The organism is Pseudogemmobacter bohemicus (assembly GCF_003290025.1).
Taxonomy (GTDB): Bacteria; Pseudomonadota; Alphaproteobacteria; order Rhodobacterales; family Rhodobacteraceae; genus Pseudogemmobacter; species Pseudogemmobacter bohemicus.
On the sequence record NZ_QNHG01000002.1, the window covers coordinates 772,417 to 830,087 of the forward strand.

Annotated in this window: 49 protein-coding genes and 1 pseudogene (1 of these 50 running past the window's edge); 32 read left to right on the forward strand and 18 right to left on the reverse strand. The window is 63.8% G+C overall.

The window, feature by feature from the left end; translation table 11 throughout:
• From DRF71_RS28030 to DRF71_RS11695, 3 genes are all read right to left on the reverse strand, one after another.
• A partial coding sequence (locus DRF71_RS28030; RefSeq protein ID WP_198672171.1) for an FAD-dependent oxidoreductase occupies positions 1 to 236 on the reverse strand: 236 nt, incomplete at its 3' end.
• Between the two features lie 53 nt (positions 237 to 289).
• Positions 290 to 1,831 (reverse strand): UxaA family hydrolase, encoded by a 1,542-nt coding sequence (locus DRF71_RS11690; protein ID WP_112310700.1) that lies wholly within the window; start codon positions 1,829 to 1,831, stop codon positions 290 to 292.
• A 17-nt stretch (positions 1,832 to 1,848) separates the two neighbouring features.
• Positions 1,849 to 2,526 (reverse strand): GntR family transcriptional regulator, encoded by a 678-nt coding sequence (locus DRF71_RS11695; protein ID WP_112310701.1) that lies wholly within the window; start codon positions 2,524 to 2,526, stop codon positions 1,849 to 1,851.
• Between the two features lie 225 nt (positions 2,527 to 2,751).
• Between DRF71_RS11695 and DRF71_RS11700 the strand changes: the two genes are divergently transcribed.
• From DRF71_RS11700 to DRF71_RS11740, 9 genes are all read left to right on the forward strand, one after another.
• Positions 2,752 to 3,861, forward strand: coding sequence for an iron-containing alcohol dehydrogenase (locus DRF71_RS11700; RefSeq protein WP_112310702.1), 1,110 nt, complete (start codon positions 2,752 to 2,754; stop codon positions 3,859 to 3,861).
• Between the two features lie 141 nt (positions 3,862 to 4,002).
• Positions 4,003 to 5,046 (forward strand): sugar ABC transporter substrate-binding protein, encoded by a 1,044-nt coding sequence (locus DRF71_RS11705; RefSeq protein WP_112310703.1) that lies wholly within the window; start codon positions 4,003 to 4,005, stop codon positions 5,044 to 5,046.
• 144 nt (positions 5,047 to 5,190) lie between these two features.
• Complete coding sequence (locus tag DRF71_RS11710; protein WP_232831471.1) at positions 5,191 to 6,693, forward strand: sugar ABC transporter ATP-binding protein; 1,503 nt, start codon at positions 5,191 to 5,193, stop codon at positions 6,691 to 6,693.
• A complete protein-coding gene (locus DRF71_RS11715) occupies positions 6,690 to 7,661 on the forward strand; it encodes an ABC transporter permease (RefSeq protein WP_112310705.1) in 972 nt (323 codons plus the stop codon). The genes DRF71_RS11710 and DRF71_RS11715 overlap by 4 nt, the downstream gene beginning before the upstream one ends.
• Positions 7,658 to 8,668: an ABC transporter permease gene (locus tag DRF71_RS11720; protein ID WP_112311285.1), complete on the forward strand. Its 1,011-nt coding sequence runs from the start codon at positions 7,658 to 7,660 to the stop codon at positions 8,666 to 8,668. The genes DRF71_RS11715 and DRF71_RS11720 overlap by 4 nt, the downstream gene beginning before the upstream one ends.
• A 9-nt stretch (positions 8,669 to 8,677) precedes the next feature.
• Positions 8,678 to 9,706 carry an aldo/keto reductase gene (locus tag DRF71_RS11725; protein ID WP_112310706.1) on the forward strand — a complete coding sequence of 343 codons (1,029 nt, stop codon included), beginning with the start codon at positions 8,678 to 8,680 and terminating at the stop codon, positions 9,704 to 9,706.
• A gap of 12 nt (positions 9,707 to 9,718) precedes the next feature.
• Positions 9,719 to 10,141, forward strand: a complete 423-nt coding sequence (locus DRF71_RS11730) for an RbsD/FucU family protein (RefSeq protein ID WP_112310707.1) — start codon at positions 9,719 to 9,721, stop codon at positions 10,139 to 10,141.
• 12 nt (positions 10,142 to 10,153) lie between these two features.
• Entirely contained in the window at positions 10,154 to 10,984 is an 831-nt protein-coding gene (locus tag DRF71_RS11735; RefSeq protein WP_112310708.1) for an amidohydrolase family protein, read from the forward strand.
• A gap of 2 nt (positions 10,985 to 10,986) precedes the next feature.
• Positions 10,987 to 12,504 (forward strand): aldehyde dehydrogenase (NADP(+)), encoded by a 1,518-nt coding sequence (locus DRF71_RS11740; RefSeq protein ID WP_112310709.1) that lies wholly within the window; start codon positions 10,987 to 10,989, stop codon positions 12,502 to 12,504.
• Between the two features lie 70 nt (positions 12,505 to 12,574).
• On the opposite strand, the gene DRF71_RS11745 is transcribed toward DRF71_RS11740, so the two are convergent.
• The 6 genes from DRF71_RS11745 to DRF71_RS11770 are packed head-to-tail and all read right to left on the reverse strand — an operon-like array spanning position 12,575 to position 17,487.
• The gene (locus DRF71_RS11745) at positions 12,575 to 13,456 is read right to left on the reverse strand and encodes a MurR/RpiR family transcriptional regulator (RefSeq protein ID WP_112310710.1); all 882 of its coding nucleotides are present in this window, start codon (positions 13,454 to 13,456) and stop codon (positions 12,575 to 12,577) included.
• Positions 13,453 to 14,325, reverse strand: coding sequence for an MBL fold metallo-hydrolase (locus DRF71_RS11750; protein ID WP_198672173.1), 873 nt, complete (start codon positions 14,323 to 14,325; stop codon positions 13,453 to 13,455). Before DRF71_RS11750 ends, DRF71_RS11745 begins: the two co-directional genes overlap by 4 nt.
• Positions 14,312 to 15,256 (reverse strand): phosphoglycerate dehydrogenase, encoded by a 945-nt coding sequence (locus DRF71_RS11755; RefSeq protein ID WP_112310711.1) that lies wholly within the window; start codon positions 15,254 to 15,256, stop codon positions 14,312 to 14,314. Before DRF71_RS11755 ends, DRF71_RS11750 begins: the two co-directional genes overlap by 14 nt.
• A gap of 4 nt (positions 15,257 to 15,260) precedes the next feature.
• On the reverse strand, positions 15,261 to 16,214 hold the full coding sequence (locus tag DRF71_RS11760; RefSeq protein ID WP_112310712.1) for a shikimate dehydrogenase family protein: 954 nt from the start codon (positions 16,212 to 16,214) through the stop codon (positions 15,261 to 15,263).
• The gene (gene eda / locus DRF71_RS11765) at positions 16,211 to 16,855 is read right to left on the reverse strand and encodes a bifunctional 4-hydroxy-2-oxoglutarate aldolase/2-dehydro-3-deoxy-phosphogluconate aldolase (RefSeq protein ID WP_112310713.1); all 645 of its coding nucleotides are present in this window, start codon (positions 16,853 to 16,855) and stop codon (positions 16,211 to 16,213) included. The genes DRF71_RS11760 and eda overlap by 4 nt, the downstream gene beginning before the upstream one ends.
• Positions 16,852 to 17,487, reverse strand: a complete 636-nt coding sequence (locus tag DRF71_RS11770) for a glucose-6-phosphate isomerase (RefSeq protein WP_232831472.1) — start codon at positions 17,485 to 17,487, stop codon at positions 16,852 to 16,854. The genes eda and DRF71_RS11770 overlap by 4 nt, the downstream gene beginning before the upstream one ends.
• Positions 17,488 to 17,706: 219 nt before the next feature.
• On the opposite strand from DRF71_RS11770, the gene DRF71_RS11775 reads away from it, so the two are divergent.
• From DRF71_RS11775 to DRF71_RS11805, 7 genes are all read left to right on the forward strand, one after another.
• The gene (locus DRF71_RS11775; protein ID WP_112310714.1) at positions 17,707 to 18,672 is read left to right on the forward strand and encodes a substrate-binding domain-containing protein; all 966 of its coding nucleotides are present in this window, start codon (positions 17,707 to 17,709) and stop codon (positions 18,670 to 18,672) included.
• A gap of 88 nt (positions 18,673 to 18,760) precedes the next feature.
• Positions 18,761 to 20,266, forward strand: coding sequence for a sugar ABC transporter ATP-binding protein (locus tag DRF71_RS11780; RefSeq protein WP_112310715.1), 1,506 nt, complete (start codon positions 18,761 to 18,763; stop codon positions 20,264 to 20,266).
• Positions 20,263 to 21,264 carry an ABC transporter permease gene (locus tag DRF71_RS11785; RefSeq protein WP_112310716.1) on the forward strand — a complete coding sequence of 334 codons (1,002 nt, stop codon included), beginning with the start codon at positions 20,263 to 20,265 and terminating at the stop codon, positions 21,262 to 21,264. The genes DRF71_RS11780 and DRF71_RS11785 overlap by 4 nt, the downstream gene beginning before the upstream one ends.
• 4 nt (positions 21,265 to 21,268) lie before the next feature.
• Positions 21,269 to 22,774: a xylulokinase gene (locus DRF71_RS11790; protein WP_112310717.1), complete on the forward strand. Its 1,506-nt coding sequence runs from the start codon at positions 21,269 to 21,271 to the stop codon at positions 22,772 to 22,774.
• Positions 22,775 to 22,790: 16 nt separating this feature from the next.
• Positions 22,791 to 23,555, forward strand: a complete 765-nt coding sequence (locus DRF71_RS11795; RefSeq protein WP_112311288.1) for an SDR family NAD(P)-dependent oxidoreductase — start codon at positions 22,791 to 22,793, stop codon at positions 23,553 to 23,555.
• Positions 23,556 to 23,565: 10 nt separating this feature from the next.
• The gene (locus DRF71_RS11800; protein WP_198672174.1) at positions 23,566 to 24,639 is read left to right on the forward strand and encodes a glycerol dehydrogenase; all 1,074 of its coding nucleotides are present in this window, start codon (positions 23,566 to 23,568) and stop codon (positions 24,637 to 24,639) included.
• Between the two features lie 12 nt (positions 24,640 to 24,651).
• Positions 24,652 to 25,413, forward strand: coding sequence for an SDR family NAD(P)-dependent oxidoreductase (locus DRF71_RS11805; RefSeq protein ID WP_112310718.1), 762 nt, complete (start codon positions 24,652 to 24,654; stop codon positions 25,411 to 25,413).
• A gap of 76 nt (positions 25,414 to 25,489) precedes the next feature.
• Here DRF71_RS11805 and DRF71_RS11810 read toward each other — a convergent pair whose 3' ends face one another.
• The 4 genes from DRF71_RS11810 to DRF71_RS11825 all read right to left on the reverse strand — a co-directional run bounded on the left by DRF71_RS11810 (position 25,490) and on the right by DRF71_RS11825 (position 30,135).
• The gene (locus DRF71_RS11810) at positions 25,490 to 26,512 is read right to left on the reverse strand and encodes an ABC transporter permease (RefSeq protein WP_112310719.1); all 1,023 of its coding nucleotides are present in this window, start codon (positions 26,510 to 26,512) and stop codon (positions 25,490 to 25,492) included.
• Between the two features lies 1 nt (position 26,513).
• Complete coding sequence (locus DRF71_RS11815; protein WP_157971052.1) at positions 26,514 to 27,491, reverse strand: ABC transporter permease; 978 nt, start codon at positions 27,489 to 27,491, stop codon at positions 26,514 to 26,516.
• Positions 27,492 to 27,510: 19 nt separating this feature from the next.
• Positions 27,511 to 29,004: a sugar ABC transporter ATP-binding protein gene (locus tag DRF71_RS11820; protein WP_112310721.1), complete on the reverse strand. Its 1,494-nt coding sequence runs from the start codon at positions 29,002 to 29,004 to the stop codon at positions 27,511 to 27,513.
• 102 nt (positions 29,005 to 29,106) lie between these two features.
• Positions 29,107 to 30,135: a substrate-binding domain-containing protein gene (locus DRF71_RS11825; RefSeq protein WP_112310722.1), complete on the reverse strand. Its 1,029-nt coding sequence runs from the start codon at positions 30,133 to 30,135 to the stop codon at positions 29,107 to 29,109.
• 212 nt (positions 30,136 to 30,347) lie between these two features.
• Here DRF71_RS11825 and DRF71_RS11830 point away from each other — a divergent pair, with 212 nt between their 5' ends.
• From DRF71_RS11830 to DRF71_RS11900, 16 genes and pseudogenes are all read left to right on the forward strand, one after another.
• On the forward strand, positions 30,348 to 31,262 hold the full coding sequence (locus DRF71_RS11830; protein ID WP_198672175.1) for a MurR/RpiR family transcriptional regulator: 915 nt from the start codon (positions 30,348 to 30,350) through the stop codon (positions 31,260 to 31,262).
• On the forward strand, positions 31,249 to 32,799 hold the full coding sequence (locus DRF71_RS11835) for an alcohol dehydrogenase catalytic domain-containing protein (protein WP_112310724.1): 1,551 nt from the start codon (positions 31,249 to 31,251) through the stop codon (positions 32,797 to 32,799). The genes DRF71_RS11830 and DRF71_RS11835 overlap by 14 nt, the downstream gene beginning before the upstream one ends.
• A gap of 30 nt (positions 32,800 to 32,829) precedes the next feature.
• Positions 32,830 to 34,386, forward strand: coding sequence for a xylulokinase (locus DRF71_RS11840; protein ID WP_112310725.1), 1,557 nt, complete (start codon positions 32,830 to 32,832; stop codon positions 34,384 to 34,386).
• A gap of 97 nt (positions 34,387 to 34,483) precedes the next feature.
• Positions 34,484 to 35,503, forward strand: a complete 1,020-nt coding sequence (locus DRF71_RS11845; protein WP_112310726.1) for a galactitol-1-phosphate 5-dehydrogenase — start codon at positions 34,484 to 34,486, stop codon at positions 35,501 to 35,503.
• A 32-nt stretch (positions 35,504 to 35,535) separates the two neighbouring features.
• A complete protein-coding gene (locus tag DRF71_RS11850) occupies positions 35,536 to 37,062 on the forward strand; it encodes an FGGY-family carbohydrate kinase (protein WP_112310727.1) in 1,527 nt (508 codons plus the stop codon).
• Entirely contained in the window at positions 37,055 to 38,038 is a 984-nt protein-coding gene (locus tag DRF71_RS11855) for a sugar-binding transcriptional regulator (RefSeq protein ID WP_112311290.1), read from the forward strand. The genes DRF71_RS11850 and DRF71_RS11855 overlap by 8 nt, the downstream gene beginning before the upstream one ends.
• Positions 38,039 to 38,105: 67 nt before the next feature.
• Positions 38,106 to 39,035: a deoxyribose-phosphate aldolase gene (deoC, locus tag DRF71_RS11860; RefSeq protein ID WP_112311291.1), complete on the forward strand. Its 930-nt coding sequence runs from the start codon at positions 38,106 to 38,108 to the stop codon at positions 39,033 to 39,035.
• 10 nt (positions 39,036 to 39,045) lie between these two features.
• A complete protein-coding gene (locus DRF71_RS11865) occupies positions 39,046 to 41,406 on the forward strand; it encodes an aldehyde dehydrogenase family protein (RefSeq protein ID WP_112311292.1) in 2,361 nt (786 codons plus the stop codon).
• Positions 41,403 to 42,053 (forward strand): HAD family hydrolase, encoded by a 651-nt coding sequence (locus DRF71_RS11870; RefSeq protein ID WP_112310728.1) that lies wholly within the window; start codon positions 41,403 to 41,405, stop codon positions 42,051 to 42,053. The genes DRF71_RS11865 and DRF71_RS11870 overlap by 4 nt, the downstream gene beginning before the upstream one ends.
• Before the next feature lie 734 nt (positions 42,054 to 42,787).
• Positions 42,788 to 43,095 (forward strand): annotated as a pseudogene (locus DRF71_RS28605) (hypothetical protein); the annotation flags it as partial.
• Between the two features lie 177 nt (positions 43,096 to 43,272).
• Complete coding sequence (locus tag DRF71_RS11875; protein ID WP_232831473.1) at positions 43,273 to 43,866, forward strand: helix-turn-helix domain-containing protein; 594 nt, start codon at positions 43,273 to 43,275, stop codon at positions 43,864 to 43,866.
• 109 nt (positions 43,867 to 43,975) lie between these two features.
• Positions 43,976 to 44,809 carry a transporter substrate-binding domain-containing protein gene (locus DRF71_RS11880; RefSeq protein ID WP_112310730.1) on the forward strand — a complete coding sequence of 278 codons (834 nt, stop codon included), beginning with the start codon at positions 43,976 to 43,978 and terminating at the stop codon, positions 44,807 to 44,809.
• Between the two features lie 19 nt (positions 44,810 to 44,828).
• On the forward strand, positions 44,829 to 45,554 hold the full coding sequence (locus DRF71_RS11885; RefSeq protein ID WP_112310731.1) for an amino acid ABC transporter permease: 726 nt from the start codon (positions 44,829 to 44,831) through the stop codon (positions 45,552 to 45,554).
• A gap of 3 nt (positions 45,555 to 45,557) precedes the next feature.
• Complete coding sequence (locus tag DRF71_RS11890) at positions 45,558 to 46,280, forward strand: amino acid ABC transporter ATP-binding protein (protein WP_112310732.1); 723 nt, start codon at positions 45,558 to 45,560, stop codon at positions 46,278 to 46,280.
• Between the two features lie 52 nt (positions 46,281 to 46,332).
• Positions 46,333 to 47,334 (forward strand): arginase family protein, encoded by a 1,002-nt coding sequence (locus tag DRF71_RS11895; RefSeq protein ID WP_112310733.1) that lies wholly within the window; start codon positions 46,333 to 46,335, stop codon positions 47,332 to 47,334.
• Between the two features lie 8 nt (positions 47,335 to 47,342).
• Positions 47,343 to 49,793 (forward strand): GcvT family protein, encoded by a 2,451-nt coding sequence (locus tag DRF71_RS11900; RefSeq protein WP_112310734.1) that lies wholly within the window; start codon positions 47,343 to 47,345, stop codon positions 49,791 to 49,793.
• Positions 49,794 to 49,863: 70 nt separating this feature from the next.
• Here DRF71_RS11900 and DRF71_RS11905 read toward each other — a convergent pair whose 3' ends face one another.
• The 5 genes from DRF71_RS11905 to DRF71_RS11925 all read right to left on the reverse strand — a co-directional run.
• A complete protein-coding gene (locus DRF71_RS11905; RefSeq protein WP_112311293.1) occupies positions 49,864 to 51,492 on the reverse strand; it encodes a purine-cytosine permease family protein in 1,629 nt (542 codons plus the stop codon).
• A gap of 274 nt (positions 51,493 to 51,766) precedes the next feature.
• Positions 51,767 to 53,854, reverse strand: coding sequence for a hydantoinase B/oxoprolinase family protein (locus DRF71_RS11910; protein WP_112310735.1), 2,088 nt, complete (start codon positions 53,852 to 53,854; stop codon positions 51,767 to 51,769).
• 35 nt (positions 53,855 to 53,889) lie between these two features.
• Positions 53,890 to 55,962: a hydantoinase/oxoprolinase family protein gene (locus DRF71_RS11915; protein ID WP_232831474.1), complete on the reverse strand. Its 2,073-nt coding sequence runs from the start codon at positions 55,960 to 55,962 to the stop codon at positions 53,890 to 53,892.
• Positions 55,963 to 56,336: 374 nt separating this feature from the next.
• Positions 56,337 to 57,122: an ANTAR domain-containing response regulator gene (locus tag DRF71_RS11920; protein WP_232831523.1), complete on the reverse strand. Its 786-nt coding sequence runs from the start codon at positions 57,120 to 57,122 to the stop codon at positions 56,337 to 56,339.
• Positions 57,123 to 57,138: 16 nt separating this feature from the next.
• A protein-coding gene (locus DRF71_RS11925) for a transporter substrate-binding domain-containing protein (RefSeq protein ID WP_157971054.1) crosses the window boundary here: on the reverse strand, positions 57,139 to 57,671 show its end. 658 nt of this gene lie beyond the right edge of the window; only the last 533 of its 1,191 coding nucleotides appear in the window; its start codon lies beyond the right edge, outside the window; its stop codon occupies positions 57,139 to 57,141.

Below are 57,671 nucleotides of genomic sequence, written 5' to 3' on the forward strand. Positions count from 1 at the left end.
AAGGTCGAGGGGTGGAACGGCTTGCCGTCCTTGTCACGCCAGGTCTCTTTGGCGGTGTATTTGCGGTCATGGAAGACCGCCTTCACCGACCAGTTATCGGCCTCGCGCGGGAGGTAATTGCCGCGCTCGATCATCAGCACTTTCGCGCCGGTGGCGGCGAGCCGGTTCGCCATCGCGCCGCCCCCCACACCCGCGCCGACGATCACCACATCATAGTGTTTCGCGACCGTGTTCATATCCGTTCTCCTCCGAAAGCTGGACCGGCCCGCGTCCCGGGGCCGTCTGGCTGTCACATCACCGCGCCGACCTGCCACGGCACGAATTCATTATCGCCGTAGCCCAGCTCTTCACTGCGGGTGAGCTGGCCCGAGGCGGTGTCGATCAAAAGCTGAAACAGCCGCTTGCCGAGTGTCTCGATATCTTCCTCGCCGGTCACCACGGTGCCGCAATCCATGTCCATGTCTTCGGACATATGGCGGTACATCTGCGAATTGCTGGCAAGCTTGAGCGTCGGCGAAGGCTTGAACCCCGAGACCGAACCGCGCCCGGTGGTAAAGGCCACCAGATTGGCGCCGCCCGCGATTTGTCCGGTCACCGCAATCGGGTCGTAGCCGGGCGTGTCCATGAAAACGAGCCCGTGTTCGGTTACCTTTTCTGCGTATTCGTAAACCGCGTTCAGCGGTGAGACGCCGCCCTTCGCCACGGCGCCCAGCGATTTTTCCAGGATGGTCGTCAGCCCGCCCGCCTTGTTTCCATGGCTTGGGTTATTGTCCATCTCGGCATTGTTGCGCTGCGTGTAATCGCGCCACCATTCGATGCGTTCCAGTAGCTTTTCCGCCACTTCCGGCCGCGCCGCGCGCCGCGTCAGCAGATGTTCCGCGCCGTAGATCTCGGGCGTTTCCGACAGGATCACCGTGCCGCCGTGTTTCACCAGCAGATCGGCGGCAAAGCCGAGGCCCGGATTGGCGGAAATGCCGGAATAACCATCCGAGCCACCGCATTCCAGCGCCAGCATCAGGCCGGAGGCAGGCTGCGGGCTGCGTTTCGCGGCACCGGTCACCGGCATCATCTCTTCCACCGCGCGAATGCCGGCGGCGATGGTGGCGCGGGTGCCGCCCACCGCCTGGATCGTCATCGTGCGCAGCCGGTCGGATTCCGCCAGCCCCTCGCGCTCCAGCAGGGCCGGGATCTGGTTGGTCTCACAGCCCAGACCGATCATCAGCACGCCGCCGATATTCGGATGCGTCGCATAGCCCGCGATGGTGCGGGCGAGATAGGTATAGCCCTCGGCCTTTGTGTTGAAGGCGCAGCCGCCGCCATGGGTCAGGGCGATGACGCCATCGACGCCCGGCCAGCGCTCCATCACGCCCGGTGCCGAGAAATGCGCCGCAACCGCTTTCGACACCGTGGCCGAGCAGTTCACCGAGGAGATCACCGCGATATAATTGCGGGTTCCGATGCGGCCATCGGGGCGCAGATAGCCCATGAAGGTTGCGCGATCCGCCTCCGGCACCATCGCCGGATCAATGGCATCGACGCCGATGGCGTAATCGCGGGTGAATTCGCCCACGGCGAGGTTTTGCACATGGACATGCGCGCCGGGGCTGATGTCTTCGGTGGCGAAGCCGATGGTCTGGCCATATTTCGTCACCGCCTCGCCGCGCGCGATGGGGCTCAGCGCCATCTTGTGACCGCGCGGAATCTTCGCCAGCGGGCGGATCCCCTCGACCTCGGGCAGGTCTGCCGGGTCGATGGTCTCACGCGCCACCGCGACATTATCCGCCGCGTTCAGTCTGATCAGCGGCGACACAAAATTCCTGGCCTGAGGCATGCTCGGTCTTTCCTGGCTCAGTCTTCCCGGGGCTGAAACATGCTCGCCCGGTCCTGGTAGAGGCGGATCATCACGTCGAAAGAGGCTTCGAGATGGATCCGCATCGCCAGCTCGGCCTGATCGGCTTTGCCGGCGGCGATTGCGGCGAAAATGGCGGCATGCTGTTCGGTCACCATGGCCAGATGGCCGGGGACGGGGGCCGAAAGCTGGCGCATGCGGTCCAGATGGACCTTGGCCATGGTGATGAATTTCCAGATGCGGGGCATGCCGCTCATGCGGGCGATGCCGGCATGGAAGGCGTCATCCTCATCAAGGTAGCGATCCAGCTGGCCAGCGCTGACCAGCGCACGCATCCGCTCGATGGTGGCGCTCAGCCCGGCGCCGCTTTCCTCGGTATAGCGGGTGGCGGCGCGGCGGACGCTTTCGATTTCCAGCGCGCGCCGGATGGTGAACCCCTCTTCGGCGACCGGCAGCGAGATGCGGCTGACATAGGTGCCGGAGTGCGGGATCACATTGACCAGCCCCTCTTCTGCGAGGCGCAGAACGGCCTCACGCACCGGGGTCCGCGAGATCGCAAGTTCGGCGCAAATATCTTTTTCCACGAGAGCAGAACCGGGTTCGATCTCCAGGAGGATGATCGACCGACGCAGCAACTCATATACTTGTTCGGCCTTTTGCGGCGCACGATTCTGCATGCTCTCCTCCCACTCTCCTTACGAATACGCCTTATAAAAAAGAAAATGCAACAGCAATTCTTAGCTTCTTGACAGACTCATATATCGCTGTGCTATGCAACTCATATATTAGTTGGGTCGTTGTGGTGGTTCAGGAATCGCCCAGAGCGCTGCGGGGCAGCCGGGCCCGATGCGGGAGGAAGACATGCCAAAATCACGTCACCCTGTGCTGCGGAGCGCGGCACTGTGAGCACGATCAACTATCTGACCAGGATTGAATTCGCCGAGGGCGCGATTGCCCGGCTGCCGGAATTTCTGGCGGGGCTGGGTGTCAAACGCCCGCTGATCGCCACCGATGCGGGGCTGGTTGCGACAGGGCTTGTCGCGAAAGTGGCGGGTCAGCTGGAAAACGCGGTGGTCTTTGCCGAGACCCCGGCCAACCCGACCGAAGAAGCTGTGATCAAGGCGCATGCGCTTTATGTCGCGGAAGGCTGCGACGGGATCGTCGGGCTTGGCGGTGGGTCGTCGCTGGATCTGGCGAAGGCGGTGCGGCTTTTGACCGGCCATCCGGGGCCGCTTGAGCAATATACCGCTGTGGCGGGTGGCGTCGGCCGTATTCACGGCAATATCTGCCCGATGATTGCGGTGCCGACCACTTCGGGCACCGGGTCAGAGGTTGGGCGTGCGGCGGTGATCATTACCGCTGATGGTCGCAAGCTGGGCATCGTGTCTGGCTTCATGCTGCCCTCGATCGCGCTTTGCGATCCTGAACTGACCTGGGGGCTGCCGCCTCGTCTGACCGCCGCAACCGGCATGGATGCGATCTCGCATTGCCTTGAGACTTATATGGCGCCGGCCTTCAATCCGCCGGCCGAGGCGATTGCGCTGCATGGCCTGGATCACGGGCTGCGCGCGATCGAGCCGGCGATGCAGGACGGGCGCGATGCCGATGCGCGGCGCGACATGATGATCTGCGCGCTGGAAGGGGCGATGGCTTTCCAGAAGGGCCTTGGCGCCGTACATGCGCTGACCCATCCGTTGGGCGCGATCCGGGCGCTGAACCTGCATCACGGCACGCTGAATGCGGTGCTGATGCCCGCCGTGCTGCGCTTCAACCGCGCGGTGATCGGCACGAAATGGGATGTGCTGGCGGATCGGATGGGCGGCGCCCCCGATCAGGTCATCGAGGATCTGAACCGTCGCATCGGCATGCCCCCGGGCCTGACCGCCATGGGTGTGACTGACGCGATGATGGAGCAGGTAAGCCATGCCGCGCTGAAGGATCACTGCCACGGCACCAATCCGCGCATCGCGACGCAGGAAGACTATCTCGCTTTGCTGCGCGAAAGCGCCTGAGCGCGGAGCGAGACCACCCGGATGCCCGCAAGGGCGCCCGGGCAGACAGCCTTTGGTCCGGGAGGGAGCAAGGGCACGACCCACCAGGGTTTGCACCGGCCGTTATACCCAAAAGGGCAGGGCCGACAGAGGGAGGAAGACATGACTGACGACATCAGAACGCCGGAGCTGGTCCATAGCCACAGCGGTTTGCGCCTGACCCGGCGCGGGCTGCTTTCGGCCGGAGCTGCGGCCACCGTTGCCGCGACGCTGCTGCGCCCGGATTACTCGTTCGCGCAAAGCTCGGATATGAAATTCTGCGCGTCGCTGGGCTGGACGGTCTGGGAATCGGGCCGCAAGATCGTCGCGGGCTATCAGGATGCGGTTGACCGTCTTGGCGGCACGCTGACCATCGCAGATGCCAATTACGACGTGAAGAAACAGGCCGACCAGATCCTGGCCTTTGTTGAATCGAAACCGACCGCGATCTTCATCACCCCGGCGGATGCGGCTGCGATCTCGCCCGCGGTGCAGCAGGCGATTGCCTCTGGTGTGCCGATCTTCATCGGCGACAGCTATGTGCCGCATACCACCGCGACCTCGACGGCGATGTCGAACAATTTCGGCCTTGGCTCGCAGGGGGCCGAATATATCGCGGCAGCATTGAGTGGCAAAGGCAAGGTGGCGCTGGTGTCGCTGCCGTCGAATGAAAGCTGGGATCAGCGTACGCTGGGCGCGAAATCGGTCTTCGTCCGTTTCCCGGAAATCGAGATCGTCTCGGAGATCGCCTTCGCGCTTGGCGGCTCGACCACGCCGCGCCAGGTTGTCGACCAGATCCTGACCGCCAACCCCGAGCTTGATGCGATCTGGTGTGCCTGGGATGGCGCCGCCTCGGAAGGGATGCTCGCGATCCGCGCCGCCGGCCGCAACACCATCATCACCGGTATCGACGGTGGCCAGCAGTCGTTTGAATATATCAAGGCCGATTCGCCGTTCAAAATCACCATCGCGCAAAGCTTCTACGAGATGGCCTATATGAACGCCTTCTTCGCGCATGAAGTGGCCGCAGGCCGTGGCGCACCGCGTTTCATCATCACGCCGAGCTATGCGGTGACCAAGGACATGCTCGACAAGCTCGACACCATTCCGGACAATTATGATGTCCCGGGCGAAGCGGCCAAGCTTGGCTGGAACCGCGTGCTCTGAGGCTTCGCCTCTGACACGCACTCGCGGGCGGTGGCACTCCCCTGCCGCCCGCGTCTTCTGATCCGTCAGACAGGGAAACGGAACATGGCCGAAGGTACCGGAACTGGCACCCGAGCAGGCGCTGAGGCAGGGGAAATCCTGTCGATGAGCGGTATTGAAAAGCGCTTTGGTGATGTGAAAGCGCTGGAGAATGTGGGCTTTGACCTGCGCCATGGCGAAATCCATGCGCTTTTGGGCGTCAATGGCGCCGGCAAATCCACGCTGATCAAAATCCTTTCGGGCGTCTATGCTAAAGACGGCGGCGTGATCGAGATCGGAGGCGAGAGCTATGATCTCGGCAGCCCCCGCGCGGCGATCGAGGCGGGCGTCGCGGTGGTGCAGCAGCATCCAGAACTGGTCGGCGATCTGTCGGGCGCCGAGAATATCTTCCTTGGCAGTGAGGCGCCGCGCCCCGGTCTGTTCGCCCGCGTCAACCGCCGGGATATCGCGGCACGGGCCGCACAGCTTTTGTCACGCTTCCCCATCGAGATCGACCTGAGCCGCAAGGTCGCCGATATGCCCGCCGTCGAGCGCGAGATCGTTGCGATCCTGCACGCGCTCCGGCTGGAAAACACGCGGATCCTCATCCTGGACGAGCCGACCTCGACCCTGACCGAGCGCGAGAAGGCCTCGCTTTTCGCGATGATGGCGATGCTGAAAGCGCGGGGAATTGCGATCATCTACATCACCCACCGCCTGGAAGAGGTCTATGAGATTGCCGACCGTTTCACTGTCTTCCGGGGCGGCAGGAACGTCGCCTGCCACACCGTGGCCGAGGCGCGCGCGCGCGATATTTCGATCCCGAACCTGATGCTGGATTCAAAGACCGGCCTGACCTTCCCGCCCCGTTCTGACCGTGCCGATGGCGAGATCGTGCTGGAGACGCGCGGGCTTGGCGTGGAGGGATTGTTCCAGGACGTGTCTTTCCAGGCGCGCAAGGGCGAGATCCTCGGGATTTTCGGCCTGGTGGGATCGGGCGTTGACGAGCTGTCGAAAGCGCTGTTCGGCGCGATCCGGCCCGACCGCGGCCAGATCGTGCTGAAAGGGCGTGAGACCCGTTTCACCTCGCCTGCCCAGGCGCTGAAGGCGGGGGTCTTCCTCGTCCCCGGCGACCGGCGGACCGAGGGGCTGACGCTGGACGAGAATGTCGTCTTCAACACCGTGCTGGCCAATCTTTCCCGGGCATCTGCTGGCGGGCTGCTGCGTTTTGGCGCCAATCGCCGCGCGGCGACAGAGCTGGCGCAGAAGGTCGATCTTTACCCGCTGAAACCCGACCGCAATCTGCGCGGCTTTTCGGGGGGCAATCAGCAGAAGGTGGTCATCGCAAGGGGCCTCTACCGCGAGGCGGATGTCTATATCTTTGTAGAGCCTACCGTCGGCGTCGATATCGGCGCACGGTCGCGGATCTACGCGCTGATGCGCGAGATTTCCAAAGACAAGGCGGTCATCGTGATCTCGTCCGATTGTGACGAGGTGCATGGTGTCGCCGACCGCACGCTGGCACTGTATCGCGGCCGCCCGATTGGCGCGCCGATGCGGGGCGAGGATCGTGACAGGCTGCTTCATGCCGGCATCATGGGCAGCGAGACCGGGGGGAAAGCAGCATGATCCGGAACCAGCTGATCTGGCGGCTTGGGGCATTCGCGGCACTTGTCGCGCTGATCACCGTGCTTTTTGCCATGCAAAACAGCGCCTATGTGTCCGAGGGCAATATCCGCGCGCTGATGCGGCATATGTCGGTGCAGGGGCTGGCGGCGCTTGGCCTGACCTTCGTGATCGTGGTGCGCCATTTCGATCTTTCCTTCCCGGGCGTTGCCTCTCTGGGCGCGATGACTTTGGGCTGGCTGATCGCGATCGGGATGCCGCTTTGGGTCGCGGTGACCGGCGGGCTTGCCATGGGTTTCGCCTTTGGCCTTGTGAACGGCATTGCCGTGGCGCGTCTCGGTCTGCCTGATATCGTCACCACGATTGCAACCGGCGGGCTGGCCATCGGGTTCTCGTATTTCTATTCGAACGGCACGTCGATCTCGCAGAATTTCTTCATGTCGGGGCTGCTTGATCTGAATGACAGCAAGATCATCGGGCTGGATATGCCCTTCGCGATCCTGATCGGCACCGCATTGATCGCCTGCCTGCTCTTGCATGCCTCGCGCTTTGGGGCGGGGTTCTATGCGACCGGGCAGAACCGCCTTTCGGCCCGTTTTGCCGGAGTGCCGACGACCACGCTGATTATCCTTGCTTTCGCGCTCTGCGCCACGCTGGCCAGTCTGTCGATCACGCTGCTGGTGGCCTCGTCCGGTGCCGCCAATGTCACCGCCGGCAACCAGCTTCTGATGCCCGCCTTTGCCGCCGTCTATCTGGGGGCCGCTTTGTTTGGCCGCCCCTCGGTCGGTGCGACGCTGTCGGGCACGCTTCTGATGTCGATGATGCTGAATGGGTTCACCCTGCTGGCGATCCCCTATTACTATTCGGACGCCATCGTCTCGACCGTGCTGATCACCGCAATCGCGATCTTTGACCCGCGGATCTCGGCCGCGCTGCGCCGCCTGTGGCCCTCGCAGAGGCAAGCGGCATGAGCGATGTGACCACCCTACACCCGGCGCGACGCTCTGCCCCGGCGAGACAGGCCCCCAATGGCGGAGAGCTGCTGATGCGCTATGGTTTCTTTATTCTGGTGATCCTGGTCTTTGCCGGCTTTACCTTCCTGCGGCCCACCTTCATCGCGCCGGGGAATATCCATGGCATGCTGCTGTCGTCGTCCATCGCGGCGCTGATGTTTCTGGGCCTGACCTGGATCATCGCCACCGGCGAGATTGACGTCAGCTTCATGTCGGTGGCGGCGCTGTCTAATATGTTCACCGCCTGGCTGGTGCAGGCCGGCTATGGCTGGGAGGCGGCAAGCCTTGGCGGCCTTGGCACCGGTGTCCTGTTCGGCCTGTTGAATGCGGCGCTGGTGGCGGGGCTGCGGCTGCCGGCGCTGGTGATCACCATCGCGACCGGCGCGCTGGCCGCCTCGCTGGCGGCGGCGCTTGGCAAGGGTACCTCGATCTCGCTGGCCTCGACCGGCTTTGTCGGCGATCTGCTGGCGGCCAGGATCGGCGTGCTGCCATTGATCGCGGTGTTTGTGGGTCTCCTTTACGCGCTGTGCTGGTTCGTCCAGGAGAAACTGACCTTCGGCCATTACATCTATGCGATGGAGCAAAACCGCGCCGCCGTGGTCGAGGCCGGGGTGCCGGTGAACCGCATGCTCTTTATGCTTTATGTGCTGTCGGGCGTGGTCTCGGCACTGGCAGGGGTGCTGCTGGCGGGGAACCTCTCCTCGGGTCAGCCCTATCTGGGGACGTCTTACTTCCTTGACGGGCTGACGGCGGTGCTGCTGGGGGGGATGGCGCTGAAACTCGGCAAGCCCAATGTGATCGGCACGCTGACCGCCGTGATCTTCCTGATCGGGTTGCTGAACGGCGCGGCGCTGCTTGGCTGGACCGACAGCGAGCGTCAGATCGTGCGCGGCTCGCTTTTGCTGGTCGGCGTCGGCCTGGTGGTCGTTGCCCGCACCCGTCGCCGCAGCGCAGCCCATACCTGAGGAACAGCCATGACCATTACCGCCGCAACCCGCCGCAAAGTCGGCAATACCGGGCTGGAGCTGACCGCGCTTGGCATCGGATCGGCGCCGCTTGGCGGGCTTTATGCCGATGTGCCAACCGCCCAGGCCGTTGAAATGCTGGAGAAATCCTGGGAACTGGGCATCCGCTATTTCGACACGGCGCCGATGTACGGTCTCACCAGATCCGAGCATCTGACCGGCCAGGTCCTGCGCGAGCATGACGGCAGCCACGCGATTTCGACCAAGGTTGGCCGGCTGATGACGACCGAACGGGCCGGTCGCAAACTGCCGCCCGAGCCACCGAAGAACCCGCTCGACCCCGGCTGGTGGAATGGTCTGCCGTTTCGCGAGGTGTTCGATTACAGCTATGACGGTGTGATGCGCAGCTATGATGACAGCCAGCAGCGTCTCGGCATGGACCGGATCGACCTGCTTTATGTCCATGATATCGGCCGCGTCACCCATGCGGATCTGCATGACCACCATTGGGGGCAGCTGACGAAAGGTGGCGGTTTCCGCGCGTTGCAGGAGCTGAAGGCTGCCGGCAATATCAAGGGCTTCGGTCTTGGCGTGAACCAATGGGAAGTGATCCGCGACGCGCTGGAGGAGACCGATCTCGATTGCTGCATGCTGGCAGGGCGCTATTCGCTGCTCGATCGTGATGCGGGCGAGACCTTCCTGCCGCTCGCGCAAAAGCGCGGTGTCTCGCTGGTGCTGGCCGGGGTCTATAATTCCGGCATCCTCGCCGCGCCGAAGGGCGGGCGCAAAAAGTTCAACTATGCCGATGCCGACCCCGCCATCGTGGCGCGTGTCGAGGCTCTGCGCACCGTCTGCGAGGGCTATGACGTGCCGCTTGCCGCCGCCGCGATCCGCTTCCCGATGCGCCATCCCGCCACCACCTGCGTGGTGATCGGCGCCAAAACCGCCGCGCAACTGGCGCAGAATGTCGAATGGTTCAACACCGATCTGCCCGAGACGATATGGGCCGATCTCGACCGCGCTCTCGAAAACGCCTGACTGGAGACTGATATGCTGAAAACCATCAACCCGCTGCTGACGGGCGAATTGCTCGCGATCCTCTCGGATATGGGGCATGGCGATGAGCTGGTGATCACCGACGCCAATTTCCCCGCAGCCGCTGTGGCGCAGCGCCTGGTCCGCCTGCCGCAGATTTCGGCGACCGACACGCTTGAGGCGGTGCTCTCGCTTCTGCCGCTGGATGATTTCGTCGACCAGCCGACGGCGGCGATGGATGCCCCCGGCGAGCGCCCCGCGATCTATGCCGATTTCGAGGGTCTCTCGAAAGCTGCCGAGGGTCGCGATATCGGGCTGGAGCTGATCGACCGGTTTGCCTTTTATGACCGCACCAAAGCAGCCTATGCGGTGATCGCGACCGGCGAGCGCCGGCTTTACGCCAATATCATCCTGAAAAAGGGCGTGCTGCGCAGCTGAGGAGGGGGACGGATGCTCGACGCACATCAGCATTTCTGGAAGGTCTCGCGCGGGGATTACGGCTGGATGAGCCCGGATCTCACCGCGCTTTACCGCGATTTCGGCCCCGGGGATCTGGAGCCGCTGATGCGCGCGGCCGGGATCACGCAAACCGTGCTGGTTCAGGCTGCCGAGACCCTGGCCGAGACGGATTTCCTGCTGGATATTGCCGCGAAGACGGATTTCGTCGCCGGGGTGGTTGGCTGGATCGACATGCTCGGTGCGGATTTTGCGGCGAGGCTGGACCATTACACGGCACAGCCGAAATGGGTCGGCCTGCGTCCGATGCTGCAGGAACATGAGCCTTCGCTGATCGCCGATCCGCGTTTCCGCGCAAGCCTTGCCGAGGTGGCGCGGCGCGGCACGCCTTTCGACATCCTGACCTTCCCGCGCCATCTGCCGGGCATGGTGGACGCGCTGCGGGCCACGCCCGGGATCCATGCGATCCTCGACCATATCTCGAAACCCGACATGACCGGGCCGGTCGATGAGGCCTGGGCCAAAGGCATCCGCGCCCTGGCGGCGGTGCCGGGCCTGCATTGCAAGATTTCCGGCCTCGTGACCGAGGCCGGCGCCGATTGGACACCGGATCGCATCCGCCCCTTCGTCACCCTCGTGGCCGAGGCATTTGGCCCCGGGCGCCTGGTTTTCGGTTCCGACTGGCCGGTCTGCACCCTGGCGGCAAGCCATGGCCAGGTCGTTGATCTCGCCCGCGACCTCCTCGGCAGCCTTTACGGTCCCGAAGCGATGCAGGGTATCATGCAGGATAACGGCCTGCGCTTTTACCGCCTCAAGAAAGACTGAACATGATATTCACCCCGCATGGCAAACATCTGATCGCAGGCGCCTGGGTTTCGGGCGCGGGCAGGTTCCGCTCGGAGCCTGCGCAGGGCGCGGGGTTTGAGTTTTCGACCGGCACGGTTGCGCAGGTTGACCTTGCGGCGCAGGCAGCCGAGGAGGCCTTCTGGTCCTTCGGCTGGTCGACCCGCGACGAGCGCGCCGTCTTTCTTGAGACCATCGCCGATGAGATCGAGGCCCGCGCAGAGGCGATCACCGAAATCGGGTCCTCGGAAACCGGCCTGCCCGCCGCGCGCCTCCAGGGCGAGCGCGGCCGCACCACCGGCCAGCTGCGCCTTTTCGCGAGCCATATCCGCAAGGGCGATTATCTCGACCGCCGCCATGACGCGGCGCTGCCCGAGCGCCAGCCGCTGCCGCGCCCCGATCTGAAACTGGTCGAGCGGCCGATCGGCCCGGTTGCGGTGTTCGGGGCCTCGAACTTCCCGCTGGCCTTCTCGACCGCCGGCGGCGACACCGCTGCCGCGCTGGCTGCGGGCTGCCCGGTCGTCGTCAAGGGCCACTCTGCCCATCCCGGCACCGGCGAGATCATCGCCGAGGCGGTCCATGCAGCAATCACCAGATGTGGTATCCATCCGGGCGTCTTCAGCCTGATCCAGGGCGGCAATCGCGAGGTCGGCGCCGCCCTTGTGCAGCATCCGCTGATCAAGGCGGTCGGCTTCACCGGCTCGCTGGCCGGCGGCCGCGCGCTTTTTGACCTCTGCGCGGCGCGCCCCGAACCGATCCCCTTCTTCGGCGAGCTGGGCTCGGTCAACCCGATGTTCATCCTGCCCGAGGCCGCCCGCGCCCGCGCCGAGGCGCTTGGCACCGGCTGGGCCGCCTCGCTGACCATGGGCGCCGGCCAGTTCTGCACCAATCCGGGCATCGCCGTGGTGGTGGACGGGGCTGATGCCGACCGGCTGGTTGGCGCGATGAAAGAGGCGCTGGCGAAAACCGGGCCGCAGACCATGCTGACCGATGGCATCGCAAAGGCCTACCGCGACGGCCAGGCCCGTTTTCAGGTGCGCAACAGCGTGAAACCGCTTTACGAGACAGAGTCCGGCGGCCGCCAGGCCTCGCCCAACCTTTACGAGACCACGGGCGATCAGTTCCTCGCCGATCACACGCTGTCGGAAGAGGTGTTCGGCCCGCTGGCGCTGGTGGTGCGGGTGGAGTCGCTGGCCGCGATGCAGCGCCTCGCGCGCGGCTTCGAGGGCCAGCTGACCGCGACGATCCATATGGACGAAGGCGATACCGAAGCGGCGAAAGCCCTCTTGCCGGTGCTGGAGCGCAAGGCCGGCCGGGTGCTGGTCAACGGCTTCCCGACCGGCGTGGAAGTCGCCGATGCCATGGTCCATGGCGGCCCTTACCCCGCCAGTACCAATTTCGGCGCAACATCGGTCGGAACCCTCTCCATCCGCCGCTTCCTGCGACCCGTTTCCTACCAGAACCTCCCCGATGCCCTCATACCAGCCGATTTCAAAGCCTGAGGGAAGGAGAAACAAGAAAAGGCGCCTCCGGTCGGGGGCGCCTTTTCCTTTGCGGGAGTGTGGCAAAGGTTCAGAACATCTGGGTCTTGCGGACCTGGCTCAGGTAGCGCTTCATCCGCAGCAGGCGCTGGCTTTCCACCCGGTCATGCCGTCGCGCCACCAGGGTCGAGAGGATATCCACCGCCACCAGCGCCGCGATGCGCGAGGTGGTCGGCGTGAAGAGATCGGTGTTCTCCAGCGTCTCGACATTGATCAGCACATCGGAATAATTCGCCAGCGCCGTATTCGAGGCGCCGGTGATCGAGATGACTTTCGCCCCCTGTTCGCGGGCAAGCCGGGCCAGCTCGATGATCGAAAGCGTCTCGCCGGTATTCGAGATGGTGACCGCCACATCGCCGGGCCGCATCATCGAGGCCGCCATCAGCTGCTGATGGCTGTCCATCGTGGCATGGCACGGGACGCCCAGCAGCGGGAATTTCTGTTGCAGATCCTGCGCCACAATCGCCGAGGCACCAAAGCCGAAAATCTCAAGGCTGCGGGCGGTCAGGATCAGGTTCACCGCCTCGTTCATCTGGGCCATGTCCAGCTTGTGGCGTGCCCAGTCCAGTGAGGTCATGGTGAAATCGAAGATCTTGGCCGCCACCTCTTCGGGGCTGTCGTCAACCGCGATGGCCGATTGTGTGGCGGGGGTGCCCAGCACCAGGCTCTGGGCGAGGCGGATCTTGAAATCCTGGAACCCCTCGCAGCCCATTGCAGTGCAGAAACGGATTACCGTCGGCTGGCTGACACCGGCGATCTCGGCGGTCTCGGCCACGGTCGCATTCATAATACGCTGCGGATTTTCCAGCACAATATCGGCAACCTTGCGGTCGGATTTGCGAAGGTCCGGCCGCATCATGCGCACCGCTTCGAGAATATTCCGGGGCGCAAGCGTATCGGCCTGGGTGTTCATGTTCTGGGCTCGGCTGGTTCTTGCAGCAACACATAAGACAAATCGCTTCGCGCTGCGAGGGCCAGCGGTGTTTTACTGACGAAAGTGGCTGTTTCGACCTCATTCCGGGGGGTGGTGTTGAAGCTGAAAAGGTCGAAGTGATGCGCGATCATCGCGGGGATGCCGGTATCGCGGCAGAGTTCAAGCGCTTCGGCAATGGTCAGATTGCCCGGCACCCCGTTTGCGGCCCTGAGCGCGTCGCGGCCATTGACCGGCAGCAGCGCCAGATCGGCACCAAGCGCGTGGACCTCGTCCGCCTGGCCCGCAAAGGGGATGGTGTCGCCGGAATGGAAGAGGGTCGTCCCGGCCAGGCTCAGCGCAAAGCCGAGAAAGCGGTGATTGCCATTGGTATCGCGCTCCAGGCTCTCATGCGCGGCACGGGTGGCGGTGATCGGGATACCTGCCAGCGTCAGGGTTTCGCCCGCCTCGATCAGGGTCAGCCGGTCGGGCGGAATGGCGGCGCGGGTCAGCGCCGTCTCGCGCGCGGCGCGCGGCGCGATCAGCTGCGCCTCTGGGTTGGCTTCCAGCAAAGCGGGCAGGGTGCCGGGATCCATATGGTCGGTATGGGCATGGGTCGACAGCACCAGATCGACATGGGCAATCTCATGCGGCGCAATCGGGGCCGGCATCATCCGCAGATGCGGAAAGGCGGTGCCGCGGTATTTTTCCGCAAGCGAATCCGAGAGATAGGGGTCGATCACCAGCCGCTTGCCTGCGCCCTCGATGATGAACCCCGCCTGGCCCAGCCAGTATAGCCGTATATCGGCGCCGGGCGGTTCGGCCATCAGCCGGGGCAGGGGGGCGGCAAGCGCTTCCTCAACGAGACGCATTGCCGTCTCCGGGCAGATGGGTCAGCAGGTTCTCGACCGCGATCCTGGTGGCGCGACGCACACTGGCATCGGTCAGCCCGCCGATATGGCTGGTGGCGATGACCCTCGGATGTGCGGCCAGGCCGCCCGGCGCCGGCGGCTCGGTGGCAAAGACATCGGTGCCATAGGCGGCGACGCGCCCGTCTTCCAGCGCGGCAAGCAGCGCGGTTTCGTCGATCAGGCCCGCGCGGGCGGTGTTGATCAGGATCAGGCCGGGTCGGATCTGCGCCAGCGCTGCCGCACCGATCACCGGGCTGCCATCCTCGGGCATCGGGCAATGCAGCGACAGGATGCCGGCTTGCGCCAGGATCTCTGCCGGATCGGCATAATCCACCTTGCCGGCCAGTGCGCCGAGGTCCGGGCGGAACGGATCGGCGGCGATCACTTTGGCACCGAGTTCCGCCATAACCCCCGCCACTTTGCGCCCGATGGCACCGAGGCCGATGATGCCGACGGTCTCGCCCTCGATCTCGCGGCCCCTGAGGCGCGGCCAGCCGCCCAGGCGCACGCCATGGCTTACATCGGTCAGGTTGCGGCAGGCGGCCAGCGCAAGGCCGATGGCAAGTTCGGCCACCCCGGTCGCATTGGCGGCCATGGCGCGCTCGATGCGGATGCCGCGCGCGCCGGTGGCGGTCAGCGGCAGATTGTCGGTGCCGGTGCCGTTCCTGCTGATCACCCTCAGCCGGGCGGCGGCGGCGATCACCGCCTCGGAGACCGGCTCGACCCCGGCCAGCCAGCCCTCGACCGAGGGGATGAGCCGCAACAGCTCGGCCTCGTCAGGGGTCTGGCCGGGGGTGGAAAAGACCAGCTCATGCCCGGCGGCGCGGAGCGGTTCCAGCTCGGATGGCGGGTCCGAGGTCAGCGAGCGGGGCGTGATGAGGATGCGTGCCATCGCCTCAGCCCTTCGCCGCCCGATGGGCGATTTCGGTCAGCCGGTCGATGGTTGCGGCGTCAGAGCCGATGGTGATGTGGAAGACCTCGGCGATCACCTGGGTCCAGCCATGGATGAAATAGGTCCAGCCATCGACGATGGTGAGGCCGCGCGCCGTGGCCTGCGCCCGGGCCTGGTCGAGAAACACCAGATCACCGCGATAGTTCAGATCCCAGACCACGGCGCTTTCCGGGAAAACCGCCGCATCACTCAGCGGCGAGCCGGGCGCGTCCTTGCCAAGCCCCGTCGCGTTGATCACCAGCGAGCCAGGCTTCAGCCCTGGCAGCACCGCGTCATTGTCGGTGGGCAGCGGCGCCAGAACATATTCCAGCGTCACATCGGTCGGGATCCGGGCGTGGATCTCGCGGATCTCGTCCAGCCGATGTGCCGAGCGGTTCGAGACCACGACCCGCGACGGCACATCCGCGCCGCGCGCCTGACGCATCAGATGCCAGGTCAGCGCGATGGTCGAGCCGCCGGCACCAATGGAGAAGACCTCAGACCCGGTGCGGGCGAAGTAATCCGGGCCAAGGAAGCCGTCGATGGAGAGCCCCGACGAGATCGGATCCTTGGCATGGCAGACCAGCTTGCCATCCGCTTTCGAGATGCAGGAGGTTTCCTTCATCAACATCGCAAACGGGTCGATCACGTCGAACATATCGCGGCAGGCATTGAAGAGGTCGATCTTATGGGTGGTGACCAGCGCGCCCAGCGACATCGGGTCGTCACGGATGAAGGCAACCGCCTCGCGGTAGCTTTCCGGATCGGCATGGAGCGGGAAATCCATCCCGAGGATCTGTACATCGCCGAGGCCCAGATCTTCCGCCCAGGCGGGAAAGACCTTCATAATCGAGCTTTTCGCGGTGGTGACGCCGATGAAATAGAGGGTCGGCTTTCTGGCGGGCTGGTAGCGGCTCATGCGCGAATCTCCTGAACGCGGGCACGGGCGGCGCGGGCGCGGGCGGTGATGCCTTTCCAGTCGCCCGCCTCCATATCGGCGGGGCGGGCGATCCAGGTGCCGCCCACGGCTGCGATCTGCGGCAAGGCCAGCCAGTCGGCGATGGTGGCTTCGCTCACGCCGCCGGTAGGGATGAATTTCAGCCCGAGATGCGCGAACGGCGCCGAGATGTTTTGCAGCATCGACACCCCGCCAGCGGCGACCGCCGGGAAGAATTTCATCAGCCGGCAGCCGCGCGCGGCGGCGAGGCTGATATCCGAAGGCGTCATAATTCCCGGTGCGAAGGGCAGTCCGATCTCAGCCGCCGTGCCGATGATCCCGGGATCAAAGCCCGGGGCCAGGCCGAAGGTCGCGCCCGCCTTATGCGCGGCAAGCGCCTGGTCGCGGCTGAGAATGGTGCCGGCGCCGGTCAGCAGCTCCGGGCGTTTGTCACTGAGGATCGCGATGACCTCGGCGGCGGCCTCGGTGCGGAAGGTGATCTCGGCGACCCCGAGCCCCCCCTCCAGCAACGCATCGGCGAGCGGCACCGCATGGGCGGGCTGTTCGATGGCGATGACCGGCACCACCCCAAATCCCGCGACCTGCTCGAACACCGCGCTCATACTGCTGCTCCGGCGTTTTTCAGGATCGCCGTGACCTCTTCGGTGCTGCGGTTTGTCCAGGCGGGATTGTCCTCTGCGACCCAGCCACCCCTGCCGTCTTCCATGATGCGCACCCGCATGCCGCCCGAGCGCTCGATGATTCCGTAATCCTGGCCGGAATCGGCGGGGTAAGAGAAGAACATCACCAGATCCCCGGTGCCGATATTGACCGAGCGATGGATCCAGAAGGGCGGCACATAGCAGATCTGCTGCGGCCCCATCTCGATCAGCCGCACCTCGCCATCGGGGCTTTCCATCTGCATGATGCCGCGCCCGGCCAGGGTGTAATACACCTCGGGCCGGTCGCCATTGGCGTGGATATGGCCGCGCGTCAGGTAATATTCGCGCCCGACACGGCCCGGCTCCATCCGGGTCACGCCCATGATCATATCCGAGGTTTTGGCGCCCGGTGTGTAGGAGGTGACCTCATAGGCGACCTCATCGGCCTGTCTCGCAAGAATCTGATCAAAGGCGGGTGCATCGGCATAGAGGCCGGTCAGATCCCGGTAGGTCTTGCGGTAATGCCCGTCGCCGTTTTTCAGCATCCCGGTTCCGACCGAGACATCGCACAGGCGCGGTTCGGCAAAGATCATGGCATCCTCCATCAATATTTGGTAGTAAGACTACCGTTTGATGTGAGAAATACGGTCATGTTCGGGCATGATCAACAAAATTATTGCTAACACTACATTTTATGATGAAATAATGTTGACTGACGAAAAAACGCGGCCTAACCTCAGGGATGAGCCAGATCCTGGGGGACCGCGCTATCGGCGCAGCACTGCGGACGGTTCGATCCATGGGAGGATGACATGAAAATGAAGACCCTGACTGGCGCCCTGCTGGGTGCCACGCTGATGACGTCTGCCGTTTCGGCCCAGGAGGCCTGTTCTGTCGGCGTCTCGATGTATACTTTGGGCGCGCCCTATTTCGCCGCGCAGGAAGTCGCCGCGCGCGCGGCGGCCGAGGCTCTGGGCTGCACCGTGCGCACCGCTGACGGCCAGAATGACATGGTCAAACAGATCGGCGATATCGAGGATATGGTTGCCGCCGGTGTCAATGTCCTGATCGTAAACCCGCGCGATCCGCTGGGTCTGGTGCCTGCCGTCGATGCCGCCACTGCGGCCGGTGTGCATGTCGTGGCGATGGACTCGATGCTCGACACCTCGGCCAATTTCATCACCAATGTCTCTGCCTCGAATGAGGCGAATGGCAAGCTGGTCGGCGAATGGCTGGCGAAAGAGACCGGTGGCAAGCCGCTGAAGATCGCGCTGCTCTCGGGCTCGCAGGGGAACCTCGTCGGGCAGGCCCGCCGCATGGGCGTGCTGACCGGGCTGGTGGATGCGCAGCTGAACAATTACGGCAAGGCCAATATCGAGATCGTCGGCCAGGGCTGGGGCAATTGGGCGACCGAGGGCGGTCTGACCGCGATGGAAGACCTGCTGACCGCGCATCCGCAGATTGATGTCGTGCTGGGCGAGAATGACTCGATGGTCATCGGCGCGCGCGAGGCGCTGAAGGCTGCGGGCCGTCTGGACGGGGTGCTGCTGGTTGCCGCAGCCGACGGCCAGAAAGAAGCCTATGAGATGATCAAAAACGGCGAATATGGTGCTACCGGGCTGAACAACCCCGCCGCGCTGGCGAAACTCGCCGTCGAGATCGGCTATAAGGCGCTGAACGGCGAAGAGCAGAACCTGACCAAGTTCACCTTCACCGATCCGGCGGTTGTCACCAAAGACAATGTCGACACCTATTTCGACCCGAATTCGCTGTTCTGAGGGGCGATTGCACTCTTTGTGACAAGGGCGGGCTGCCAGTCCGGGCGGCCCGTGCTTCTTCCCCATCGGCCAGCACGGGAGGTCGCCGATGACGGCGCTGATCCAGCTCCAGGACATCACCAAGTCCTTTGCGGGCATCCATGCCCTGACCAATGTTGATTTCGACCTGCAGGCCGGCGAGGTTCATGCGCTTTGCGGCGAGAATGGCGCGGGCAAATCGACGCTTATGCGGGTGCTGGGTGGCGAGATGCGCCCCGAGACCGGCCGCACGATGATGCTGGGCGAAGAGCTGCGTCTGCATGGCCCGACCGATGCGATCCGGCGCGGGATCTCGGTCATCCACCAGGAAATGGCGCTGGCCCCGGATCTGACCGTGGCCGAGAATATTTTCCTTGGCGCGCTGCCTGCCGGCATCAGCTGGCCGAAACTGCGCGAAAGGGCGCGGGCGCTGATCGCCCGGCTGGGTTTCGACATTGCGCCCGGCGACCAGGTTTCCGACCTTTCCGTCGCGCATCAGCAGGTGGTCGAGATCGCCAAGGCGCTGTCGCGTCAGGCGCGGGTGATCGTCTTTGACGAACCGACTGCGGTGCTTTCAACCGGCGACGCGCGCCGGCTGTTGCAGATCATCCGCGATCTGAAGGCCGAAGGGGTAGGGATTGTCTATATCTCGCACCGCCTTGATGAGATTTATGAAATTGCCGACCGGATCACGGTGATGAAGGATGGCCGCCGCGTCGATACCGTGACGCCGGCCTCGACCCCGGTTGATCAGCTGATCCGGATGATGGTCGGCCGCCCGCTGGCCCAGTTGTTTGGCGACAAGCCCGAGACCAGGATCGGCGACGAGGTTCTGCGTCTGAACGGTCTGACCCTGCCCAATGGTGTCCGCGATGTCAGTTTTGCCATCCGCAGTGGCGAGGTGGTCGGGCTTGGCGGTCTGGTCGGATCTGGGCGGACCGAGGTGGCGCGGGCGATTTTCGGCGCCGACCCGGTCTCCTCGGGCGAGATGGTGCTGAAAGGCGCCCCTTACCGCCCCCGCAATCCGCGCCAGGCGGTGCGGCGCGGCGTCGGCCTTGTCCCCGAGGACCGCAAGGGCCAGGGCATCGTGCTGGATATGGAGATCCGCAAAAACGCGACCATGGCCAATGCCGCCCCGGTTACCATCGCGGGCTTTTTCCGCCCCGGAGCCGAGCGCGGCCTTGTGCAGCGGCTGATCCAGTCGCTGAGGATCAAGCTCGGATCGATGAATGATCCTGTCTCCAGCCTGTCGGGGGGCAATCAGCAAAAAGTCGTGCTGGCCAAATGGTTCAATGTCGACCCCGGGCTGATCATCCTTGATGAGCCGACACGCGGCGTCGATGTGGGGGCCAAAACCGAGATCTATACGCTGATCCACCGGCTGGCGGCCGAGGGCAAGGCAGTGATCGTCATCTCGTCGGAACATGCGGAACTGTTCGGCCTGTGCGACCGTGTGCTGGTCATGGGTGAGGGCGAGCTGCGCGGCGAGCTGCTGCCGCCCGATTACGAGGAAGAGAAACTGCTGACGTTGTCGATGACCCGCCGTCAGCCCAGGGCAGCCGGGGGGCAGGCATGAGCGAGAACGCCACGACAATCACCGAAACAGCCGGAAAAGAAGCCGGGGGCCGCCGCAAATTCAGCTTTGGCAAGGCCTTCCGGCACTATGGCACTTTCGGCATCTTTATCCTGCTGATCCTGGTCGCCCAGGCGCAATCAGACGCCTTCCTGACCGAGCGCAATATTATGAACGTGCTGCGCCAGATGTCCGGGATCGGCGTCATGGCGATCGGGATGCTGTTCGTGATCCTGACCCGCGGCATCGACCTCTCGGTCGGCTCGATTGCGGCGCTTGGTTCGGTCGCGACGGCGATCCTCGTCAAGGATTACCCATTGCCGGTGGCGCTGGCGATGGTGGTGGGGCTTGGGGCGTTTTGCGGGCTGATCTCGGGGATTTTCATCGCCCTCTTCCGGCTGCCGGCCTTTGTTATCACGCTGGCGATGATGACCGGCGCGCGCGGCTTTGCGCTGATCCTCTCGAACGGGCAGCCGATCACGCTGGGCGCCCCCGGCAAGGCGCTGCAGACTTTCGGCACCTCGTTCACCCTGGGGGTGCCCAATCCGGCGCTTCTGATGATCGGGCTTTTCGCGCTGGCCTTCCTTGTGCTGAACTATTCGCGCTTTGGCCGTCTGGTGAAGGCCATCGGCTCGAATGAAGAGGCCGTCAGGCTTTCCGGGATCCCGGTGCCCTTCTATGTGCTGGCGGTCTATGTGATCTCGGGCGCGCTGGCGGCGGTGGCGGGGGTGCTGGTCACCTCGCGCTCGGGTGTTGGATCGGCCTCGGTCGGCGCCGGGAATGAGCTGGACGTGATCGCGGCGGTGGTGATCGGCGGTGCCAGCCTGATGGGCGGGCGCGGCGGCGTGATCAACACCTTTATCGGCGTGATGATCCTTGGTGTGATCGGCAATATTATGAACCTTGCCGGCGTGCCGGGCTATCACCAGCAGGTTTATCTGGGGGTGATCATCGTGGCCGCCGTGCTGATCCAGAACGGATCAAGCCTGTTCCGGCGCTGATGCGATGCGGTGCACGGTTGCGATAGATATCGGCACGGGGTCCACCCGTGCCGCCCTGATGGGGGATGCGGGCCAGATCCTGTTCGTCGCCGCGCGGGAATATCAGCAGATCACGCCCGCCTTCGGCTGGTCCGAGCAGCGTCCGGAAGACTGGTGGGCGGCCGCCTGCGCGACCTTGCGCGAGGTGACGGATTTTGCGCGCGGTGCCGGGTATCAGATCGGGGCCGTCTGTGCCTGTGGCCAGATGCATGGCACCGTGCTGGTCGATGCCGCTGGCAACCCGACCCGCGACGCGGTGCCTTTGTGGAACGACAAGCGCACCCTTGATTATGTCCGCGCTTTTGAAGCGCGTGAGGCTTTGCCCAACTGGCTGGCGCTGACCGCGAACCCGCCCACCCCCGCCTGGCCTGCCTTCAAGCTGCAATGGCTGCGCGACCATGCGCCCGAGGCCTGGGCGCGCACCACCACCGTGATGATGCCGAAGGATTTCATCAATCTGCGGCTGACGGGCGAGCGGGCGATGGACTGGACCGATGCGGCCTGTTCCTTTCTGATCGACGCGCAATCCGAGACCTGGTCGCCGCGCGTCTTTGAACGCCTTGGCCTTGATGTCGGCATGATGGCCCCGATCCGGCTGCCTTCCGAAATTCTTGGCCCGGTCACCCGCGCGGCGGCGGCGGCAACGGGGCTGACCGAGGGGATCCCGGTGCTGGTCGGCGGCGCCGATTACCCGGTGGCGCTGCTTGGCTCAGGCGTCTGTCAGCCGGGGCTGGCCTCGGAAGTCGCGGGGACGTCCTCGATCCTGACGCTGGTGACGAAACGCCCGGTGCTGGATCCGGAAATCAGCAATGTCGGCACGCCCGAGGGGAATTGGGGCGCCTTTGTCCTGCTGGAGGCGGGGGGCGACTCTGCCCGCTGGGCGCGGCGTGTTTTCCATGACAACCAGCTCGGCTATGGCGACATCCTGGCTATGGCCGAGGGCGTCACCGCCGGTGCGGAATCGCTCTTCTTCCTGCCCTTCCTTGTCGGCGAGCGTCTGGGCGCGCATCGGAATTCCCGCGCACAGTTCTTCGGGCTGAACGCCCGCCACGGGCTGCCGCATATGCACCGCGCCGTGCTGGAAGGCGTGGCCTTTGCCGTGAACCGCCATCTGGGCATCATGGAAACCGCCACCGGCACCAGCCCAGAGGCGCTGATCGCCTCGGGTGGGGGTGCGAAGGCGGATCTCTGGCTCAGGATCAAGGCCAGCATCTATGGCAGGCGCATCCTGATCCCGGCCGAGGCCGAATGCGGCCTTGTCGGCTGCGCGATCCTCTCGGCGGTGGCTCTGGGCCAGGACCGCGATATCGCCTCGGCCGCCGCCCGCATCGTGCGCCATGACCGTGAAATCCTGCCCGATCCGCGCTGGCAGGAAACCTATGCCCGCATGCAGCCGGTCTTTGACCGCCTCTATGCCAGCGCCCGCGATTTTTACGATGACCTCGACCGGCTCGATGCCGCAAGTGGCTGAGTTACAGGAGAAACCCATGACCTATATGAACCGTTTCCGGCTTGATGGCCGCCTGGCGCTGGTGACCGGCGGTGCGCGGGGGATTGGCCTTGCGACCTGTGAGGCACTGGCCGAGGCGGGGGCGAAGGTGATCCTGACTGACCGCGACGGCTCCGAGGCCGAAACCGCCGCGGCGCGTCTGCGCGAGGCAGGATTTGACGTTGTCGCCGACCGGCTGGAGGTCACCGACCCCGCAGCGGTCGAAGCGCTGGCCGCGAAATACACCGCCGTGGATGTGCTGGTGAACAATGCCGGCATCGCCCGCTCGAACGAGCCGGCCGAGACGATGTCGGATGATGTCTGGTCCAGCGTGATCGACATCAATCTGAACGGGCTGTTCTGGTGCTGCCGTTCCTTCGGGCGCCGGATGCTGGAGCGCAAGGCGGGCGCCATCGTCAATGTCGGCTCGATGTCGGGCTTCATCGTCAACCGCCCGCAGGAACAGGCGCAATACAACGCCTCCAAGGCGGCGGTGCATCAGCTGACGCGTTCGCTCGCCGCCGAATGGGCACCGCGCGGCGTGCGGGTCAATGCCGTCGCGCCCACCTATATCGCGACCGAGATGAACCATTACGTCTATGACGACCCCGAGCTGATGCGGCACTGGGTTGGCGGCACGCCGCAAAACCGCATGGGCCGCCCGGATGAGGTGGCGGCGGTGATCCTCTTCCTCGCCTCGGAAGCTGCGAGCCTGATGACAGGTTCGATCGTGCTGGCCGATGGCGGCTATACCTGCTGGTAAGGAGCAAGCGATGAACATGCGTGTGACCGGCGCCCGTTTCCCGGGCCGCTATATCCAGGCGGCTGGGCTTCTGTCGCGGCTGGGCGAGGAATCGAAAAGCCTGGGAACAAAGGCCCTGATCGTGCTGGATAATTTCCTTGCCAGCCGTCTTGAAGCCCCGGTTCAGGCCGGGCTGGCGCCGCTGAAGGGCGAGATCCTTGTCCATGGCGGCGAATGCTCGGATGCAGAGATTGCGCGGAGCGTCGAGGCGGGTCGCGCCGCAGGCGTCGATCTGGTGATCGGCGTTGGCGGCGGCAAGGCACTGGATACCGCCAAGGCGGTGGCATATCGCCTTGGGAGCCTCCCCACGGTGATCGTGCCGACAATTGCGGCCTCGGATGCGCCCTGTTCGGCGCTGGCGGTGGTTTACCGTCAGGATCACACCGTCGATTACGATTATTTCCTGCCGCGCAACCCGGACCTTGTTCTGGTCGATACGCAGATCGTGGCCGAGGCGCCTGCGCGCTTCCTTGCTGCCGGGATCGGTGACGCGCTGGCGACCTGGTATGAGGCCGAAAGCGCGCGCCTTGCCGATGCGCCGAATTGCTGGGGCACGCATGGCGCAGCCCTCGCCTTCGAGATAGCGCGGTTTTGCCGTGATACGATCTTCGCGCATGGCACGCAGGCGCTGGCGGAATGTGATGCCAATACCGCCGGGCCGGCCTTTGAGAAGGTGGTCGAGGCCAATATCCTGCTCTCGGGCGCCGGGTTTGAATCCGGTGGGGTTGCGGGGGCACATGCCATCCATCACGGGCTTTGCGAGCTTTCGGATGTGCATCATCATCTTCATGGCGAAAAGGTTGCCATCGGGGTGCTGGCGACGCTGCTGATCCACGGCCAGCACGAGGAATTCGAAAAGGTCCGTGCCTTTTGCGCCTCGGTCCGGCTGCCGGTGCGCCTTGCCGATATCGGCATCACCGAGGTGACGGATGAGAAGCTGCAAAAGGTTGGCGCCCGCGCCTGTCGCCCGGGCGAGATCATGGAAAACGAGCCAATCCGCATCACGCCCGACATGGTTGTCGCGGCGCTGCGTGAACTGGTCTGAGGAGGGAAAACGATGAAAGACATTCTGGCCACATTCCGCGCCGATCTTTTTGCCGGGCAACATGTGATCCTGTCGGGCGCCACCAGCGGCATCGGCCTTGATATCGCACGCGGTTTCGCGGCGCTTGGCGCTGATGTGACGGCGACCGGCTCGTCGGCGGCCAAAATCGCGACGCTGAACGGCGAGGATAAGCGCATCCGTTTCGAGGTGCTGGATGTGCGCGACCGCGCGGCGGTGAAAGCATTTTGCGCAGGTCAGACCCGCTGCGATGTGCTGGTCAATGGCGCGGGCATAGCGCGCGGCGGCGCGGAATGGGACGAGGATATCTGGCTCGACACGATGGAGGTCAACCTCAACAGCCAGTTCCGCCTTGCCATCGGGCTGAAGGACCGGCTGGCCGAGGCGAAAGGCTCGGTGATCAACATCGCCTCGATGCTCAGTTTCATGGCTGACCCCGGTGTGCCGGCCTATACCGCCTCGAAAACCGGGGTGCTGGGCCTGACCCGGGCGCTGGCGCATCAATGGGGGCGTGAAGGCATCCGGGTGAATGCGGTGGCGCCGGGCTATCACCAGACCGATATGACGAAACCGATCTGGTCGGTGCCCTTTGGCAACAAGGCGGTGGCGGATCGCACGGCAGTGGGCCGCTGGGGCACCACCGAGGACCTTGTCGGGCCGTGTCTGTTCCTTGCTTCGCCTGCGGCGGCCTATGTCACCGGCATGTGCCTTGAGGTCGATGGTGGCTATGTCAGCGGCAACCCGCTGGCGGAATGAGCCTTCCGCAGCACGGACAAAAGGCGCCCTTCGGGGCGCCTTTTGCGTGCAGCCTGTGCCCCCTGGGAGGAGGGGCTCAGCTGCCGATATGCGCAGGCCGCAGCCCGAAAAGCGTGCGCCAGGGCCGCCCGGATTTGCGCAGAACCATGATCGCATCAACCACCACCACAAGCACGAGGATCGCGCCGATCACCACCGCCTGCCATTCCGAAGGTACGGTCAGAAGGTTGAAAGCATTGGTCAGAAGCGCGATGAACATCACCCCGATCAGCGCTCCGAGATAAGACCCTTTGCCACCGGCAATCGAGCCGCCACCGATCAGGCAGGCGATGAAGATCTGCATCTCAAGCCCCTCGCCCATATAGCGGTTGGCCATGCCGACCCGCGCGGTCATCAGGATCCCGGCCAGCGCCGCCAGCCCGCCTGACAGCATGAAGGCGAGAAATTCGATCTTTGGCCGGTTGAGGCCGGTCGCCTCGGCCGCCTGGGGGTTGCCGCCCAGAAATAACAGGCTGCGACCGGGGAAGGTCAGGCGCAGGAACAGCTCGAACAGGAGGCACAGGAGCAGCGCAAAGAGGAAAAGGCCGGAAATGCCGCCGAGACCCCATTGCCCCATCGCGGTGAAGGCGGGGGGGAAGCTGGTGAAGCCTGCCAGTTTGGCGCCGACCATGATCACCTCGATCACGCCGCGCGTCATGTAAAGGACGCCCAGCGTCACGATCAGATGGTTGATCTTCAGACAGGCGACCATGAACCCGTTGAAGGCGCCGATCGCGAGGCCCGTGGCCAGCCCCGCCATGATCCCGACCGCCATCGGATAGCCGGAATCGAGCACAATCGCCGTGGTGATCCCCGAAATCCCCATCACAGCGCCCACAGACAGATCGAACCGCCCGATCATAAACAGCGTCATCATCCCAAGCGCGACGATCAGGTTCGGCGCGATGGAGGTTTGCAGCGAGGCGAGGTTATTGCTGTTCAGGAAGGCGGGCGAGGCGATGGCCAGGGCAAGGGCCATGATCAGCGCAAAGCCCAGCGTGAGGCTTTCCTGCTCCAGCCGCTGCCTGCGCAGGAATGAGGGTTTCGGGATCCTGGTCATCTCAGCCCCTCCGGCGGTTCATAACAGTGTCGAAAGCGACGGTGACGATCAGCAGGAAGCCGATCACGAATTGCTGGAAGACGGGCTCGACATCATACATGATCATGCCGTTCAGCACCAAAGCCAGCAGCAAAAGCCCAAGCGCCGAGCCGCGCAGATCGCCCTTGCCGCCGTAAAGGCTGGCGCCGCCGATGATCGCGGCCGTGACCATGACGAATTCCAGCCCCAGCCCCATCCGCACATCGGCCGAGGTGATGCGGGACGCAGTGAAGATGCCCGCCAGCCCCGCTGTCATCGCGCTGGCCATGAAGGCGAGGATCCTGATCCGCCCCACGCGGATACCGTGCACCGTGGCGGATTTCACATTCTCGCCGATGAAACACATGCGGCGGAACAATGCCGAGCGGCGCTGAAAGGCCCAGGCCAGCAGCACCAGCACCACCATCAGAATGACCGTCAGGCGGATGTCGAAGATATTGGTGCGGGCCAGCTGGCGGAATTCCCTCGGATAGGTCTGGCCGCCAAGCCCATTGGCCAGAACATTGGCAAGGCCCCGGACCAGCAGCATGGTCCCGATGGTCAGCATCAGCGAGTTGATGTTGAACCGGACCACGAGGAAGCCATTCACGAAGCCGATAAACGCGGCAACCGCCAGCGCCAGCCCGGCGGCAGGCCAGAAACCCCAGCCGGAGACCAGCAGCGCGCCCGTAAGCGTGCCTGTCAACGCAAAAACCGAGCCGACCGAGAGGTCGATCTCGCGCATCACCATCACATAGGTGAAGCCGACAATCGCCAGAAAGTCGATCGAGACCCCGAAGAGGATCGAGTTCAGGTTCTGCGCGGTGGCGAAATTCTCGCGGGTCAGCGCAAGGAAGGCAAAGATCGCCAGCGTGATCACCGCCAGCGGCAGGATATTGGCGCCAAAGCCGGGGCTGCGGGCGGGTTTGCTGTCCTGGGGGGCGGGGCGTGTGTCGGTCATGGTCATTTTCCCTGATCCCTCAGCGGTTTCCGGCCGCCAGCGCCATGACGGATTCCTCGGTCATGGCCGTGCCCTGTACCTCGCCCGCCAGCCGGCGCGAGCGCATCACGAGAATGCGCTGCGTCAGCCGCAAAAGCTCTGGCAGGTCGGAGGAGAAGACCAGCACCGCCCGCCCGGCGGCGGCCTCGCGCCTCGCGGCGTCATGCATTTCGGCCTTGGCACCGACATCGACACCCCGGGTCGGCTCGTTCAGCACGATCACCTCGGGCTGGCTGGCAAGACAGGCCGACAGCGCGACCTTTTGCTGATTGCCGCCTGACAGCTGTTTCGGCAGCCCCTCCGGCCCGGGCACCCGGATGGCGAAACGACGGATGTCTTCCTGCGCACGGGCTTTGGTGGCGCGGCGGTTCACCATGCCAAAGCGGGACAGCTGTTTCAGCACCGGTGCCGCGATATTGTCGGCGATGGAGCGTTCCATATAAAGCCCGGCCTCTTTGCGGTTTGGATGCAGCCAGGCCATGCCCCGGCGCATCAGGCCCGCGGGCGAAAGGTCGGTGACGGGTTTCCCCAGCAACTCCATCCGGCCAGAAACCGGCGGTACGATGCCGAAAATCGCCTGCGAGAAATCCTCGGCGCCGGAGCCTTCCAGACCAAAGACGCCAAGGATCTCACCGCGCCGCAGCTCCAGCGCCATATCGGTAAAGGCTCCGGGCATGGTCAGCCCCTCGATCTTCAGCGCCAGCGGCGCATCGGACAAGGTGGCGCTGGCAGTCGTTGCGGCCGGCTCCAGATTGCGGCCCACCATGCGGCGGATCAGGTCATCCTCGCAAAGGCCTGCCGCCGCCAGTGTCTCGATGAACTGGCCATCGCGCAGCACCGTGACGTGATCGGCGATGGCCAGCACCTCATGCAGCCGGTGCGAGACATAAAGGATCGTATGACCCGAGGCGCGCAGGCGCCGGATCAGCACCATCAGCGTCTCGGCCTCAAGGTTGTTCAGCCCCGAAGTCGGTTCGTCAAGGATCAGCAGGCTGGCATCGCTTTCGACGGCGCGCAGGATCTCGACGATCTGCTGCTGGCCGGGTGTCAGCTGCCCCAGAATGGTGCCGGGGTCGATCTGCAACCCGAAGAGCTCCAGCAGTTCGGCCGCGCGCGCCCGCATCCGGGCAAAGTCGATCCGCCCGCCCCGGCGCGGCATCCGGCCGACAAAGATATTCTCGGCCACCGTCATATTCGGAAACACCGCCAGTTCCTGATGCACCATGGCGATATCGCCCTGCGCCCGCTCGGCGGTCGAGGTGAGGCGCCCCGAAAGCCGCACCTCGCCCTGATCGGGGTCAACCTCGCCATTGATGATCTTCAGCGTGGTGCTTTTGCCGGCGCCGTTCTCGCCCAGGATGGCATGGACCTCGCCGCGCCCGACGGCAAAGCTGACGCCGCTGAGCGCCCGCACCGCGCCATAGGTCTTGGAGACGCCCGAAAGCGCGAGGATCGGCGGTGTTTCTGCGGACATGGCGATACCTTTCCGGCTGCGAAACCGCGCCGGCGGAATGGGAGCAGAGGGCAAGACCCACCCCTTGAGGCGGGTCTTGCCGGTGGAATCAGAACGGTGTGATCAGAATTTCGGCAGGGCCGAGCGCATGAAATGTTCGACATTGCCGGCGTCGATCACTTCGGTGCCCATATAGACCGCCTCGGGGAAGGGGTTGACGCCTGCGGCCTTGTTATCGGCCGAGATCGGCACATCGGCGAGGCCGATGGCGGCATCATTATAGGCCTCGAGGAACTGCACCGCGAGATAGGCCTGCAATGCGGTCTTGTTCACGATGGTCGCGTCGATCACCCCGTCCGCGATGCATTCCAGCACGGTATCCTCGCGGTCATGCACGATCACGGTGAGATCGGTGATGTCCTTTTCCAGCTCTTCGGCGGCAAGGCAGATGCCGCTGCCCGAAGAGCTGTCCAGCCCGATCACCGCAGTGATATCGGGATAGGTGTTGAACAGCGTTTTCGATGCATCAATCGCGGTCGAGGTCGTGGCCTTGTCATCGACGCGACCGACAATCTCCCATTTGCTGTTCGCGGCCAGGTAATCGGCAAGGCCCTGCATCTTGGCATCGGTATTCGAGGCGCCCCAGTTGCCGGAAACCCCCAGCTTGCCGCTGTCGCCGCCGCGTTTGATCAACTCGCGCGCGGTGTCCTCGCCGGCCTTGTAATTGTCGAGGCCGATAAAGGTCAGCGCGCCGCCATTGTCGGGGGTGACCGCCTCGATCACCACGACCGGGATGCCCTGTTCCATCGCGCGACGGATGCCCGGCACGGCGCCCGGCTCCCATAGTGTGGTGATGATGCCGGCGGGATTGCGGGCGATGGCCTGTTCCACCGCCTCGGCGCCGGCGACCGGATCCCAGCCCTGCGGGCCCAGCCGTTCAACCGTCACCCCGAATTTCGACTGCGCGTAATCCATGCCCAGCAGGCTGTCGAGCAGATAGGGATGTCCCTGCAATTGCGAGGCGTAGATATAGGTGCGGGGCGCCTCGTCCTGGGCCAGGGCCGGGCTCAGTGCGGGGCTGGCCAGCATCAGCGCCAGCGCGCTGCAGGTTGCGGTGCGGCGGGTGGGAAACAGCCGTGTGGAAAGCGTCATCTTTGGTCCTCCCTCTGTTGGAAATCCGATGGTTCCAGCTCCGACCTTGCGTAACGGGTGCAAGGGCCTCCCGGCCTGGAATCCCGGTTGAAGGAACGCTAGCAGTGTGAAAAATTACTGTCTATAAAAAATTATATCTTGAAAGTTAATTTCCTGGGTGCAAAATTTCACGTTATGGAATGGCCCGGGCAGTGTGGGGAGTAAGCGGTTTTATGACTGCGAAAATCGGGATTATCGAGCAGATACAGGGCTTTCGTGGCGGCATGAAGCCCGCATTGCAGGCGGTGGCCGATGCCATTCTCGCCGATCCAGAAGGGGCGAGAACCAAGAATATCAAAGATCTGGCCGCAGCCTGCGGCACGTCCGAGGCTTCGATCTCGCGATTCGTGCGCTCGATCGGGCTGGACAATTACCGCGCCTTTCAGCTGAGGATGGTGCGCGAAAGCAGCTGGGGGGCGCCCGAAGGCGTGCCCTCGCCCGATGACGGGCAGATCTATGAGAATATCGGCCGCCATGACAATGCGCAGACCATCCTGCACAAGGTGGCGCATCGCACCTCGGATCTGGCCCGCGCCTGTCTGACCACGCTTGACCCCGAGCGGCTGAATGACGCGGCGCGGATGATCTGCGCCGCCGAAGTGGTCTATATTTTCGCGGCGGGCTCTTCGGCGCTGGCGGCCGAGAATGCGCTTTTGCGCTTTGCCCGGATCGGCAAGCCCTCGATCTTTCACCGCGACCGCAACAATCAGCTGCTGATCGCGGGCGCCCTGCGCAAGGGCGCGCTGGCGATCGGGATCAGCGATTCCGGCCGCACGCAGCAGACGGTCGCCGCGATGGGCGCGGCGCGGCAGGCGGGGGCGGCGACGATTGCCATGACCGCCTTCCCGGATTCGCCGCTGGCGCGCCAGGCCGATCTCTCGCTGATCACCCCGGCCGGTTACATGCCCGGAGGAGAGGAGCCGCTTTATGAGAGCATGGTCTCGAAATACGGGCAGCTGATGGCGATTGACGCGCTTTATTCGCTGGTTGCGGTGCAGGATTTCGATGCCGCCGCCGCCATGGTCAGGATCGGGGATCCTGTGATCCAGCAAAGCCGCACTGTGAGGCGCCAGCATGAAGCTGAATGATGTCGTGCTGAACCGCCACTGGCCGCATCGCGGCGGCACGCTGGAGGACTTGCTGCGCGCGAGCCCCGAGGCGGCGGCGCTGACCCCGCCCGCCGCTGACGAGCTGATCGCGCGGGTCGAGGCGGTGTCGATCTGCTCGTCAGATATCAAGATCGTCCGGATGGGGGCGAGCCATCCGCTGATCGCCGGTGCTGCCGGTGCGGTCGATACCGTGCTGGGGCATGAGGTCTCGCTGCGGGTTACGGCGGTCGGTCAGGGTCTTGAGACCCGCTTTCATCCCGGTCAGCGGCTCAGCCTGCAACCGGCGATGGTCGTCAATGGCAAGCGCTCGATCATCGGGATGGACCGGCCCGGCGGCTTTGCGCAATATCTGCGACTGGGGCCGGAGGCGCTGGCGGCCAATGTGATGGAGGCGCCCGAGGATATCTCGGCCGCCGATATCGCGCTGCTGGAACCCTATGGCTGTGTCGAGCGCGCCTGGCGCCCGAATGTCCGCCAAAGCCTGTGCCCCGGTGGGCGGGCGCTGGTCATGGTGGCGCCGGGTGCCCGGTTCACCCTGTCGGACCCGCTGGCCTGGGGCGGAGTGGCGCTGATCGGCGCGCGGCCGGATTTCCTGTCTGGCCAGCAGGTGACCGAGCTTCCGGATCTGGCTTCGGCCCCCGGCCCCTATGATGATATCCTGGCGCTTGGCGATATCTCTGCGGCGGATCTTTCGCGGCTGGTGGCGCTGCTGGCGCCGGATGGGATGCTGCTGCAAGGCCGGAGCGGCGTTGCGCCCGGCCCGGTCGATATCGACCCCGCGCGGATCCATTATGACCGTCTTGCGCTGATCGGCACCCCGGAGCCCGACCTCGCGGCGGCCTTGCGCCCCGGGGCGCAGCGGTTCGATACCCGCCCTGGCGGTGTCGCGCTGATCCATGGCGCTGGGGGGGCGATGGGGCGCATCCATGTCCACCGGCTGCTTCAGCTGCAGGACGGACCGCGCGTGATCATCGCCTCCTCGCGCAAAGGGCAGCGGCTGAGCGATCTTGAGGCGGATTTCGGCCCGCTTGCCCTTGCCGCCGGTCGCCGGCTGGTGCTGGCCGATGCCGGGGGCCTTGCGGCTGCGGTGGCGGAACATGCGCCGGGGGGGCTGGACGATGTGGTCGTGGTCGCCCCCGATCCGGCGGCGGTCGAACTGGCGGCTGGCTGGCTGGCGCCTGACGGGCTGCTCGCGCTGTTTGCCGGCTTTCCCTATGGGCGGATGCTGGCTTTTGACCTTGCTGGCATCGCGCTGACGGGCAAGCGGGTGACGGGCTCCACCGGCTGTTCGCTGGATGATATGCGCGATGTGCTGGCGCGGGTCAGGTCGGGGGCGCTGGACCTCTCGGCGAATATCGCGGCGGTGGCGGGGCTGGATCAGCTGCCCCAGGCGCTGCAATCCGTGGCCGGGGGCGCGGTCTCGGGCAAGATCATCATCTATCCGCAGGTGCCGGATCTGCCGCTCAGGCCGGTCCGGGGCTGGAGCCTTGCCGAGGAGGCGGGGCTGACCGGCTGACGACTTGCGGTAATACGGGGGAGGGGACCCATGAAAGATCACGTCATCGGCGTGGATATCGGCACGACCGGCACCAAGACCGGCATCTATGACCGGGATGGCCGCCTTGTGGCCGAGGCCTTCGAGGAATCCATCCTGCATTATCCCCGCCCCGGCGAGGTCGAGCAGGATCCGGAGGACATTTTCCGTTCGGTGCAGAACACGGTGAAGGCGGCGATGGCGCGCTCGGGGCTGGCGCCCGGGCGGATCGCGGCACTGGCGCTGGATGGGCAGATGGCCGGGATCATGGCGATTGACGCCGCCTGGCAGCCGGTCACCCATTATGACAGCTGGCTCGACACCCGCTGTGCCCCCTTGCTGGAAGAGCTGCGCCCGCATGAAGAGGATATCATCCGCACCTGCGGTATGGGCCTGGCCTTCAACCATGCGCCGAAACTGCTCTATTGGCGGGACCGGCCGGAGATCTGGGCGAAGATCCACGCTTTCATCCAGCCGGCGGCCTGGGTTGCGGGGCGGCTGGCGGGGCTGCGGGGCAGCGATGCCTTTATGGACCGGACCTATCTGGTCTTTACCGGCTTCGGCAGCGGCGAGCATGGCACCTGGAATGAGGAACTCCTGTCCCGTTTCGGGCTGACGACGGAAAAACTGCCGCGCATCGTCGAGCCGTGGGAGATCATCGGCCAGGTGCAACCCGATCAGGCCGGGGCGCTTGGCCTTGCCGCCGGCACACCGATTGCGGCCGGCTGCGGCGATCAGAGCGCCAATGTGCTGGGCGCCGGCCTTGTCGATCCGGGTGCGGTGTTCGACACATCGGGCACGGCCTCGGTCTTTGCCACCGTGATCGACCGTTTCGGCACCGATACCCGCTACCGCTGTCTGATGACCTGCCCGCATGTGGTGCCGGGGCTTTACTTTCCCATGGCCTATGTTGCCGGCGGCGGTCTGAACCTGCGCTGGTTCCGCGATGCGCTTTCGCCGCGCGAAAAGGCGGATTGGGAGGCCTCGGGCATCAACCCCTATGATGCGCTGGCCTCAGAGGCGGGCGAAATCCCGCCCGGGGCCGAGACGCTGTTGTTCCTGCCGCATCTCTCGGGTCGCAACACGCCGAATGACCCGGATATGCGCGGCGCTTTCCTTGGCCTGACCTGGCGGCATGGCAAAGCGCATATGGTGCGCGCCATCATGGAGAGCATCGCCTTTGAATATGCGCTTTATCTGCGGGCGGTGCGCGAAATCGCCCCGGATTACGACCCGGCTTTCGCGGTCAATATCGGGGGTGGTGCGAAATCTCCCTTGCTGCGGCAGATCAAGGCCGATGCGCTCGGGCTGGAATATCGCAGCCCCGACCGCGAGGAATTCGGCACCCTTGGCGCGGCGATTGTCGCGGGTCATGCGGTTGGCCTCTTCCCCGATCTGGCCGGGACGGCGCGCCGCTTTGCCGGTGTCGCGCGGCCCATGGCGCAGCCCCGGCCCGATGTCACCCGCGCCTATGCGCCTTTTGTCGACAGCTATATCGACGCGATGGAGACGCTTTCACCACTGTTCAGACGGCTGAACCGTCGCGCTGCGGAGAAATCACATCCGTGATTTAACTGCACGGGCGTGATTTCTTTCTTGCGGGAATCGACCGGATAGAATATCACATCCGTGACATCGCATCACATGTGTTGAGGGAGGGAGACCCATGCGCGCCATCGTCCTGCACAGCCCGAAAGATATCCGCCTCGAAGAGCGCCCCAAACCCGTGGCCGGCCCCGGTGAGGTTCTGGTCCGCGTCGCCTCGGTTGGCGTTTGCGGCTCTGACCTGCCGCGTATGCTGGTCAAGGGCGCCTGGAAAATGCCGCTGATCACCGGGCATGAATTCTCCGGCCATATCGAGGAACTCGGCGAGGGTGTCTCGGGCTGGGAAAAGGGCGAGCTGGTGGCGATTGCGCCGCTGATTCCCTGCAATGAATGCGACCAGTGCAAGACCGGCAATTTCTCGCGCTGCCGCGATTACGACTATTTCGGCTCGCGCCGCGATGGCGCCTATGCGGAATATGTCGCGGTGCCGGTGCCGAACCTGCTCAAGGCGCCGCAGCATGTCGATCCGCGCGCGATTGCGATGACCGATCCGGCCTCGATTGCCATCCATGCCTTGTGGAAGGCAGGCGGCTTGCAGATCGGCCAGACCGGCGGTGTGGTGGGCTGTGGCCCGATCGGCCTTTTCGCGATCCAGTGGATGCGACTGATGGGCGCGAAAGACGTGATCGCGGTTGATGTGTCCGAGGAAAAACTGGCACTGGCGCGCGAGGCCGGAGCGACGATCTGTGTGCTGTCGCAGGACCTGGCCGGTAACAAGGCCCGCGCCGATGTGGTGGTCGAGGCGGTCGGCCTTGATGCCACGATCAATGCGGCGGTGATGCTGGCGGGGCCGGGTGGCCATGTCACCTTCATCGGCATCCCGGTGCCGGATGTGAAACTGGCCAATCCCACCTTCCAGTATTTCCTGCGTCAGGAAATCTCGCTCCACGGGTCGTGGAACAGCTTTGGTGCGCCGTTCCCGGGGCCGCAATGGACCACCACGCTGGAGAAATTCGGCACCGGCGAGCTGAAATGGGAATTTATGATCTCGCATGATCTGGACCTTGCCGAGCTGCCGGGGATCTTCGAGCGGTTCGACAGGAAAGACATCCACTTCTCGAAAGTGCTGTTCCGGCCGTAAATTACCCGGCAGCAGAGGGAAGGGAGGCCCGCATGACCAGAGTTCTGACGCTGGATCTTGGCACCAATGGCGCAAGGGCGGGGGTCTATGACCTGACGGCCCGGCGCCTGTTGTCCAAGGCAGAGGCGGGCTATCCGACCAGCCATCTGCCGCCCGACCGGGCCGAACAGCAGCCGGAAGACTGGTGGCGTGCGTTGGGCCTCGCGGTGCGGGCGGCGCTGTCTGACGCGGGCGAACCCGAAATTGCGGCGATCACGGTTGCGACCTTTGCCTCGACCGTGGTGGTCTCTGACCGTGCCGGGAACCCGCTGGCGCCGGCGATCCTGTGGATGGATGCCCGCGCCGCGCAGGAGGCGCTGGAGTCGGAAAAGATCAGCCATCCGGTGCTGGACTATTGCGGCGGATCGAATGCCGTCGAATGGCTGGTTCCCAAGGCGATCTGGCTTTCGCGCCATCAGCCGGAGCTGTGGGCGCGGGTCGAGGTGATTTCCGAGGCGCTGGATTTCATCAATTTCCGCCTGACCGGCGCCTGGACCGGCTCGGTGATGAATGCGACCTGCAAATGGAACTGGGACAGCCGCAGCCGCAGCTTTCACCCCGATCTCTATGCGGCCCTTGGCGTGCCGGATCTTGCCGACCGGCTGCCGCAGCAGATCATCGACATTGGCGGCGTGATCGGGCCTTTATTGCCTGATGTGGCCGGGGTTTGGGGGATCAAAGGCAATCCGCTGGTGATCCAGGGTGGCATCGACGCGCATATGGGCGCCTTTGGTGCCGATTGCGTCGAGCCGGGTACCATGCTGCTGATCGGCGGCACCTCGAATGTCCATATCACCCAGGTTCCCGATGACGGGGCAAAGATCTCGGGTGTCTGGGGGCCTTATCCGCATGCTCTGACGCAAGGAATGCGGATGATCGAGGGCGGCCAGGTCTCGGCCGGGTCGATCCTGAAATGGCTGTCGCAGGATATTTTTGGCATCAAAGACGAGGATCTGCCGGCGTTGCTGGCGGCGGCGGGCGCGATTGAGCCAGCTGAGACGCGGCTCCTCGCGCTGGACTTCTGGATGGGGAACCGCACGCCCTACCGCGATGCGCGGCTCAGGGGCGCTTTCCTTGGCCTCTCGCTCTCGCATGACCGGGCGTCGATCTACCGGGCTGCGGTGACGGCGGTGGCGCTTGGCACTGCGAATGTGATCTTCGATCTGGAGCGCCAGGGCGTTGCGGTCGGGCGCATCGTCATGGCCGGTGGCATCATGCGCAACCCTTTGTGGCTGCAGGCCACGGTCGATGCGATCGGCAAGCCGCTGGGCCTTGCACCCGATGACAATCTCACCCTGTACGGCAATGCGGTTGCCGCGGCGGTGGGGCTTGGCCTCTGGCCCGATCTGGCCACGGCGGCAAAGGCGCTGGCCCCAGAGGTGCGGCTTTTGCAGCCCGATCCCGCCCGCCACGCGCAATATCGCCGCCTGTTGCGGCAATACAGAGAGGCGGTCGAAATCCTGACGCCCTTGCTCCATGATCTGGCGGATGCCGGCTTGCAGGGGAATGGCGATGAGTGACGAAAGCGACCGCGTGCAGAACCGTCTGCCGCTGGATGACAGCCGCGACCATCTGATGGTGCGCATCGCGCGCATGACCTATGCCCAGGACAAGACCCTGACCGAGATCGCCCAGGAGACCGGGCTGAACCGCTGGCAGGTCAGCCGCCTGTTGCAGGAGGCCAGGGATCTTGGCGTGGTCCGGATCGAGATCGTGCCGCGCAGCATGCGCCATCCCGACCTGGAGGCGCGTCTGGCCGAGGTCTTTGGGCTGCGCGATGCGGTGGTGGTGCCCGGCCCGGCGGAACAGGGGATCGAAGGCGTCGCCCAGGCGGCGGGGCAATATCTCGCGACGCTGAAACCCAAGCCCCGGGTGATCGGGGTGTCCTGGGGCCGCACAATGGCCGCCGTGGCGCATGGGCTGCCGCCCGACTGGGCCGATGGGGTCAGCGTGGTGCAGATCAACGGCACCGTGGCGCCGGTCCCTGGCATCGCGCATCACAATGATGTCGCCGAGACCTTCGCGCGCAAGGGCCGTGGCCGGATGATCCCGCTGCCGGTTCCCGCCATCGTGGGCGAGCGGCTCACCCGCGAGGTGCTTGAGAAAGACCGCATCGTCGCCGATGTGCTGCGCGAGGCGCGAAGCGCCCAGGTGCTGGCTTTCTCGCTGGGGATCGCGGGCGAGGGCTCGGTGCTGAAACGCTCGGGCAATATCCTGAAACACGAGATGGATGCGCTGCTGAAGGCCGGCGCGGTCGGCGATGTGCTGGGCCATTTCATCAACCGCCGCGGCCATATCGTCGATCCCGAACTGGATGCCCGCACCATCGGCCTTGGCCTGCAGGATCTGAAAAAATGCGACCGGGTGATCGGCATCGCTGCCGGCCCCGAAAAGCATGACATCACACTCGGCACCCTGAAAGCCGGACTTATCAATGTCCTCATCACCGATGAGGCCACCGCAACCTATGTATTGGAGCACGCACATGACCGCTGACTCTGCCGCAGGCGGGGCATCTTCGCCCGGCCTGTCACCTCTCGCGAATGATCACCGCAATCCGGGCATGCCCCTTGATGTCGCGATGTTCGAAGGCCATGCCGTCAACCGTTCCGCAGCCGAGCGCCGGGCGGCTTCGCTGGGTGCGCGCCGTTCGGTCAAGAAAGACTACCAGGCCGCCTGGCTGATCAATGCGATCCGCTGCATCGACCTGACCACACTGGCGGGTGATGATACCGCCGACCGTGTGCGCCGCCTTTGCGCGAAAGCCCGCCAGCCGCTGGCCTCGCATATCGTCGAGGGCCTGGGGATCGCGGAACTGCGGCTCACGACCGGCGCGGTCTGTGTCTATCCGACCATGGTGGGCCATGCGGCAAAGGCTTTGCAGGGCTCGGGTATTCCGGTCGCTTCGGTCGCGACGGGGTTTCCGGCGGGGCTGATGCCGCTCAACCTGCGGCTGGAAGAGATCCGCTACGCGGTGGCCGAGGGCGCCGATGAGATCGACATCGTCATCACCCGCGAACATGTGCTGACCGGCAACTGGAGCGCGCTTTATGACGAGGTCGCGGCGATGCGCGAGGCCTGCGGGCCGGCCCATCTGAAAGCGATCCTTGCCACGGGCGATCTGCAGACGCTGAGGAATGTCTATGCGGCGTCCATGGTCTCGATGCAGGCCGGCGCCGATTTCATCAAGACCTCGACCGGTAAGGAAGGCGTCAATGCGACGCTGCCCGTCAGCCTCGTGATGGTGCGCGCCTTGCGCGATTATCTCGATGCCACCGGCCACCGCATCGGTTTCAAGCCCGCAGGCGGCATGAAATCGGCGAAAGACGCGCTGAACTGGCAATTCCTGATGAATGAGGAAATGGGCCGCGACTGGCTGGAGCCGCATCTCTTCCGCCTCGGCGCCTCGTCGATGCTTGGGGATATTGAACGCCAGCTGGAACATCATGTCACCGGACGCTATTCGTCCGCATCGCACCTTGCGCTGGCGTGAGGGGGATAAAATGAACAAGATCAACGAGATCCTGAAGACGATGGAATATGGTCCCGCCCCGGAAGACAGCGCCGTGGTGCGCGACTGGCTGAAACGCCATGAGGCCGGGTTCGGCCATTTCATCGATGGCCAGTTCACCCAGCCCTCGCAGACCTTCGCGGTGACGAACCCCGCCAATGGTCAGACCATCGCGAAAGTCTCGCAAGGTTCTGACGCCGATGTCGAGGCGGCGGTGAAGGCCGCCCGCGCGGCCCAGGGCAAATGGGCGGCGCTGCCGGGCCATGCGCGGGCAAAGCATCTTTACGCGCTGGCCCGCCATGTGCAGCAACATGCGCGCTTCCTTGCCGTGCTGGAAACCATCGACAACGGCAAGCCGATCCGCGAGAGCCGCGATATCGACATTCCACTGGTCGCGCGCCATTTCTACCACCATGCCGGCTGGGCCGAGATCCTCGCCGATGAATTCCCCGGCGCTGCCCCGCATGGCGTTTGCGGCCAGGTGATCCCGTGGAATTTCCCGCTGCTGATGCTGGCCTGGAAAGTCGCGCCGGCGCTGGCGGCCGGCAATACCGTGGTGCTGAAACCGGCGGAATACACCCCGCTGACCGCGCTGGCACTCGCCGAAATCGCGCGTGAGGCCGGGCTGCCGAAGGGCGTGCTGAACATCGTTACCGGTGACGGCGCGACGGGCGCCGCGATCACCGGCCATCCGGGCGTTGACAAGGTGGCCTTTACCGGTTCGACCGAGGTGGGGCGGATCATCCGCCGCCAGATCGTCGGATCGGGCAAGGGGCTGACGCTGGAGCTGGGCGGCAAATCGCCCTTCATCGTCTTTGCCGATGCCGATCTTGATGCGGCAGTCGAGGGCGTGGTGGATTCGATCTGGTTCAACCAGGGCCAGGTTTGCTGTGCGGGCTCGCGTATCCTCGTGGCCGAGGCGGTCTCGGCCCGCTTTACCGATCTGCTGAAACGCCGCATGGCCAGCCTGCGGGTTGGCGATCCGCTGGACAAATCCACCGATATCGGTGCCATCGTGCATCCGGTGCAGCTGGCGCGGATCACTGATCTGGTGGAAAAGGGCCGGGCCGAGGGCGTTACCATCCATCAGGGCACCGCGCCCGCCGGATGCTTCTATCCGCCGACTCTCGTCACCGAAGTGGAGCCCGCCTCGATCCTCGCGTCTGAAGAGATCTTCGGCCCGGTGGTCACGCTTACGCCCTTCCGCACGCCCGAAGATGCGGTGGCGCTGGCCAATAACACCCGCTACGGGCTGGCGGCTTCGGTCTGGTCGGAAAACATCAACCTTGCGCTGGATGTGGCGGGCAAGGTCCGGGCCGGCGTGGTCTGGATCAACTCGGCCAATATTTTCGATGCCGGCGCCGGTTTCGGCGGCTACCGCGAAAGCGGCTTTGGTCGCGAAGGCGGGCGTGAGGGCATGGCGGCCTATCTGAGCCATCCGGCCCCCCGCGCGAAAAAGCCCGAAGAGGCTCCGGTTGCCCCCGATGCCAGCCCGGCGGAAACCCTGCCGGCAAGCGTCATCGACCGCACGGCCAAGCTTTACATCGGCGGCAAGCAGGCGCGGCCCGATTCCGGCTATTCCTATAGCGTGAACGGCCCGAAAGGGGCGGTCGGTCTGGCGCCTCTGGGCAATCGCAAGGATATCCGCAACGCGGTCGAGGCCGCCCATGCTGCCAAAGGCTGGGGTGGCCAGACCGGCCATAACCGCGCCCAGGTGCTGTATTACCTCGCGGAAAACCTCGCAGCCCGGGCGGTTGAGTTCGAAGAACGGCTGAAGAGCTTCGGCCAAACGGCAACCGCCGCCAAAACCGAGGTCGAGACCGCCATCCGCCGTATCTTCTGGTATGCGGCACAGTCGGACAAATTCGACGGCGCGGTGCATTCGACCAAATCGGCGCATGTGACGCTGGCGATGAACGAGCCGGTCGGCGTGATCGGTCTGGTTTGCCCGACCGCTTTGCCGCTTCTTGGCCTTGTCTCGCTGGCGCTGCCGGCGGTGGCGATGGGGAACCGGGTGGTGGTGGTGCCCTCGCAAACCCATCCGCTGGCGGCAACCGATCTTTATCAGGTGTTCGAGACCTCGGACCTGCCCGGCGGCGTGATCAATATCGTGACCGGCGAGCGTGAGGCGCTGGCGAAAACGCTTGCCGAGCATGACGATGTCGATGCGCTCTGGTATTTCGGCACCGCAGCCGGCGGGCGCGCGGTCGAGACCGCCTCGGCCGGAAATCTGAAACAGACCTGGACCGAGGATGGCGCGGCCCGCAACTGGCTGTCAGCCGAGGGCCAGGGCCGCCAGTTCCTGACCCGCGCCACCCAGGTCAAGAACATCTGGGTGCCCTACGGCGAATGATCATCTTCGATTGTGACGGCGTTCTGGTCGACAGCGAGATCCTCTCGAATGCCATTGACGCGGATCTGATGACGGGGGCTGGCTGGCCGATCACGGCGGCCGAGATCATCCGCGGCCATATCGGCCAGCCCAAAGCGGTGATCTGGGAACAGATCGCCGCGCTCCGGGGCGCGCCCTGGCCCGAGGGTTTGCTGGAACAGGCCGATGCGCTGCTTTTGCAGCGCATCGAGACCGAATTGCAGCCGGTCCGGGGTATCCGGGCCGCGCTGGAGCGGCTGCCGGGGCCGAAGGCGGTGGCCTCCTCCTCGGCGCTGCCGAAACTGCGCCGCTCGCTTGAGGTATGCGGATTGATCGGCTTTTTCGAGCCGGATGTCTTTTCCGCAAGCCAGGTGGCGCGGGGCAAGCCCTTCCCGGATGTGTTCCTCTTTGCCGCCAGCCAATGCGGCGCAGAGCCGCGCGACTGCGTGGTGCTGGAAGACAGCGTCGCCGGGGTGAAAGCGGGCCTCGCCGCCGGAATGCGGGTCGCAGGCTTCACAGGCGGCCTTCACAGCTATCCGGGCCATGCAGAGCAATTGCTGGCTGCCGGAGCATCCCGGATCTTCGCCCATGCCGACGAACTGAGCGAAGCCGCGCTGCGCGCGGCCTGACCGCCGCAGGGCGTGGCAGGCATGCCAGACGGGTGGCGAGCCGTCTGCCGGGTGGCGGAATGCCCGAAGACAGATGCCGCCGCCGATCCGATTTGCGTGAACCAAAGCTGGTTGCCCCTGTCAGGCAAACCGGCCCTGTCGCCGTCAGCGCGGATGCGTCACCACCTGGTTCAAACTGCTGAAACAGCCTGATCGGCCACCCGCGTTTCCACTCGTCCGGGCGGCGCAGGATGGGTCAGGTTATGCCGGGGTACAGCCTGTTTCCTGCGCAGACCTGTTCAGGATCTTCCTGATTCAGGGGGGCGATCGTCGCGCCTGGCGCCTGGGTTTCTGTATCGACCGGACCAGCCCTGAGACCCGGAGGCATGGCCAGGGCGTCCGTCAGCCCCGACGATCTGCCTGAGGTCCGGGAGCGGCCGGTCGCCGATATCCGATCCCGCCTCGGCCAGCATGGCCAGGATGTTTCCCTCGCCTGGATGATGGCACCCCGAATTGGCGCTGTCATCTGCCCCCGCGCTTTCACGCGGCCTCCTGCGCCCTGTGGCCAGGTTCCGGTCGGTTCTGGCCCAGGACCTGGCCACAGGACAGCGCCGATCCAAAGACGCGCTGCATTGAGAAATGCAATTGAATGCTGAAAAGCGTTCATTAATGCGTAAGCGAAGCACCGAATATCCCTGATCGCAGCCCGTAAAGCAGGCGATCCGGCGGATCGTTTGCAGCTTGGAGGGTTCTGCCGGATTGGCCGCGAAGAGGGTCTGTCGGTGCAGCGCAGGCATGGCCGCGAGCGGGCGCGGCTGTCGCAGGCCGGTGCCGCTCTGGCCGAACCAGCTCTGGTCTGCGGACCCTCGCCATGCCACTTGAACCAATGGCATTCCATGGCTCGATTTCCGGCACGTTCGATGCCTGCCGTAAGGCCGCCCGCCATTGCTCCTGAACCCATGGCGCATGATGGCTCGTCCTGGCCGGGAACGACGACTGTTGCCGTGAAACCCTTGCCCTGATCGCCGCCACCAGCATCCCGGACGCCCGTGGCGCGTGCGAATCCGGTGACCGGGCCAAAGGAGGAGAGCCAGGGTCCCGGTCCGGGCAGCGACGATCAGCGGCCCCTGGTCCTGATTCCTGAGCGGCAGGGCTTGCAGTTGCCGGTAATTGGGTCGAAACCTGTTCGTTACCAGCGAAATTCCCAAGGAGCGTCTCCCCTATGGCCAGAGGTCCCATTGTGCGAGAAGAACCCGCATCGGACGATATGGAGAGCTCAGCCCGGCGGGATGGACATCAGTTCGGCGCAATCCTGCGCGCCCGCAGACGGGCTCTGGATCTGACCCTGAACGATGTTTCGCTAAAGACCGGCCTCGCCAAGGGATTTCTCAGCGATATCGAGCGCGACAAGACATCGCCCTCGGTGGCTTCGCTTGTCAGCCTTTGTGATGCGCTGAACCTGCCGGTGGGAGATCTTTTTGCGCCCTCGCCGAATGTTCTGGTGCGGGCTGAGGCGCGGCAGCCGATCAAATTCGGCGGCATCGGCGTTTCCGATCACCTTCTCACCCCCAGCCATGGGGTGAAGATGCAGGCGATCTGGTCGGAAATCGCGCCCGGGGGGACTGCGGGCGACCAGCTTTATGCGCTGCGTTCAGAGGAAGAGCTGGTTCTGGTCATCAGCGGTGATCTTGCCCTGAACATCGAGGGTGAAGAGACCATTCTTCATCCCGGAGATTCCCTGACCTTCGATCCGAGGCGCCTGCACAGCTTTCACAACCCCTCGATTTCGCAACCCGCAATTGCAGTTTTCATTATGACGCCGCCGCCGGTTTGAGGCATGTTGTTACGCTAATGGGGAACAAAGTTCGTTAATAGCGAAATTATAGTTGACGGAATCGAAGAACGGCTTCACGCTCTGTGAAAACAGAACAGGGAGCAATTTGATGAATACCCACCTCGGCAGATGTAAGAGACCGGTCACAGCGGCACTGGCCGCGGCTGTTGTCGCCGCCGCCTCGCCCCTCGCCGCCCAGACCGCGCCGGAATTTGCGGCAGATGGCTTTTCGGTCTGCGTTGACCCGACATTCCCGCCGATGGAATTCATGGCGGATGCCGCCGATAAAGACCCGAGCGGTGTCGATATTGATGTTGCCCGTGCGCTTGCTGGTCTTTGGGGGGTCGATGCCAGTTTCGTCAGTATGGATTTCGCGGGCCTTCTGCCCAGCCTTGAGGCCGGTCGCTGCGACGCAGTGATTTCCGGCACCGTGCTGCGCGAGGACCGGCTGAAGACCTTCAATGCGGTTCCCTATCTCGACACAGCCACCGTGCTGATCGCCGGTAAGGGGGCGCCTGCCGTCTCTGATATTGCCGAACTGGCGGGTAAAACCGTGGCGGTGCAGTCCGGCACGTCTTACCCGGGCCGCATGGAAGAGCTGAATGCAGAGCTGGAGGCCGCAGGCCATGCGCCGACCAAAATCCAGCAATATCCCAAGCAAAGCGATGCGATCCAGCAATTGCTGGTTGGGCGGGCGGCCTATGTCGTGACCCAGGACACCGAAATCGCTTATCGCGAGATGCAGGATCCCGGCAAATTCGACGTGGTTTTCACCATGCCAGCTGCCGCGTTCGAGCCCTTTTCGGTCTATCTGCGCAAGGATGATGCCGAGACCGCAAAGGTCGGCGAGGCGGTGAAAGCCCTGGTCGCAAATGGCGAGCTGCTGAAAATCGTCGAGAAATGGAACCTGTCGCCCAGCCAGCTGAACGGCATAGGCGAATAAGGGCAAAGACTGAACGGCCATGAGTTTCGATCCCTCAACCTTTTGGGAGGCCCTGTTTTCATGGCCCTTCCTGCGCGGCGCATTGCTTACGCTTGGGCTGACAATCGCCGCGCATCTGACCGCGATCCTGATCGCATTGCCGCTGGCGGTGGTCCTGAACGGGCCACCCTCGGTGCTGCGCAAACTGATCACCGCCTATGTCGGGTTCTTCCGGGCGGTGCCGACGCTTTTGCAGCTTTTGTTCGTCTGGAACGCGCTGCCGCAGATCTTCCCGATCTTCCGCGAGGAATGGTTCACGCCCTTTCTCGCGGCCTGGATCGCGCTTTCGCTGAACGAATCCGCCTATCAGGTCGAGATCAACCGATCCGCGCTGTCAGCCGTCGATGGCGGGCAGATGGCGGCAGGCCAGGCGATTGGCCTGAAGAAGTCGCATATCTACCGCTATATCATGCTGCCCCAGGCGCTGCGCGTGGCGCTGCCGCCGACGATGAACGAATTCATCACGCTGCTGAAGCTCACCTCACTCGCCTCGATCATTTCCTTGCAGGAATTGATGACCGTCACCCAGATCAATGTCGCGCGCACCTTCCAGTTCTCTGAATATTACGCGGTGGCACTGACCTGGTATCTGGTCATGGTCTATAGCCTGATGGGGCTGCAAAAACTGGTCGAACGCCGTTTCCGCTGGTCAAGCCGTACCGAGGCCGCAGCCCTCGCTGAAACCCGTCGCAGCAGGGGGTGGTAAAAGATGATCAGCCTCAGAAACGTCAATAAGAATTACGGCACCTTCCATGCGCTGAAAGATGTCAGCCTGGAGATCGCCCAGGGCGAAAAAGTGGTGATCTGCGGCCCCTCGGGTTCGGGTAAATCGACGCTGATCCGCTGCGTGAATCATCTGGAGCCGCATGACAGCGGCGAAATCCGGCTCGACGGGCTTGAGGTGGGCGCGGCCCGGGATGTGCTGAAGGTCCGGCGCACCGCAGGGATGGTGTTCCAGAATTTCAACCTCTTCCCGCATCTTACCGTGCTGGAGAACTGCATCCTCGCGCCGAAACTCACCGGCGCGGTGAGCGACCGCGAGGCGCGGAAGATGGCCGAGGATTACCTTGCCCGGGTCCATATCCTGGATCAGGCCTGGAAATATCCGATCCAGCTTTCGGGCGGGCAGCAGCAGCGGGTCGCCATTGCGCGGGCGCTTTGCATGAAGCCGAAGGTCATGCTGTTCGATGAACCGACATCGGCGCTTGACCCGGAAATGGTGGGTGAGGTGCTCGATGTGATGGGCGAGCTGGCATCCGAGGGCATGACCATGATCTGCGTCACCCATGAGATGGGGTTCGCGCGCAAGGTCGCGGATCGCGTGGTCTTTATGGATGCCGGTCGTATCGTCGAGATCGCGCCGCCCGAAACCTTCTTCGCCGCGCCGCAATCGGACCGGGCGCGCGCCTTCCTTTCTCAGATCTCGCATTGACCGGAAGGGGCCGCACGCCCCCGGCAATGCCAATATACCCAAGGAGAATGACATGGCTGATTTCGACATCGAACAGGCCAAAAAGGATGTGGGCCGCTGGTACTGGCATGGTATCCCGACCTTCTTCCGCTGCGAGTGGAACGAGGATCCCGCCGCCGCAGATATCGCCCTGATCGGCGTGCCGCACAGTGCCGGCAATGGCTCGACCGAGCGTGACCAGCATCTCGGGCCGCGGGCGGTCAGGAATATCTCGGCGCTCTATCGCCGCAGCCATGGCCGCTTCGGGATCACGCCCTGGGATCTGGTCACGATCAATGACGCCGGCGACACACCGCTGCCCGAGGCGATGAACAATGATGTCTCGGTCGGCCATATCGAGGCCTATGCGGCACAGTTTGAGAAGACCGGCACCCGGGTGGTGGCGATGGGCGGAGATCACGCCATCACCGGCCCGCTGGTCAAGGCCTGCGCGGGCGCGCATTCTTCGCTGACTGTCGGGCAAAAGGTCGCGCTGGTGCATTTCGACAGCCATACCGACACGCTGATGCATCTGCCGCACTGGCTGGGCAACAAACGCTCGGCGGCGCATTGGGGCGCCTATCTCGTCGAGGAAGGCCATGTCGATGCGTCGAAATCCACGCAAGTGGGTATCCGACCGAATGTCGGCACCGCCGGGTCGCTGAACACCTCTGACGCGCTTGGCTACCGCGTCGTCGGCATGGATGAGGTCGAGGAGATCGGCTGGAAGGGCGTGGTCGAGATCCTGCGCGAGCGGATCGGCGATGCCCCGGTCTATATCACCTTTGACCTCGACAGCCTCGACCCCTGCGATGCGCCCGGCGCGTCGAATCTGGAGCCGGGTTACCCGGGCATCCGTATTGGCGAAGCGGTTCGTATGTTGCAGGGCCTGCGCGGGCTGAATGTTGTTGGCGGGGATGTGGTCTGCCTGATCCCGACCAAGGACAATCCGAACAAGATCACCGCGCAGAATGCTATGGTCGTCATGTTCGAGATGCTCTCGCTGATGGCCGATTACATCCACACCAATCGCTGAGCGCCGCCATGCATATCCCATCAAAGGCCGAAGTCGTCATCATCGGCGGCGGCATCGCGGGCTGTTCGATTGCCTGGCACCTGGCGAAACTCGGGATCACCGATGTTGTGCTGCTGGAACGCAAGCAGCTGACCTGCGGCACCACCTGGCATGCGGCGGGCCTTGTGACGCAGTTGCGCGCCTCGCAGCGGATGACTGAACTGGCACAATATACCGGTGAACTGTTCGGGCGGCTGGAGGAAGAAACCGGCCAGGCCACCGGGTTCAAGCGCAACGGCTCGCTGCGGCTGGCAAAGACTGCTGCGCGCTATGAGGAACTGGCGCGTGGCGCCTCGATGGGGCGCAATTTCGGCCTGCCGGTCGAGGCGCTGACGCCTGATGCGATCAAGGAACGCTGGGCGCCGATCTCGACCGAAGGGCTGGTCGGTGGCTTCTGGTTCCCTGATGACGGCCAGGTGAACCCTGCCGATGTGACCATGGCCTATGCCAAAGGCGCGCGGATGGGCGGCGCGAAGATCCTTGAAGGCGTCACCGTTACCAAAATCCTGCATGAAAACGGCCGCGCCTCTGGCGTGATGACCGAATTCGGCAAGATCGACGCTTCGAAAGTGGTGATCACCGGCGGTATGTGGTCGCGCGATCTGGCGGCGGATATCGGCGTGACGCTGCCACTTCATGCCGCCGAGCATTTCTATGTCGTGACCGAAGCAATCCCCGATCTGCCGCGCGAATTGCCGGTCATGTTCATGGCCGATGAGTGGAGCTATTACAAGGAAGACGCAGGCAAGCTGCTGGTCGGCTTTTTCGAGCCGGGCGCGAAGCCCTGGGGTCAGCAAGGCATTGCGGAAAGCTTCTGCTTCGACGCGATCCCGGAAGATATCGACCATATCTCGCCCTATCTTGAAATGGCGATGGAGCGGGTGCCGGTCTTACAGAAAACCGGGATCCAGCTCTTCTTCAACGGGCCGGAGAGCTTTACCCCCGACAACCGCTACCATCTGGGTGAGACCGCCGAGATCCGGGGGCTGTTCTCTGCCACCGGCTTCAACTCGATCGGCATCCTGTCTTCGGGCGGGGTTGGAAAATCCATGGCGTCCTGGATCGCCGATGGCCACCCGCCGGTCGAGCTGATCGACGTCGATGTGCGCCGGACGCAAAAATTCCAGCGCAACCGGAAATATCTGGAAGACCGTTCGGTCGAGACCATCGGCACGCTTTTCGACATGCACTGGCCGGGCAAACAGTTCGAGACCGCGCGCGGCGTGCGGCGTTCGCCCTTCCATGACCGGATGCTGGAGGCGGGGGCTTTTATGACCGAACTCGCCGGCTGGGAACGGCCCGGCTTCTTTGGCACTGCCGAAGAGCGCGCGACTATCGACTATTCCTATCACCGGCCCAGCTGGTTCCCGAATGTCGCCGCCGAATGCCGCAACACAGCCGAACATGTCTCGGTCTTTGATTACAGCTGCTTCGTGAAATACCGCGTCGAAGGGCCGGATGCGCTGTCCGCGCTGAACCGGATCTGCGCCGGGGATTGCGATGTTGCGCCAGGAAAGATCGTCTATACCCAATGGCTGAACCCGCGCGGCGGGATCGAGGCCGATGTGACGGTGATCCGCGTTGCGGAATCCGAGTTCCTCGTGATCACTGTCGCGGTCTCGCAGCGCCGCGACATCAGCTGGTTCCGCCGCAACCTGCCCGAGGAGGCCCGCGCCCATATCAGCGACATCACCTCGGCCACGCCGATGCTGGCGGTGATGGGGCCGAAAGCGCGCGACCTCCTCAGCCGGGTCTCGCCCGATGATTTCTCGAATGAGGGTTTCCCCTTTGGTACTTCGCGCGAGATTGATCTCGGCTATGCGAGGGTGCGCGCCAGTCGCCTGACTTTTGTGGGGGAACTGGGGTTCGAGCTGTTGATCGACGCCGAATGCGCAGCCCATGTCTGGGAGGTGCTGGCAGAGGCTGGCAGGGGTCTCGGGCTGAAACCTGCGGGATATTTTGCGCTGAACGCGCTTCGGATGGAAAAGGGCTACCGGCATTGGGGCCATGATATCGGCGAGGAAGACAGCCCCTATAACGCGGGCCTCGGCTTTGCCGTGGCGCTGGAGAAACCGGGCGGCTTCATTGGTCGCGAGGCGCTGCTGGCGCAAAAGGCGGAAGGTCCCCTGCGCCGCCGTCTGGTGCAGCTTCGGCTGGAGGGTGGTGACGATGCCCCGATGCTCTTCCATTATGAGCCGGTGACCCGCGACGGCGTGCTGGTCGGATCGGTGATGTCCGGGGCATATGGGCACCGCGTGGGGGCCTCGCTTGGCCTTGCCTATGTCTCCCATCCCGAGGGCGTCACGAAGGAGTGGCTTGCGAGCGGCACATGGGAGGTCGAGGTCGCCATGAAGCGATACCGGGTCCGGGTGCAGTTCGGTTCCTGGTATGACCCTGGCGGCGCGAAAATCAAAAGCTGACCGACCACCCCGCGCTGACGAAAAAAATGGCCGCATCAGATGCGGCCACAGTTCCGGGATGCGCCTTGTATTACTGTCTCGCCAGCCCCTCCATGCTTGCGTTGCCACTGCAGGCGCGCGCCTCGGCGCGGGCTGCAACCAGAAATTCGCTGCGATCAGACGCACAGGCGAGGCAGATCGGCTGATGGCCCGCCGAGGGGTCACGGTCCATTTCATGTGCGATATAGGCCTGGTGGCAGTGATGGCAGCGGATGCGGGCTTCCCAGGGATCATCGACTTCCTTGCGGGGGTCGCCGGGTCGCTCCTCAACAAACCAGTTGCGCTGTGCGACCATCAGGGATGCTGCGTAGATCACAACCGCGATGGCCAGCGTGACCGGAGGCGCCCAGATCCCGCCGAAACTGCCGCCGAAGATCATCATCAGGCAGCCAGTCGCAGACGCAAGGACCCAGGCTCCAAGTCCGCCCGGATTGACCAGCGGCACCCTGCCAGGCCTGAATTCCAGCTGATCCGCTCTGACACCGCGCAGGCTGCACCAGGCGATATGGGTCATGGCAACGCCCACCCAGGCGACAATGATCACGCCCTGGAATTGCAACGTCAGCAAGAGATAGCCAAAGACGTCGGTGAGCATGACCAGGAAGATCACCACTGTCATGATCCCGACCCAGACCGTACGCGGCCAGGAGATTTTGAACGCCCGGGCAAAGAAGTTCTGCATATTGGTTGAAGAGAGGTAGAAATTGATCGTGTTGATCCGGGTCTGGCTGGCCCAGACCAGCAGCACGCCGAAAGGCCCCATCAGCGCCACGATGCCGATGATCGCCGAGGTCTCGCTCAATGCGCCCTCAATCGGGATGGTGAAGGTGATGAACATCCCCACGGCGCCATTGATCAGCAGCGTGACCACATAAAACGGGATCCCGAAGGTGATGCTGCCGTTGAAAGGCGCATCTTCCTTGCGGCCAAAGCGCGCCACATCCCAGGTCATCATCACCACGACCCAGACCCCCATATAGACGGTAAAGGCGAACCACCAGCCAGGGACGCCGACATCGACACCGCCAGCCGGCAGCTGCGTCAGCCAGGCTCCGGAATAGCCATGCCGCGAGATTGCCCAGATCACACAGGCCACCAGCCCGAAGACATAAAGCGGCAGCAGGATGCCGTTGATCCGGTCAAGCCAGGTCCTCACGCCGCGCATCACGAGGGGCGCGCTGTAGAGGCAGACGATGAAATACCAGAGGCTGATCGGGCCGCCGAAATAGTCCTGCAGCGCAATGGCGACGATCGAGCCCTCAGCAATGGCGTAATAGGTGATCGTGACGCCGAACAGGAGCGCGGCGAAAGTGGCGCCGACCTGACCGAAGACCGCACGGGAGAACAGGGCGACACTGGTGCCGCTGCGCGCGGCAAACCGCGCCGCGATGCTGCACAGAATGCCGTAGACCACTGTCGAGAGGGCGATCCCGATCAGGGTATTCACGGTTCCGACCGTCAGCGCGACCATGCTGCCGACAACGACCCAGAACATTGCGCTCATCAGCCCGAACCAGGCCATCGAAAGCGAGAAGCGCGAACTTCGCCAGCTGGGCGGCACGATATGCAGAGAGAAATCTTCGGCGGCAGCCTGGCGCAGCACCTCGGGCTCATCATGGTAAATGATGTCGGGGGCAGGATGTGTTCTGGCAGTGCTCATGAATTCCAGCTCCTCATTGGGTTTCTCTGAAATCGGAAAACCGGCTGCAGGCAGGGCAAAGGGCGGGGCCTCCAGGATCGTCAGGCTGGTGGCAGCGCCGTCACTCGCGCGTTGCCCCGAACCGCCCTGCACCCGGCCAGTCATGTTGAATGGGCGGATGCAAATCCAAGGGGGCGGTGGCAGAAAACCGGTATCCGTCTGAATTTCTTGTCTTCTGGCAGATCAGAAACAGGGCGGCGGTTCATCGCGCCGCCCTGCATTTGTCCCGGTTTTCTCAGGCTGCGGCTTTTACTCTTTCGCTTGCCTCGACGCTGAGAACGGCGAGGGTCTTGCCCCAATAGGGCAGGACGCGGCGCTTCATCATCTCGCGGAACTGGGCGGTGGTATTGGCAAGCAGCTCGCCATTGCCCCAGTCGAGGATGACGCCATATTGCCGGACGCAGTCCATCTCATTCAGCTCGCCCGCGCGGTAGCGTGCCGCGATCCCGGCCGCATCCACATCAAGCCAGCCGGGGCGCTCTGCCGCGATCCGGGCGCGTTCCGCCTGGGTTGCCGCAACGTCGACCTCATATTGTGCGAGATCGGCATCAACCACCCGGATGACCACGCCATAGTCGATCCGCGCCCGTGCGAGGCTGACATATTCGTCGGCAACATCGTCGCAAACGAGGTTCGGATCGCGCAGCAGCGGGTCGCCCACGCCGCCACCCCCGGCCGAAGGACGGCTGAAGACATCATCGAGCTCGATCGGCAGGTTCGAGAAGATCGAGCCGAGATAACGCTCGCGGTCCGTGCCCTTGTTCAGCCAGACGCCATGCGGGATCGACGGCAGGCCGCCCCACATCCCCCAGGTGACCGAGCGCTCGCGGTCGCAGCAATAGGAGACCACGATCCGCTCACCCTCAAAGACCGAGCCGCCCTTTTCCGCGCCAAGCCCGCCGCGGGATTCGCCCGGGCCTGCGGAATCCTGCACGAAATCATGGCATTTGGTCAGCACGGGGGCGAGCCGCTCCTGGCCCTCCAGCGGCTGGATCCCGTATTGCGCGCCAAAGACCGGAGCGGTGGCGTTGAAACCGTCGCGCCCGTTCCGGCCGCCCCAGCCGCCCGCCATCCAGTCATACCACATGAAATAGGGCTTCTTCTCCAGCCGGGTGTCGCGTCCGCCCACCAGCAGATATTCAAGATTGAAGGCGCATCCCATGGTGCGTTCGGGCATGATATCGGCCCAGAGCCCGAAGACCGAATTCATCAGTTTCTCGAACGGCCCGGAACAGAACCCGGCGCAGGGGCTGGGCCAGTCGGCATTCACCACGGTGCCCGGCTCGCCCACATTGACGGTGACCGCGCGGTAGAGGCCCGAATTCAGCGGCAGATCCGGGAACTGATATTTCGTCCCCGCGACGATCCCCGCGAAAGATCCGCCATAGGCCGCATTCAGGAAGGTCGAGATCTGCGGATGCGAGCCGGAGAGGTCGTAATGCGCGTGATTGCCCTCGATGGTGAATTTGATCCTGATCGGGATCAGACCTTCTTCGAGCTTCGGGTCCTGGTCGATATAATCTTCGGCATACCAGGTGCCATCGGGCAGTTCTGCAAGGCGCTGGCGCATCAGCACCTCGACCCAGTCCTGCACCTCGCGGAAGGCGATCTTGATGGTCTCGACGCCATATTTGTCGCAAAGGCGCTGGATTTCACGTTCTGCCACGGCGGTGGCCTCGGCCTGGGCCTGCATATCGCCGATCACATCGCCCGGGTTGCGGGTGTTGTTGGCGATCATCTTCGCCACATCTTCCAGCCAGACGCCCTTGCTCCAGACCCGGGTTGGCGTGATACGCAGCCCTTCGCCCATATGATCGAGCGCCGTGATGTTGAAGGAGCCAGGCGTCGCCCCGCCCATATCCGCCCAGTGGCCATTGGCCTGGGACCAGCCGATCATCTCGCCCTTGTAGAACATCGGGCGCAGGATGCGGGTATCGTTGAAATGGCTGCCGCCCCGGAAGGGATCATTGACGATGAAGACGTCGCCGGGATGGATATCGCCCTCGAAATCCTCGATCACTGCTTTGCAGGTGTAATGCAGTGTACCGACATGGGCCGCGATATCGCCGGTGCCCTGCATCACCAGATTGCCCTGCGGATCGCTGAGGCCGGACGAGAAATCCCGGCAATAGATCACGAAGGAGTAGCAGGTGCGCAAAAGCTGTTCGGCCATCTGGTCAACGATATTGACGAAGGCGTTGCGCAGCACCTCGAAAGTGATCGGATCCAGCTCTGATCTGAACTCTGTCAGCCGTTGCTCTGGCGGCGGCGGGAACTGGATGCCTTTGTCGGAAAGGCTGAGGGATTGTTTCTTGCCGGTCATGCCGGGGTCCTCCTGTTGGTTTGGGGGGAGGGCGCTTATGCCGCGCCGAGCCGGATCTGGATGTTGAGCCATTCGTCGATATAGGCCACGTCGCCGGGCGGGATGACGGTGGTGGAATCGAGCTGGTCGATGACGGCGGGGCCTTTGATGGTGACGCCGGCCGGCAGGGTCTCGCGGTCGTAAAGTGCGGTTGCCAGCGCGGTCGGATGGCCGTGGAACCAGGCTTCACGGCTGCCTTTCGGAACCGCCTGCGCATTCGGGTCGATGCTGATCTTCGGGAAAGACGGCTTTGGCGTGACCCCAATGGCGCGCACGGTCAGGCGGTAGATCTCGACCGGGAAATCCTCGCGGCGGAAGTTGTGGGCCTTTTCATATTCGCTGTGGAAGATCGCCAGCGGCTCTTCGATCGAGGTGATTTCCCCAGGCACCGGCACCGCGAGCGAACGCCACTGACCCCGGTAACGCATGTCGATAAAGCGCTGGAAGGTCATGTCGCCTGCCTTCACGCCGTCCCGCTCCAGACGGTTGCGGCCTTCCAGTTCCAGCTTGTGGAACCCGGCTTCGACATCTTCCGGCTTCGCGCTGGCCGCGTCCTCGAAATACATCTGGGTGACGTCATGCTGCACATCGACCAGCATACAGCCCACCGCCGAGGTCACGCCGGGATTGGGCGGCACGATGACCACGGGGATGTTGAGTTCGCGCGCAATATCAACACCATGCAGCGGACCTGCGCCGCCGAAAGCCACCAGCGCAAAGTCACGCGGGTCATGGCCCCGGGCAATCGAGATCAGCCGCACCGCATCGGCCATATTGGCATTGGCAACGCGCAAAGTGGCAAGTGATGCCTCGACCAGATCCAGTTTCAGCGGATCAGCGATCTTCTGCATCGCGGTCAGCGCGGCCTCGCGGTTGAGGGATTTCTTGCCCCCCGCCAGCGCTGTTCCGACCCTGCCAAGGATGATATTGGCATCGGTATTGGTCGGCTCGACGCCGCCCGCCGCATAGCAGGCAGGCCCGGGCACCGACCCCGCCGATTGCGGCCCGTTGCGCAGCGACCCCGCCTTGTCGAGCCAGGAGATCGAGCCGCCCCCCGCGCCGATTGTCAGCACTTCGATCGAGGGGAAGCAGATCGGATGGCCCCAGTCGACCTCCCATTTGTCGGTCATGCGGATATTGCCGGCCTCGGCCAGCGAGATATCCGCCGAAGTGCCGCCCATATCGAGGCCGATGGAGTTCTGATAACCACAGAGCTCGGCGAAATATTTGCTGGCGATGGCGCCGGCGGCAATGCCCGAGGCCGCCAGACGTGCAGCGTATTTCTCGGCCGTGGCGGGCGTCATCACACCGCCGCCGGAATGCAGCAAAAGCACATCGGCCTCATACCCGGCCTCGGTGGTGCGGCGATCAATATCGCGGGCATAGGGGCGGATGATCGGGGCGAGAATGGTATTGGCCACCGTGGTCGAGAAACGGTCATCCTCGAAAATCTCGGGATGGGTTTCATGCGAGGTCGAAATGGCAATATCCGGCCCCAGAACTTCGGCAAGGATTTCCGCCATGCGCAATTCATGTTCGCCATTCACATAGGCATTGATGAAGCAGACGGCGACGGCATGAACCTCGCGCTTTTTCAGGATCCGCGCGATTTCGCGGGCGCGATCTTCATCAAGCGGTTCCAGAATCTCACCGCGGAAATTGATGCGCTCTTTGACGGCAAACCGGTCGCGGCGGCGGACATAGGGGGGCGTGCCCTCTTTATAGGCATCCCAGGGATCTTCACGGGTGCCACGGCCGATTTCCAGAACATCCCGGAAGCCTTCGGTTGTCACCATCGCCACCGGCTTGAAATTGCGGGTGATCAGCGCGTTGGTGGCGACCGTCGTGCCATGGGTGAAAAGCTCGACATCCGCCCAGTCGATATGGGCGGCTTCGGCGCCATTCATAATCGCATCAATCGGGTTCTTTGTGCTGGGAACTTTTGCGACCGTCTGATTTCCATTCGAATCCAGCACAAAAACATCGGTAAATGTGCCGCCAACATCAATTGCAAGGCGCGTGCGCGCCCGTTGCGGTGCCGGGCCCGGGCCCGCTCCGTCCATGCTCATCATGCGATTCCTTTGATTTGAGCCAGGCAATACGTCCCGCGACATGCGGAATCGCAATGCGAATGGCTGCATCTGTGTTTTATTCTGAGAGGGAGAGTGGTTCCCGGCACGCTGGGCGCCATGAGAAACCTGCATTCTTTGTTGAATGCGCTTTACAAGACTACGCGATGAATATCTTCATCTACAAATGATTTTTTCTGTAATGCAGTCGCAAAGTGAATTTTTATAATTTCATATAAAACAAGACGCTGCATGTCTTTGTCGCGTGCTGCACTGCAACAGGCTACAAGCAGGTTGAATGCCATAAGGGAGTATTTCCGGCACGCCTCCGGTGATCGCATCTGTCTCCCGACATCTCGCGGGCCGAAAACGAATCAGGCAGAGCGGTCGGAGACGCTGATAGCAGCGGACAGATCCCCGGCGGTGAGAAGCCTCGTTGCCTCGTGCAGATCTGCCAGGTTTGTCGTATCGCCGCCGTCGCCCCAGCCCAGGCGGGTCAGAACCTCGCTCGAAATGGCTTCGACGGTGGTGCGGCGGGTCATCGCGAGTTGCCGCAATATGGCATAGGACACTTTTTCGGAATGCCCCTCGGCCAGCATGATCGCGAGCTTTGCGCGTTCGACCATCCGACAGGATTCCAGCTTGGCCTGTGCCCGTTCAAGACTGAGGCGAATGCGCTGTTCCCGCCGGTGGTTGTTCACTGCGGCCAGCAGGTTTGTGAGGATGCCGAAAGGCCGTATCGGCAAGCCGATCACGGCGTTGACCCGCATATGCAGCAGGCGGTCGATGGAGAGAGGGTTCTCATAGTCAATGACCGCAATGAGGACGGCTGAGGGGGTGTCGGCCTGCCAGTGAAAGGTCTGACTGCTCTCGATAACACGGTCGACCATCACGAAAATAATATCAATATCATCGGGATAGGTCTGCGGTGGCGGCCATATCTCCTGGACCTGGCAGCCTATCCGTTCCAGATGTGATCTCAGCGCCAGGCCATCGCTGTCCTGAGGCTGAACAAGCAGAAAGCTCAGGGATCGCAGATCCTTGATCAGAAAGGGCTGTTCTTTTCCGCTGGCAAAAGGCTCGCTTCGTCCGGGCCGCATTTCAGATCCTCTTCTCCGAAGAACGTTCACTGAATACGATTGCACAAGGTCACTGATCACCGACCGCAAGGACGGTTTATTGCCTCAGACCGGATATCCTGGGCCAGGAGGTTGCCTGCGCAGCTGCATCGGACGAGACGCCCATATCATCGTCAAATTCATAGGTGGTGCGATAGGGATCGGGGCGGATGGCTGCCTCTGTCTCGGCAACGATCTCGAACTGGCCATCGGCACGGGCAACCCCGATTTTAGGCCAGAGATTGCAATGCGCGTTCAGAGGATCGATGCTTATCAGGCCTTGCGGAGCCTCGAATGAGGCTCCGAGAATCCCTGAGCGGATCGAATTGAGGTTGTCAGGGTCACCGGTCCGCATTGCCTGTGCCACCACATGGGTCTGGGTATATGCTGCGTCCCAGCACATATTCGCATGTGGCTCTTCCTGACGCAGCGCCCTGTAGCGTGCCAGGCAGGATCGGTTCGTATTATTTGATTGAGAGGCAAAATAGCTTGCCGCTGTGATATGGCCAAGGGTTGCAGAGGCGCCGATCTCCCGGATATCGGCCTCGCTTGTGGTCAGGCTTGCCACCATCATCCGGCCGGCATCGAGGC

Excerpts from the sequence above, each read along its gene's own strand:
- DRF71_RS11730 (WP_112310707.1), top strand. The coding sequence starts at position 9,719 with ATGCTGAAAACCATCAACCCGCTGCTGACGGGCGAATTGCTCGCGATC.
- eda (WP_112310713.1), bottom strand. The coding sequence starts at position 16,855 with ATGAGCGCGGTGTTCGAGCAGGTCGCGGGATTTGGGGTGGTGCCGGTC.
- DRF71_RS11885 (WP_112310731.1), top strand. The coding sequence starts at position 44,829 with ATGAGTTTCGATCCCTCAACCTTTTGGGAGGCCCTGTTTTCATGGCCC.
- DRF71_RS11750 (WP_198672173.1), bottom strand. The coding sequence starts at position 14,325 with ATGCGTCTCGTTGAGGAAGCGCTTGCCGCCCCCCTGCCCCGGCTGATG.
- DRF71_RS11840 (WP_112310725.1), top strand. The coding sequence starts at position 32,830 with ATGAAAGATCACGTCATCGGCGTGGATATCGGCACGACCGGCACCAAG.
- DRF71_RS11710 (WP_232831471.1), top strand. The coding sequence starts at position 5,191 with ATGAGCGGTATTGAAAAGCGCTTTGGTGATGTGAAAGCGCTGGAGAAT.
- DRF71_RS11690 (WP_112310700.1), bottom strand. The coding sequence starts at position 1,831 with ATGCCTCAGGCCAGGAATTTTGTGTCGCCGCTGATCAGACTGAACGCG.
- DRF71_RS11865 (WP_112311292.1), top strand. The coding sequence starts at position 39,046 with ATGAACAAGATCAACGAGATCCTGAAGACGATGGAATATGGTCCCGCC.
- DRF71_RS11715 (WP_112310705.1), top strand. The coding sequence starts at position 6,690 with ATGATCCGGAACCAGCTGATCTGGCGGCTTGGGGCATTCGCGGCACTT.
- DRF71_RS11770 (WP_232831472.1), bottom strand. The coding sequence starts at position 17,487 with ATGATCTTTGCCGAACCGCGCCTGTGCGATGTCTCGGTCGGAACCGGG.
- DRF71_RS11905 (WP_112311293.1), bottom strand. The coding sequence starts at position 51,492 with ATGAGCACTGCCAGAACACATCCTGCCCCCGACATCATTTACCATGAT.
- DRF71_RS11755 (WP_112310711.1), bottom strand. The coding sequence starts at position 15,256 with ATGGCACGCATCCTCATCACGCCCCGCTCGCTGACCTCGGACCCGCCA.
- DRF71_RS11820 (WP_112310721.1), bottom strand. The coding sequence starts at position 29,004 with ATGTCCGCAGAAACACCGCCGATCCTCGCGCTTTCGGGCGTCTCCAAG.
- DRF71_RS11900 (WP_112310734.1), top strand. The coding sequence starts at position 47,343 with ATGCATATCCCATCAAAGGCCGAAGTCGTCATCATCGGCGGCGGCATC.
- DRF71_RS11720 (WP_112311285.1), top strand. The coding sequence starts at position 7,658 with ATGAGCGATGTGACCACCCTACACCCGGCGCGACGCTCTGCCCCGGCG.
- DRF71_RS11870 (WP_112310728.1), top strand. The coding sequence starts at position 41,403 with ATGATCATCTTCGATTGTGACGGCGTTCTGGTCGACAGCGAGATCCTC.
- DRF71_RS11815 (WP_157971052.1), bottom strand. The coding sequence starts at position 27,491 with ATGACCGACACACGCCCCGCCCCCCAGGACAGCAAACCCGCCCGCAGC.
- DRF71_RS11740 (WP_112310709.1), top strand. The coding sequence starts at position 10,987 with ATGATATTCACCCCGCATGGCAAACATCTGATCGCAGGCGCCTGGGTT.
- DRF71_RS11795 (WP_112311288.1), top strand. The coding sequence starts at position 22,791 with ATGACCTATATGAACCGTTTCCGGCTTGATGGCCGCCTGGCGCTGGTG.
- DRF71_RS11760 (WP_112310712.1), bottom strand. The coding sequence starts at position 16,214 with ATGAGCCGCTACCAGCCCGCCAGAAAGCCGACCCTCTATTTCATCGGC.
- DRF71_RS11910 (WP_112310735.1), bottom strand. The coding sequence starts at position 53,854 with ATGACCGGCAAGAAACAATCCCTCAGCCTTTCCGACAAAGGCATCCAG.
- DRF71_RS11780 (WP_112310715.1), top strand. The coding sequence starts at position 18,761 with ATGACGGCGCTGATCCAGCTCCAGGACATCACCAAGTCCTTTGCGGGC.
- DRF71_RS11705 (WP_112310703.1), top strand. The coding sequence starts at position 4,003 with ATGACTGACGACATCAGAACGCCGGAGCTGGTCCATAGCCACAGCGGT.
- DRF71_RS11890 (WP_112310732.1), top strand. The coding sequence starts at position 45,558 with ATGATCAGCCTCAGAAACGTCAATAAGAATTACGGCACCTTCCATGCG.
- DRF71_RS11735 (WP_112310708.1), top strand. The coding sequence starts at position 10,154 with ATGCTCGACGCACATCAGCATTTCTGGAAGGTCTCGCGCGGGGATTAC.
- DRF71_RS11835 (WP_112310724.1), top strand. The coding sequence starts at position 31,249 with ATGAAGCTGAATGATGTCGTGCTGAACCGCCACTGGCCGCATCGCGGC.
- DRF71_RS11855 (WP_112311290.1), top strand. The coding sequence starts at position 37,055 with ATGAGTGACGAAAGCGACCGCGTGCAGAACCGTCTGCCGCTGGATGAC.
- DRF71_RS11695 (WP_112310701.1), bottom strand. The coding sequence starts at position 2,526 with ATGCAGAATCGTGCGCCGCAAAAGGCCGAACAAGTATATGAGTTGCTG.
- DRF71_RS11790 (WP_112310717.1), top strand. The coding sequence starts at position 21,269 with ATGCGGTGCACGGTTGCGATAGATATCGGCACGGGGTCCACCCGTGCC.
- DRF71_RS11845 (WP_112310726.1), top strand. The coding sequence starts at position 34,484 with ATGCGCGCCATCGTCCTGCACAGCCCGAAAGATATCCGCCTCGAAGAG.
- DRF71_RS11725 (WP_112310706.1), top strand. The coding sequence starts at position 8,678 with ATGACCATTACCGCCGCAACCCGCCGCAAAGTCGGCAATACCGGGCTG.
- DRF71_RS11745 (WP_112310710.1), bottom strand. The coding sequence starts at position 13,456 with ATGAACACCCAGGCCGATACGCTTGCGCCCCGGAATATTCTCGAAGCG.
- DRF71_RS11775 (WP_112310714.1), top strand. The coding sequence starts at position 17,707 with ATGAAAATGAAGACCCTGACTGGCGCCCTGCTGGGTGCCACGCTGATG.
- DRF71_RS11880 (WP_112310730.1), top strand. The coding sequence starts at position 43,976 with ATGAATACCCACCTCGGCAGATGTAAGAGACCGGTCACAGCGGCACTG.
- DRF71_RS11800 (WP_198672174.1), top strand. The coding sequence starts at position 23,566 with ATGAACATGCGTGTGACCGGCGCCCGTTTCCCGGGCCGCTATATCCAG.
- deoC (WP_112311291.1), top strand. The coding sequence starts at position 38,106 with ATGCCCCTTGATGTCGCGATGTTCGAAGGCCATGCCGTCAACCGTTCC.
- DRF71_RS11785 (WP_112310716.1), top strand. The coding sequence starts at position 20,263 with ATGAGCGAGAACGCCACGACAATCACCGAAACAGCCGGAAAAGAAGCC.
- DRF71_RS11810 (WP_112310719.1), bottom strand. The coding sequence starts at position 26,512 with ATGACCAGGATCCCGAAACCCTCATTCCTGCGCAGGCAGCGGCTGGAG.
- DRF71_RS11895 (WP_112310733.1), top strand. The coding sequence starts at position 46,333 with ATGGCTGATTTCGACATCGAACAGGCCAAAAAGGATGTGGGCCGCTGG.
- DRF71_RS11825 (WP_112310722.1), bottom strand. The coding sequence starts at position 30,135 with ATGACGCTTTCCACACGGCTGTTTCCCACCCGCCGCACCGCAACCTGC.
- DRF71_RS11850 (WP_112310727.1), top strand. The coding sequence starts at position 35,536 with ATGACCAGAGTTCTGACGCTGGATCTTGGCACCAATGGCGCAAGGGCG.
- DRF71_RS11830 (WP_198672175.1), top strand. The coding sequence starts at position 30,348 with ATGACTGCGAAAATCGGGATTATCGAGCAGATACAGGGCTTTCGTGGC.
- DRF71_RS11805 (WP_112310718.1), top strand. The coding sequence starts at position 24,652 with ATGAAAGACATTCTGGCCACATTCCGCGCCGATCTTTTTGCCGGGCAA.
- DRF71_RS11915 (WP_232831474.1), bottom strand. The coding sequence starts at position 55,962 with ATGAGCATGGACGGAGCGGGCCCGGGCCCGGCACCGCAACGGGCGCGC.